Raw genomic sequence first — 46921 nt, 5'->3', positions numbered from 1 at the left:
TCTTGCCCTTGTAGCGGTTCATCACGGTGGTGATGTGGTTGTTCATCACGCCGCGCAGCGTGCTCGCATCCCTGATGGAGCTGACCCAGCCGGGCAGCTGGGAGTGCCAGACCAGGGTGTGGCCGCGCATCTTCTGGCCGTGCGCGGAGGCGTGGTTGACGATCCTGTCGGCGGGGGCGAAGTTGAACGACCCGCGGGAGGGTTCGGTGGCGTCCCACTTCATCTCGTTCTCCGGGGTGATCATCTTGAATTCCCGGTCGAGAATGGTGGAGTACGTGGAGTCGCCGAGCCTGCCCGCGGCCACTGCCGTGCCGAAATAGCGGCCACCGGCGGCCGCCGCATCAGCGGCCACGGTCGGCGTGCCGGCGTCCGGTGTGAGGGCGGCCTTGGCGACCAGCGGTACGGCGGCACCCGCGGCGGCGAGAACCACGGCGGCGGCGAGCAGGCGGCGGGTCGCCGGGCGGCGGCGATGAGAGAGGTTCTGATCTGGCAACGGCTTGTCCTTACGGGGGCAGCGGGGCTTGGTTTTCGGTCCCGGTTGTCTGCCAGTTGCCACCACGCACACAAAGGTTGCCGTGATGGAAAAGCCGCCCCCCTGCGTGAGGTGTACGTACGTCTGTGGGGCAACGGCGACGACAAGTGCGGCACGCCGGGCAAGCCGCCCCCGGTCAAGGTGTCCAAGGTGCGCGGTGACACCGCGGGCCGCCTCACCGTGAACTGCCCTCAAGGTCCCCGCAACCGGCCGCACCCCGGTAAGCCCGGGCGCACGGTCACGCACAGCGTCGCGCACCGGGCGCGGGATTTCGCGTGGGCAGCGGGTCCGTTCCGCACGACGACGGCAGACCTCGCCCGGTGGTGTGCGCGTGAAGTCGTACTGGGCGCCGAACATGCCCGCGGAGGGTGTACGCCTCACCCGCAAGGACGCTCCTGCGCCCTGGCCCGCCTGGAGCGCCGTCGGAGCCGACACGATGGCCTTCCGTATCTGCACTGGGACCCGCGCGCGGCCCTTGGCCCGCTCCAGGCCGACGACATCGCCCTTGGCGTTGACGAGGACACGGTCACCGGTGACGAGGGTGAGGCGGTGGATGCCGGCGGGTTCCCTGGCCTTGGCGGCCGTCGCCACGGGAGCGGCCGGAGCGGGTGTGGCCTGTGCCGTGCCGTTCAGCCCGGTGGCGAGGACCCCCCGCCACCGTCGCCGCGGCCGTGGCCACGTGCACTATGTTCACTTTTCTGAGCAAATTTCCCCCAGGGCTGGAGTGCCGACTGGCAGTAACCCGAGGGGCGGTAGGAACGTGGATGCACAGTTGTTCGTCGGCTGTGCGGCGACGACGTATCGATCTCGATGAAGCATCGATGGGCAGTTGTTACAGGCGCAGGTCAGACTGCACGTCGTGCGACGGTCGCGCCACAACGGGACGGCCCCGCCGGACGGACGGCGAGAGCGGTCAGGGCACCAGGTGGAAGGAGCAGGGGATGCGGCTTCGCCGACTCGTGCCCTGCGCCGTGCTGGCCGCCTGTCTGACCGGGTGCGGCGGCGTGGACGGCGGCGTCCACGTCGAGGGTCCGGCGGCGACGACGATCCCCTGGACGGGGCCGGTGTACATGACGAACTATTACGGTCGGCCCTGGCAGCGCCCCAAGGAGATCGAGGTGGCGTACGGGCGCGTCCGCCTGCACAAACTGACGTGGCGGGACTGGGGCTCGCCCCGCGCGCGGGCCACCGGCGTCGCCACGGACTCGAGCTGCATGTCCGGCTGCCCCGACGGCACCGACAACCTTCCGACCTACCGGGCCGACGTCGTCCTGAGCGGTCTGGTCAGGCGCGGGGACGTGGCGTTCTACAGCCACATGACCCTTGCCCCCGTACAGCCCCCGGCGCCGTCCTGGGCGAAATACACCGCCAATACGGACCTGGAAGTACCGGATGCCTGAGTACGGCACGGGAGAGGAGCGTCGGAGAGGGAGCGCGATCCACGCTGCTCAGGAGGTGCTGCTGAGCTCGGCCCGCAACGACCCCGTGGACGTGGTGATGGGCCTGGAGGCGGGCGCCGACGACCACGTCACCAAGACCTTCGACGGCCCGGACCTCGTGGCCCGCGTCCGCTCCCTGCTGCGCCGGGCGGCACCCGCCGAGCAGCCGGACCACAGCCCGCGCCTGCCCTTCGGGGACCTGGAGTTCTGCCCGGCGTCCCTGACCGCGAGCCGGGCCGGAAAGCCGCTCGCGCTGACCACGACCGAGCTGAAGCTGCTGAGTGAGCTCGCCGCCGCACCGGGGACCGTGCTCTCCCGGGACCTGTTCCTGGAGCGGGTCCGGGACTACGTCTGGTCCGGTGACACCCGGGTGGTGGACGTCCATGTGCAGCGTCTGCGCGCCAGGATCGGCCGGGAGCGGATCGAGACGGTACGCGGCTTCGGCTACAGGCTGCGCCCATGAGACGGCCCGCTGTGAAGAACGTGCGGCCGCCCGCCTTGAACGTGGGAGCGAAGGTCGCCCTGGCCGTCGCCACCGCGGCCCTGTGCGTGGCGGGGGCGATCGGGGTGCTGGTGCACCGGACCATCGCCGCCGACCAGCTGGCCACGGCCCGCTCCGGCCTGGACCGGGAGTTGCTGAGCGTCCTCGACGACCACGCGCACGGACGCAGGTCGCAGGCCAGGCTCGACCCCCCTGATCTGCCCGGCCCGGTGGCACGGGCCGTGCGCGACGACGTCCGGGTGACCTACCTGCAGGAGACCGGTAAGGAGCCGGTGCTGTGGGCGGCTACCCGGATCTCGGGCCGGAAGGTGCTCGCGATCAGCCGTTCGTACGCCCGCGAGGAGCAGGCCCTGGCCACGCTCGACCGGACGCTGTTCGCCACGGGCGCGGCCGTCACCGTCCTGGTGTCCCTGGCCGGACTGCTGCTGGGGGTGCGGATGGGGCGGCGGGCCACGGCCGCCGCGCGTACGGCGGAACGCATCGCCGACGGTGACCTCGACGCCCGGGTCCGCCCTCACGGCGGCGACGAGATCGCCCGGCTCGCCGCCTCCGTCGACACGATGGCGGACGCGCTCGGTGCCCGTCTGGAGGCCGAGCGCCGGGTGACCGCCGACATCGCGCACGAACTGCGCACGCCGGTCGCGGGCATGTCGGCAGCGGTCGGCGTGCTGCCGCCCGGCCGGGCGTCGGAACTGGTGACGGGCAGCGTGCAGAAGTTGCGCGGGCTGGTGGAGGACGTGCTGGAAGTGGCCCGGCTCGACTCCCAGGCGGCGGCGGTGGAGACCGAGGAGCGTGAGGTGAGCGCGATGACCCGGCGTGCGGTCGCCGGGCTCGACGGCGTGGAGGTGACGGTCGTGGCGGACGCGGTCGTGGCCACCGACCCGCGCCGGGTCGAGAGGATCCTGGCCAACCTGGCCGCCAACGCCCTGCGGCACGGCGCCCCGCCGGTGGAGGTGGAGGTCGACGGCCCCCTGGTCCGGGTCCGCGACCACGGCCCCGGTTTCCCGGCCGATCTGCTCGCCGTGCTGCACACCTCCGGCCCCCAGCGCTTCCGCACGGGCTCCCGCACCGGCGGCACCGGCCTCGGCCTGACCATCGCGACCGGCCAGGCCCGCCTGCTCGGCGCCCGCCTGACCTTCCGCAACCGACCGGAGGGGGGCGCGGAGACGGCGCTGCGGCTGCCGACGGACTGATCCGCCGGAGCCGGGTCGAGCGGCCGGCGCACGCGATCGTCCCGGATCGTGCGGCACGCGGGGTGTCGAAGAACCGGGGCCGAAGTCCGCCCGGGGGTTCAGGTCCAGGGGGTGTTGTGAAAGTCCCGTGCGGTGCCCGCGCCCGCCGCGGCAGCGGCTGGTGTCACAGCCGGTGCGTGCCCTCGGCGTGCCGGACGAAGGCCCTCGTAGCGGAGCTACTTGGACCTTTGGCCTGTGCGGCGAGTGGGGGCACCTCCCACGCCCTTAAGGCAGTGGGGGAGCGTGCCGGGCCCCGTGGGTGCTGTGCGGGACTTTCACAACACCCCCTAAAGGCTGTTGCAGAACGACGATCACAGTAGGATCCGGCCACCCGCGGCAAGATCAACTGCCCGATTGTGCGCCGATTTCCACCGTCCTGACGGGCCTTCGAAGCAGCTTTCTGGAGATCGGTCCGAGTTCTGCAACACGCTTTAGGCAGAGGTAACGGGTGACGGACACCGTGGCGTGGGCGACGAGGAGGACGGCCGCGAGGAGCCAGCGGTCGCGTCGTCCGGACAGAGGGGGCTGCGGGCCCGGGAAGAACGACCGCCCATCCGGGTCGAGGTCCGGTCTCAGCCGTACGGCGGGGGCGTCCGCCGCGTACGCCCACCGCGCAGGTGGCATCGGCCAGGATCCGGCGCCGACGGCACGGCGCGGGCCGCGCGGCTGCCGCTCGGAGGTGGCGCCGACCGAACGACCGCTTCAACGGCCGGCAGAGGGGGCCGGGACCGTCCCGGTGGATACGGGGTGCGCCTTTCGGATGGTCCGAGTCCGGCCGGTCGGCGGGGGTGGCCCCGCTGGTCGGCGGAGTGGATGTCTGCGGGGCGCGAGATGGGATGGCTGCGCGGGAGGGGCCCTGTCCGACCGCGCCTGGTGGAACTCCCCCCAAGCAGGACCGTACACAGGAGACCAGACGAGTGAGATACCGGAAGACACTGCCCTGGCTTGCTGCCGTGGCCTGCCTCGCGACTGCCTGCAGCAGCACGTCCGGCACCGAGCCGGCCGCCCCGTCGACGACGTCCGCCGCGGCCCGCTCGTCGTCGGCCTCCGAGGAGCGGAACAAGGAGCTCGTTCTGCGCCTGTATTCGGAGGCGTTCAACAAGGACAAGGCCGACGTGGTGAAGGAACTCGTCGCGACCGACTACGTGCAGCACGACAAGTCGGTCCCCGGCGGAGCCGACGGGCAGGTCAAGCAGTTCAAGGACGTCAAGGCGAAGATTCCCGGCGCGGTGGCGACCGTCAAGCACGTGGCCGCCGACGGTGACCTGGTGGCCGTGCACTGGCAGGCGTCGGCCACCCCGAAGAACGAGGCGACGGGCGAGGCCAAGGCCGACCTGTTCCGGGTCGACAACGGCAAGCTGGTCGAGCACTGGGGCATCACGCAGACCGTGCCGGCGAAGACAGCCAGCGGGAACTCGCTGTTCAGCGACGTGTACCGGTACCCGAAGGGGGCGCCGGCCCTGTCCGAGGAACAGGAGGAGAAGAACCGGAAGTTCGCGGTCGACGCGTACCGCAAGCTCTCCGACGGTGACGCGACCGTGATCGACAAGAGCTGGGATCCTCGGTACTACCAGCACAACCCGGCGGCCGCGAGCGGAACGGCTCCGCTGAAGCGGTTCTTCGAGCAGAACACGCAGGGCGCCCCCTCGCCCAGCAGTACCGCAGGCGGCGGGACCCGGTTCGGCAACACCCTCGCCGACGGGGACCTGGTGTGGGTCTTCAGCTCCGACTACGTCGTCGCGGACCTCTTCCGCGTGGTCGACGGAAAGATCATCGAGCACTGGGACGTCGCCGCCGACGGGCAGTAGCCCGGCCCGAAGAGCTGGACTGGACGGCAAGCGTCGACGGAACCCCAGCCGGCGTCCGGCTGGGGTTCCTGTCGGGCGGGTCAGCGCTGCAGGGTGAGCAGGCCCGGCCGGTACGGCAGCTTCAGGTAGTCGGGGCTGGTCGCGTTGGGGTCCCTGCCCTGGTAGAGGAACTGCAGGTTGCAGGGGTCGATGGTCATGGTCTGGTCGGGGTTGTTGCGGACCAGGTCACCGTGGCTGATGTCGTTGGTCCAGGTGGCACCACTGTTGGCCTTGCCCGCGAAGGGGGCGCTCTCGCTGCCGGCCTGGACGGTCCACGGACCGTCCAGGCTGGAGGCGGTGAAGGACCGGAAGTAGCGCCCGTTCGCGCCCTTCGCCTCGACGATCATGAGGTACTGGTTCTGGCCCTGGACCTTGTAGACCTGCGGCGCCTCGAACAGCTTGTCCTCCGTGTCGCTCATGACCACCGTGGAGGCCGTGCCGAAACTGCTCGGGAAGTTCCCGAGCGGCATGGTCGACTTGAAGATGGTGCCCGCGTCATTGGCGAAGAACAGGTGCATGTTCTGGCCGTCGGCGATCAGGGTCGGGTCGATCGGGCCGCCGGGGGAGACGCTGCCGGTGAACAGCGGCTGCGGCGCGGACCAGCCGTTGGGGTTGGTGGGGTCGCTGGACGTGCGGTAGACGAAGGGCCCCCATTGGGTACCCCATCCCAGCGAGGACAGCACCCAGATGTTCTTGGGCGCGAAGTAGAACAGCTGGGGCGCCACCGCGTCCGAGGGCATGCGGATCTGGGAGGCCGTCGCCATGTCCGACCAGTTCGTGAAGGGGCTGAAGCCCATCGAGTGCCAGGCTGTGTCGGCGTACGTCGCGTAGACCATGTGCTTGCCGTTGACCATCGTGGTGGTGAAGTCCTTCAGCGAGGCCCACCCGTTGGCCGGCTGCGCCAGCGGACCGGTCGAGCTCCACCGGTACGTCGGCGGAAGAGCACACGAGGTGGACGTCCCGGACATGCCGGTCCACTTCTGGTTGCTGCCGCCGGTGCAGTTCCAGAGCTGCACCGCCGTGCCGTTGGCCGTCCCGGCGCCCGAGACGTCAAGGCACAGCCCGGACTCCACGGCGACGACGGTGCCGTCGGAGTTCACCCGCCACTGCTGGTTCGTGCCGCCGTTACAGGACCAGAGCACCGGCCGGGTACCGGCCGTGGTGGCGTGGCCCGGGACATCGAGGCACTTGTTGCCGTACACGGTCAGCTGGTTGTTGTCCGTCAGCGTCCACTGCTGGTTGGTCCCGCCGTGGCAGTCCCATATCTGCACGTTCGCACCGTCGGCCTGGCTGGCGCCCGACACATCGAGACACCGGCCGGAAGCGACACCGCGCAAGGCGCCGGTGGTGGCCGCCTGAGCCGGGTTGGCGACGAGCATCGTCCCCAACGAGGCCAGGACCGCAACCGGGACTGCAAACACCGCAGACATCCGTCTGCGGCTGAAACTACGTCTGCGCATGGGACCTCGTCATCCTTCAGTAAGTGGTTCTGGTGGGCCCCGTCGGAGGCTGTGCGACTACCGGTGCGGTGCGGCCCTAGCATTTGTTCGATATGTCGAATGTGGATCGGAATATCGAGCAAGCTGGATGATGAGAGAACCGGCGAGCGGCGTCAATACTTCTCACAGGATTCGCGACCCGGAACATTCGCAGAGCTTGCGCTGCCGCCCGCCGCGAGACAGAGAGTGTCGGCGCCGTCGGTCTCGTACCGGCCAGAACAGGACATGCGGCAAGCTGACGTCGAGCTACCTGCACGGGTGATCCGAACAGCCCGGCTGCTGAACCGCCCGCAGCGGTTCGGTGGCCCGCCTACGGCGGGCATCAGATCCATCGTCACGGTGAAGAACATCCAGGGCTGAGGAACCTCAGGGGCAGATGGCGCATCTGTACACGCGAAGTGCCTGTCATCTCCGATGAGCGACAGAGCACACGTCAGTCGACCTGTTCTCCTCGTGCCTCCTCCGACGGCTCGCGCAGCCGAGCACCTGTCTTCTCCCCCGGCCCTGTCCGGCTAGGGGGTGAGTGCGGCCAGGATCGCACCGGGAAGCACGGACTCGGTCGCCTCGTAGTGAACACAGTGACGCTGACCAGCCGCATCACAGGGACCAAGGGACGCCGCACATGCGCATCGCCTTCCTGCTGCACAACGCCTACGCGATGGGCGGCACCGTACGGACGACCATGACACTCGCCGACACGCTCGCCGGGCGACACCAGGTGGAACTCGTGTCGGTCTTCCGGCACCGCGAGAAACCACAACTGGGGCGGTCGCCCAAGATGCCGCTGCGGGCCCTGGTGGACCGGCGCGAGGGATCCGCGGACGCGGCGGACCCTCTCGCCCGGCGGGCCGGAGAGGTCTTCCCGAAGGGGGACAGCCGCTCGCACCAGTACCACCGGCTCGCCGAGCAGCGGGTCATCGACTGGCTGCGGGACACGGACGCCGACATCGTCGTGGGCACCAGGGCCGGACTCAACGCGCTGGTGGCCCGGTTCGGGCCACGACATGCCGTACGCGTCGGCCAGGAGCACCTCACCCACGACAACCACCCGCACCGACTGCGGACGGAACTCCAGCGCTGGTGCGGCGCTCTCGACGCGCTGGTCACCATGACCGCGGCTGACGCGCGCGACCACCGGCGCGGCATGCGGTTGCCGCGCACCCGGGTGCTGGCCATCCCCAACAGCGTCCCCGAACCCGCGGTGCCGCCGGCCGACGCGGCGGCCAAGGTGGTCGTCGCGGCGGGTCGGTTGGCCCGCGTCAAGCGGTACGAGATGCTGGTCGACGCGTTCGCCCTGGCCGGTGCGGCCTGCCCCGACTGGTCCCTGCGCATCTACGGGGACGGCCCGGAACGCGCCCGGACAGCCGACCGGATAGCCCACCACGGCCTGAGAGACCGGGTCTTCCTGATGGGTTCGGTCACGCCCATCGAGGCCGAGTGGGTCAAGGGCTCCATCGCCGCGGTGACCTCCGCGCACGAGTCGTTCGGAATGACGATCGTGGAGGCCATGCGCTGCGGCCTGCCTGTGGTGAGCACCGACTGCCCCCACGGGCCCGGCGAGATCATCCGCCACGGTGTGGACGGCTTTCTCGTCCCGCGCGACAGCACCCGGGCCGTGGCCGACGCGCTGCTGGCACTGATGCGGGACGACGGACGGCGTGCGGAGATGGGCAGGGCCGCCCGGGTCAGCGCGGAGAAACGATTCACCCCGGACGGCGTCGCCGACCGCTACGAACGCCTGTTCAGCGCACTGGTGGAGGAGCGGGCCGGGCGGTCCGCTCCTCCACCGCCCGGCCCGGCCGACTGGCGCGACCGTGCCACCGTGCTCGCCGCCACGGCAGGCATCCTCGCCCGCGCAGCGGTGCGCCGCGGGCGGCGCAAGCTGGGGTGGGTCGGATGAACGCGGATCGCACAGCGGCCTCGGCACAGCGGATGCTGTGGATCGTGGCCGCCGGGTTCTGTCTGCTGTCGGCCGTCCTCGTACCGCTCACACTGCCGCTCGGCTGGGACGAGCTCGTGTACGCCAGTCGCTTCGGACCGTACGGTCCCGCGACCCCGTTCAGCGCCCCGCGTACCCGCGGGGTCCCCCTGCTGCTCGCTCCGATCGCCTCCTGGAGCGACTCGACGGTGCTGCTCAGGGTGTGGCTGCTCCTGCTGGCCGGCGGTGCGCTCTGGCTGGGATTCAGACCCTGGCTGCGGATCCTGCACCGCCCGGCGGCGGTGTGGGTGGCGGCCGGGCTGTACGGCAGTCTGTGGATCACTCTGTTCTACGCCGGTTCCGCGATGCCGAACCACTACACCGCGATGGGTGCCACCGCCGCGGTGGGCTGCTTCCTCGCGCCGCGTCCCCGGTACGCCGGTGTCGCGGCAGGCCTGGCGGTGGTGACACTGATGCGGCCCAACGACGGTGTGGCCGTCGCCGTGCCGCTGCTCCTGGCCGCCGTGCTGATGCCCACACTGCGCGACCACGGCCGCCTGAGGGGGCGTCTGTCGGCCCTGGCGGCCGGACTCGTGGCGGGTGCGCTGCCCTGGGTCGTCGAGGCCGAGGTGCGGTTCGGCGGGGTGCGGAACCGGCTCGCGGAGGCAGACGAGGTCCAGGGCGGCCTGCGGCCCGTCTTCTCCCTGGGCGCCCATCTCACCTCGCTGGACGGCCCGCTGCTGTGCCGTCCCTGTACGGGCGACAGCGTACAGCTGCCCGTGACGGAGTGGTGGGTGCTGCTGCCGCTGCTGGTCGGCCTGGGACTGTGGGCCGAGCGCCGGGCGCGCCGGTCCGCCGCACCGCTGTGGCTGGCGGTGGCGGTGGCGGTGGCCGCGGCGGCGCCGTATCTCTTCCTCGTCCCCTACGCCGCGCCGCGGTTCCTGCTGCCGGCCTACGCCCTGCTGGGGCTCCCCGCCGCTGTCGGGCTCCTCGCCGTCGTCCACCGGGCCCGCGCCCGCCGTTCGCTGCCGACAGCCGCGGCGCTCGCCCTGGCACTCCTCGGGCACTGGGGCATCCAGGCCGTGCTCGTCCACCATCATGCGGGCAACCATCAGCAGGCCCGCGGAGACTGGGTCCGGATCGCCTCCGTGCTGCGCGAGCACGGGGTGCACCCGCCGTGTGTCCTCGCGGGGAACACTTCGACGATTCCCATCGCCCACACCGCGGGCTGCACTGTCTCGGAGACGGATCCCCCGGCGCACCCCAGTGCGCTGGTCCTTCGCGGGGGAAAGCCACCGCACTGGGCGCGTGACTGGCAACGATTCCCGGTGCCGGACACCTACCACCCCGGATGGACCGTCGTCGTGCGTCCATGACGGCCGGCCGTGCGCCTCAGGGCGGTAGAGCGATGCGGCCCCCGAGGTCCACCGCGGCGCCGTGGCGGGCAGACGGTCGGCGACGGTGTCCGCACGGACGGCAGTGCGGCCAGGACCAGAACGAGAACCAGAACCAGGACCAGGTGTTCAGAGTCTGGTTTCGCGATCTTGCGTCGGGCCTGGCCGGGAATGGGTATGGCCACCGCGTGATCATCGGGGGTTGTGTGGACTCCATCTTCGGATAACTCCGGAAGAGAGCCAGGAGGTGGCGGAGGAGGTCAACAAGCGCATCCTGGCCCAGGCATACCTCATGGCCTTCGCGCACCCGGAAGACCGCCACCTCCTCGCAGACCCTCTTCCCGATGTCGGCCCGCTGTACCGCCTCGGCGGTGTCCACCCCGAGCAGGCCCGCATTCCAGGGGCCGCTCCGAGCCACCTCCGTCCCGAATTGTTCGGCCGCCACTGAGACCCGCTCCGCGTGCTCCCGCAACCGCGCCCTTCCGACCAGCGCTCCGTTCCCAGAGCCCGGTGGCTCGTCAGCCGCCAGGAGGAGCCCTCCACGCCTCCGAGCCGACTCCGTGCCCATCGCAACGTCACCGCACCTACGGGCCACATGGCCCCTGCACGGCGCCCGTCACCGGGGCCCGCCCCCGGAACCAGCCGCCGACGGACGCTCTTGGCGTCCTCGACCTGGCCACCGGCGCTGGGCACCAGGCCCCTCGGACGGCGCACCGCCGCCGAGTTCACCGCCTTCCTCCAGGCGCCGCCGGACGCCTGCCCCACCGTCCCGGCGGTCGCGGCGATCTGCGAGGACGACAGCGTCCACAACGCCAAGGCCGTGACCGGTGGGCCGACCGGTCACGACCACATCCGTTCCGCCATGGAGACGTACACGGTCGGCACCGTCGCCGACCGGCCCAGCCACCCACACCAGGTCCACGCCTTCTTCCGGCACCGCTCACCCGCCCGGATGCCGACCACTGCCGCACCCTGGACTCGCCCCGGTCACCGAAGAATTGCGCGCACAACCTCAGCGAGCAGCCCAGCATCCCAGCAGCTCCGCTACGAGTGGCGCCGCCCATCGGCACGGACGCCTTCGGCCCCGTACCGCGGTCCTGAGAGCCGTAGCCGCTGGGCGCATCACCGTCCCCGGCCTGGACGCGGAGGGACACCTTGCCGCCGAGCCGGTGCGGTCGCCGTGCGACCGCCGGCAGAACAACTCCGTTGTCGGCAAAAGGGACTTGGCATCGCCGCCATTGCATGCGATCGATGTCGTCACCAGCAGTGAGCGGCACGAGCATGCACCGCGCATCACGCCTCGTGTCACCGACCGACCGTTCCGTGGGAGTCCGTCTCGCCTGTGATCACGCCCCTCGTCCAACCGCTCCACAGGCACTGATCAAACGGCGACTCGATCCGGAAATGGAAGAGATTTTCCGTTGACGAGTCTGCTACGCGCCCGACATGCCGGTGCAACATCCGGGCCGTTAGCTGCCGCTTCAACCGTCCGGCGCGACGCCGGTAGGGGATGGGGCACAGCAAGAAGGAGCAGGACATGACGGCCACGGACAGCGCGGACACGGACAGAACCGCCACCCCGCCCGGGTACTCCCCCCGTCTCTACAACGCGGACCTCGCCCCCGCCACCGAACGCAAGTGGGGCGCCTTCAGCATCTTCAACGTCTGGACCTCGGACGTGCACAGTCTGTACGGCTACTTCCTGGCCGCCAGCCTGTTCCTCGTCGCGGGCAACACCTTCAAGTTCCTCATCGGCATCGGTGTGGGCTCGCTGATCATCTACTGGCTGATGACCCTCATCGGCAAGGCGGGCGTCAAGACCGGTGTCCCCTACCCGGTCCTCGCCCGCGCCTCGTTCGGCACCTTCGGAGCCAACGTCCCGGCTCTCGTACGGGCCGTGGTCGCCACCTTCTGGTACGGCGCCCAGACCAGCGCCGCCGCCGGCGCCATCGTGGCCTTCCTCGTCCGCTACGACGGACCCAAGCATCTGCACGAGACCAGCCGGCTCTTCGACCACAGCGGCCTTGAAGTGCTGTGCTACCTCGGTGTGTGGGCCGCCCAACTGCTCATCATCAGCAAGGGGATGGAAACGGTCCGCCGTTTCCAGGACTTCGCCGGCCCGGCGGTGTGGCTGATGATGCTGATCCTCGCGATCGCGCTGTCCGTGAAGGCCGGGACGCTGTCCTTCTCCGTCGACATGCCGAGCGGCGACCTTGCCGCACTCGCCAAGAGCGCCACCGGGCTCGACGTCAGCCCGGGCTCACTCGCCGCGATCGCGGCGATAGCGGCCACCTGGGTGACCTACTTCGCCGCCCTGTTCCTCAACTTCGGTGACTTCGCACGCTTCACCCCGGACGAGAAGGCCCTGAAGAAGGGCAACATCTGGGGCCTGCCCGTCAACCTGATCCTCTTCTCCCTCGTCGCGGCCATCACCACGGCCGCCGCCAGCAAGGTGTACGGGGAAGTCATCCTGGAACCGGCTGAGATCTCCGCCAAGTTCGACAGCGCGTTCCTCGTCCTGCTCGCCGCCCTGACCTTCGCCGTGGCGACCCTCGGCATCAACGTCGTCGCCAACTTCGTCAGTCCCGCCTTCGACTTCGCCAACGTGGCCCCGAAGTACGTGACCTTCCGCAGGGGCGGCCTCATCGCCGCTGTCATCGCGCTCCTGCTCTACCCGCTCCACCCCTGGGACAACGCCCCCAGCTTCGTCAACGCCATCGGCTCGACGATGGGCCCCATCTTCGGTGTGATCGTCGTCGACTACTACCTCATCCGGAAGACACAGCTGAACGTGCCCGCTCTGTACGACGAAGGCGGGGAGTTCCGTTTCCAGGGCGGCTGGAACGTACGGGCGTTCGCCGCCGGGGTGGTGGGCGCCGTCTTCTCCAGCATCCTCCCCGTCTACGGACCGTCCGGATACGGGGCGACGCTGGGTCCGTACTCCTGGTTCATCGGAGTCGTCGTGGCCGGGGTGCTCTACTTCGCGTTCAGCGGGGGCAAGAGCCCCCTCACAGCGAGGACGGCGGCAACGGCAGCGCCGGAGGCGACCGAGGCATAGCAGTCAGCTTCTTCCAGCAACCCTAGTAGGGCGCCCGACCTGGGCTGATGCCGGTCAGGCGCCCTTTTCGTCGTGCAGCGGGCGGTGCTGCAGGCATCCCAACACCCCTGGTGCCGGCTCCCCGATCTCTCACCAGCGCGCAGCACGAACAGCCCCACGACGGCCCCGTCCCGGCAACAGGGTCGGTCTCACTTCGCCAGAGAGGCTGTGCGCTCGCGAAGGCTGCCCGTCACCCGCTCCATGAAACCCCAGGTCAGTTGCCTGGGGTTTGTTCGTTGTCCAGGCCAATTCGGGGTGGCGTACCCTCTGCATGCCCCCAAGCACTTGAGCGTACGAGCCGATGCGGCCGCTCCAAGCTCTGCCGGTACGCGGGGTGGCGGCCCAGGCCGAGTTCAGATGGTCCGGGATGGCGGTGGGGACGCCCATGCCATGTGGCTCGCACAAGGATGCCCGGGGCGAGAGTGCCGGGGCTGCCGGCAGCCCACTTGTTGACCGTGGTGAAGGTGGCCGGGGTCACCGCAACGGCGTCGGCGGGCTGCAGCGGACGGCGATCGCCGGGTGAGCGCCGGGCCGAGCGGATCGGGTAGCCGGTCGTCACCCGCTCAGTGGTTCAGGTTGCAGTTCCGGTTGCCGCGTTGGCGTGACCGTCGGTTCCCGTAGTTTGGCGGTCCGTGCGTATCCATAGACCACTGAAGTCATTGCCAGGATGAGAAGTGGCCCGAATATCCCCGGATTTCTTGCCATCTCCATCGGCAGACAGCGATACGACACCAAAAGCGCGGCAAAGACCGTGGCGCCGTAGATGACCAGCTGGATTCCTGGCCGGTCCCAGCCACGGTCGAGCGAGCGCAGCGCAGCCTCGATGGTGAGCGCGAACACCACGCCTGCGACGAGATCCACGCCGTAGTGGTAGCCGAATCCCAGCGTCGCAGCGAGCGTGGCAATCAGCCAGAACGTGCCCGCGAACCGCAGAACCCAGGGGGCCCTGCGGGAATGAACGAAGATCGCGACAGCCCACGCCGTGTGCAGGCTGGGCATGCAGTTGCGAGGGGTGATCTCGTCGTAAGGCATCTGGTGCGGGGTGTTGATCGGCGGCGGCGCGTCCGGCCACAGGTTGGCCATCGCCCAGTGCACTCCACCGGTGCCGGAGGCGCCCGGGCCATAGGCGAAGACCGGTCCGACCACCGGGAAGATCATGTAGATGCTTGGCCCGAGCAGGCCGATCACCAGGAAGGTGCGCACCAGATGATGGCTCGGGAAGCGGCGCTCGACCGCCACGTTACGCAGCTGGTAGAGCGCGACGACAACCGCAGCCACCGCAAGCTGACCGTAGACCAAGTGAAGAAGGTTGGCGCTGATCGGGCTGGTGGCCTTGACCATCCGGCCTACCAGCCATGACGGGTTGCCCAGCGCATGATCGGCGGTTGCCACGTACTGGTCGAGCACCGCCGGGCGGGTCTTCGACGTGATGAGCAGCCAGGTATCGCCGACCTTGCGGCCGGCCACCAGCAACAGGCCCAGCCCGACGCCCTTCAGTAGCAAAACGCGCTCCCGGCCGGTGCGGCGCGTGACAGCGATGACCGCACAGCCCAACATCACCCACAACGCCCCGGTGCCGAAGGAATGGCCGTCGGTCATCTCGGCGTCCATCTTGGCGTCGACTGCCCACCGCACCAGCAGGAAGACGAGGTCGATACCGATCGCGGCACCAACCGCGATGAACCGTTGCCGCCAAGGGAGCACCATCGTCATCAACGCCATACCGCAGTACAGCGGTCCCGGTTTCGGGGCGAGGATCAAGGCCTTCACCTGGTTGGCAATCGGCCCCGGTTGACCGTAGCGGCGTGCGGTGATCTCCAGCGCGATGAGGAATCCAAGTGCCACCACACCCGCCGCGACCCACAGCATCGCGCGCCAAGGACGCCGCGCGAACAGCGAAGTTATGCAGCTTATCCGCGAAAACACCTGCGATGCTCTAGATATCAATCTTTGGCCGTCTTATTCGAATGGCTGGGTGGATGAAATGCGATTGAGGTAACCATCGCGAGTTCGAACATGCTATCGGAGGGGTGTGGAGTTGCGGCTTCGGCGGCGGTTGGTCATGACGACTCCGTCGTACCGGCTCGCGGCCTCCACGATGCGAGTGGGCCGCACTTCAACGCCGCTCCGCCGAGCGAGCCGACGGCCCACAGCGCGGCAGCCACCCTCGACGACGCCCACAGGGCCGACCATGACCCGGCCGCCCTGCTGTCCGTCCTGGTCGAACCCACCGCCGCCAGCCAGACCTTGCGCCAACAGGTCGAAGACCTCTGGGCCGGCATCGAGAGCTACGTCGCCGGCGGCCTCACTGAAAACGCGGCGAAACCCTCGCCGTACTCGAACGCCTCGAAACCATGGCGGCCTGCCCATTGATGCCGAACAGGCGTGCCTGCTCGGGAAAGTCGAGCCACGGCTGCGTGGCCCTGTAGCTGTAGGAGCAACTCGTAGCTCGCCCGCTGGGCTTCACGGATGGGACGGTCTTCTTGCTCCGAATCGGAACGGCCTTGTTGTTCCGGGGTTGATCTTCTGCTCGATCTTGCCCTCCGCTTCAGCGGGTGCCGTATTGCCGTTCGACGTCTTGACGAGCTGGTCGGAGGTGCCGTCGACGAGTGGATCCTCTTCCAGGCCAGGCCCTTGCCGTATCCATGTGTGCAGCCGTGACCACCACGCTCTGCTGCCCTACCGGTCGGAGCCGCTCTCGGTCGCCGGGGACCAAACGGCCGCCCTGATCTCCCTCCTCGGGGCGCCGTGCCCATGGCATGTCCATAAGACCGGACAACCACGGTAAACAGCGGTGCGATGCGCCTCCTACGATGAGCCAGCGGTAAGGCAACTGCGCAGGTCAGAGGTGTGGAGCCCGCGCAGGCGCCGTCGCTTCCCAAGCTGAGAGCGCGAGTTCGATTCTCGTCACCCGCTCCATGAAGAAGGCCCAGGTCATCGACCTGGGCCTTTGTGTCTTCGCGGACCCCCCATCGAGCGTGGTCCACGAACGGGTCGGCGGGAGGGGCGAGGAGGCCGCCGTTGAGGGTCTGGCGGCACTCGGTTACGAGGTCACCGCTGCCCGGGCCCGACCCAGTTCGTGGCCGGCTGGCCCCGGCCAGGACGTTGGCGCGATGATGGCCGGCATGCGCATCCGCATAGACGCCGTCGATTTGCCCGGCCTCACCTGTCCGGCTCCCGTCGACGGCAGAGTTCCTGAGTACCGCAACGTCCATGTCGCCGTGCAACGCCGCGACCGTCCGGCCGAACTCCTCGCACCGCAGCCCGGTGACGCGCGGTCCGCGACCTGGACCCTGGAGTGCACCACGAGCGACTCGCCGTCCGGCATCGAGGTCAAAGGCCCCTACGTGCAGGACCGTCTGGGCCATCGGTTCATATACCTGTCGTGGGGCACGGTCGACGGTTCGGGCACCTTCACGATGTTCCGCCGCGCCAAGCTCATGCTCGACGCCATCCCCGCTGATGTACTCACCGCCGCACGCGACGGACTGCTGGTCGGACGCCTCGGCCTGACCGACGCACAGGGCGGGCCTCTTTGCGCACGAGTCCGGCCCCCGCACATCACCTGGACCGCCGAACGCGCCGACTAGGAGAGGTCGCACGCCGTCCCGGCCGACATCAGCGCCGACAGGACGCTCAACGGCGGCCACTGACCAGCATCCTCCAGCATCCTTATGACTACCCAGCCGCCTCGACCGACGGCCGCGCTTGCGGGTCCAGGAGATCCGTACCAAGTGAGGACAGCACCGCAGCATAGCGTGCCCGTAAGAGCGGACAACCACGGTCAACAACGGTGTGATCAGGCCGTACGCAATGGTGCCGGCACGGCGAATCAGCGCAGGCCCGCGCTGACCACTGGTGAGGAGATCGCGACGATCGCGGTCGGCGCGGGTGTCGCCGAGGACGTACTCGCCGCGATGACGCGACGGCGCTTCGACGGACGCGCAGTGGTGGTCGAGAGCTCATCCACCTTCCCGATATCCGCGTACGGCACGAGCGCCTGGTCACAATCCAGTAGCCGACTCCGGATGCCGAGATGCGGCGGCACGGGCTCAGGGGGCCATCCCGCCGCCGCGTCCCACCCCCTTCCCCGCATTTCTGTGCCGCCGCACCGGCGCACCTCGCCGACAGCAACATTCCTGCGGTGAGTCGGGAACCTCCGGGTGCCCGACGGCGTTCGTGTCACTGACGGTCGGACGAGCCGAGCGTCGGCTCGCAGTGCCCAACTGCTGATTGCGTACGACGACTTGACCGGGGGGCGAGAGGCGTGCAGCAGCACCGCGCACACCCCACGCGTCCGGCCGCCGTCGTGCTCTCCGCGCTGCTCGCGGTCCTGACCTTCCTCCTGCCGGTGTCGGCCAAGTCGGCGTCCCGCCTGTCCTCGACGGGCACGGCCGCGACGGCGACCGCGCAGGCGTCCGCGACCGCCGACGCGCAGCGCCCCGTCACCGTGGCGCACCCCGCGCTCCCCCACGCCCACGCCCACGCCGTGCCGTACCCGAGCCACGGCTTCCTGGGCCCTGGCGCCGGGGAGGCAGCCCCGCACCGCGCTGTCGGCGGCCCCGCCGTGGCCGTGGCGGCAGCGGCCGCAGGAGCCGGCCGGGGCGCCCACACGTATCGCCCGCGCGGCCCGCCGTCCCGATGGAGCACCGAAGTCCGTATCGACGCCTGACCGTTCGCCTCCGCGCCCGGCGCAGACGTCGACTCCGTCTGCCTGCCCATCGTGGAGAACTCATGTCTCGCGCGCCCATGTGGCGGGCGATCGTCGCCCTAGGTGTGATCGCCGCCTCGCTCTTCTTCGCTCTCACCCAGTCCGCCCGCCTCGGCCTCGACCTGCGCGGCGGCACCCAGATCGTCCTGGAGACCAAGGACTCACCCGTCGTCAAGGCCGATGCCGAATCGACCCAGCGGGCCCTGGAGGTGCTCCGCCAGCGGGTCGACGCGCTCGGCGTCTCCGAACCGAGCCTGTACCGGTCCGGAGAGCGGCGGATCTTCGTCGAGCTGCCCGGCGTACAGGACCCACGCGAGGCCGCCGAAGTCATCGGCCGCACCGCGCAGTTGACCGTCCACCCGGTGCAGGGCCTGACGGACAAGCAAGACGAGGACAAGGGGGCCAAGGGGAAACCGGCCGAGGACGGCTCGCGCACCCTGGCCGACCCCGACCAGAAGGGGGCGTTCCTCAAGCTCGGGCCCACCGCCCTCACCGGCGAGGGCGTCAAGGACGCCGAGGCGGTGCTCGACCAGCAGAAGATGTCGGGCTGGACGGTCAACCTCACCTTCCGTGGGGAGGCGGGCAAGGACTGGGCGCGGGTCACCGGGGCGGCGGCCTGTGCCCCGCAGGGCGCGCCCGAGCGGCGCGTCGCCATCGTCCTGGACGGCAAGGTCCTCTCGGCGCCCGGCGTCAACGCGGACGTGGCGTGCAAGGTCGGCATCTCCGGCGGCTCCACGCAGATCACCGGCGGCTTCGGCCGGGAAGAGGCCCGCGATCTGGCCGCGCTCGTCAAGGGCGGTGCGCTTCCGGTGCCCGTGGACGTCGTGGAGCAGCGCACCGTCGGCCCCACGCTCGGTGCCGACGCCATCGCCGCCAGCACCCAGGCCGCCATCATCGGGCTCGCCCTGACGGCGGTGTTCATCCTCGTCGTCTACCGGCTGCTCGGCGCCCTGGCCACCATCGCCCTCGCGCTGTACGGGCTGATCTCCTACGCCGCACTGGTCGCCCTGGGCGCGACTCTGACACTGCCCGGACTCGCCGGTTTCGTCCTGGCGATCGGCATGGCGGTTGACGCGAACGTGCTGGTCTTCGAGCGTGCCCGCGAGGAGTATCTGGGAGCCCGCGCCCTGAAGTCGGCACCGGCCGCCTCTGCGCACCTGGACAAGCCGCTGCGCACCGGCTTCAGCAAGACCTGGGGCGCGGTCGTCGACTCGAATGTGACCACGCTGCTCGCGTCCGGGCTGCTCTTCTTCTTCGCCACCGGACCCGTCAAGGGCTTCGGCGTCACGCTCTCCATCGGTGTCCTCGTCTCGATGATCTCGGCCCTGGTGATCACCCGGGTCCTCGCCGACTTCGCGATCCGGCGCCGCTTCGTGCGCAACCGGCCCGGCCTGACCGGGATCACCTCCACCGGCCGCGTGCGTTCGTGGCTCGCGCGCCGCAAACCCCGCCTGGTGCATCACCGGCGCCGCTGGCTCGGCATCAGCGCGCTGCTGATCGTGGTCGCCGTCACCGGAATCGGCCTGCGCGGCCTGGACTTCGGGGTGGAGTTCACCGGCGGGCGCCTGGTGGAGTACAGCACCAGCAGGCCCGTGGACGTGGACGCGGCGCGCACGGCGGTCACGGACGCCGGGTTCCCGCAGGCGGTGGTGCAGGAGTCGGGGGACGGGGACGTCTCGGTACGCACCGGTGAGCTGAGCAACGACCAGCAGCACACGATCCAAACGGCGCTGGCGAAGGAGGGCGGCGAGGTCACCGTCGAGCGGGACGAGCTGATCGGCCCGAGCCTCGGCGACGAACTGCGCCGGCACGCGCTCATCGCGCTCGGCATCGCCGTCGCGGCCCAGCTGATCTACCTCAGCGTACGGTTCCGGTGGACGTTCGCCGCCGCGGCGGTGACGGCCATGGTGCACGACGTGCTGCTCGTGGTGGGCCTGTTCGCCTGGCTCGGCAAGCCCGTCGACAGCGTCTTCCTGGCGGCCCTGCTCACGGTCATCGGGTACTCCGTCAACGACACCGTCGTCGTCTTCGACCGGGTGCGCGAGGCGCGCCGCCGCGATCCGGCGGCGGAGCTGGAAACCACCGCGAACAAGGCCGTCATCCAGACGCTGCCGCGCACGGTGAACACCGGTATGGGCGCGCTGTTCATCCTGGCGGCCCTGGCCGTGCTCGGCGGTGACTCGCTCGCGGACTTCTCGGTGGCGCTGATCGCCGGCGTGGTGATCGGTATGGCGTCGACGGTGTTCACTGCCGTGCCGATCGCCGTGCAGCTCGAAGGCAGCCACCCGGCGCCGCCAGTGCGCCCCGGGCGCAGCGAGGGCAGCGGGGCGCGCAGTCCGTTGGAGCGACGTGGGCGGGCGCGGGATTCAGGCGCTGTGGTGTGAGGACGCGCGGAGACTCGCGGGGATGACGCGGATGGCCGAGCGCATCCCCGGAAGAGCCGCACCTGCGGGGTGGCTGGGAGACGCACGGCCGCGTGGGCACCGGGCAGATACCCTGCTGCGCTTCTGACCCCCGCAGGTCGGCCATGGCCCGCGTCGGACCAAACCCCCGCGGTCTTCGCAGAGAGGAACCCCAGCCGACGCGCGGCTGAGGTTCCTCGAAGGCGGTAAGTGCGGTAAGTATCGGTCAGCAGGGGCGGTTGCGGGTCAGCGCCGCAGGGTGAGGACGCCCGGCCGGTACGGCAGTTTCTCGTACGGGGTGGTGTCCCCGGGTGCGCCGGGGGTCCTGCCCTGGTAGAGGAACTGCAGGTTGCAGGGGTCGATGGTCATGGTCTGGTCGGGGTTGTCGCGGACCAGGTCACCGTGGCTGACGTCATTGGTCCACGTCGCGTTGGCGTTGGCCTTGCCCGCGAAGGGGCTGGACTCGCTGCCGGCCTGCGGGGTCCACGAACCGTTCAGGCTGGAGGCCGTGAACGAGCGGAAGTAGCGCCCGTTCGCCCCCATCGCTTCGACGATCATGACGTACTGGTTCTACCCCGAGCACGCGGCGGGTTACCGGACGGCGGCGATGAGAGCGGTTCTGATCTGGCAATGGCTTGTCTTTCTGGCGTAGCGGCACCGCCGACCACCAGCCGACACGCTCTTCGCGGGGGATGTGACCTTCATCGCCGTAGGGGAGTTTCGGGGTGGCCGCCGCTGCGACGCCCACTGACGACGGTGGTAGCGGCACATCTCCCGTCGACGGAGGTCACAGGGCTGTGGATGGAAGCCCACAACAGGGAAGGTCACGCTCACAGAGAGCAATATCTGTTCCCGTGGAATGAGAAATAGACGCGGGGCGCGGCGAGTATTCCTCGACCGTCGGCCGGATCGGAATTTTCGACCGTTCAGAGCCCATCGGACCGTGCTACTGTCGATCTCAGTTGCAGGTGTGGTTGCCAGAAGGTTCATTTCCGACGGGTTAATCAGCACGGCGACACGGAATTCACGCAGGGTGAATTCCTGAAACCGCCCCCGAAGGAGAAAAGATATGACTACTGGCACCGTGAAGTGGTTCAACGCGGAAAAGGGCTTCGGCTTCATCGAGCAGGACGGCGGCGGCCCCGACGTCTTCGCCCACTACTCGAACATCGCAGCCCAGGGCTTCCGCGAGCTGCTGGAAGGCCAGAAGGTGTCGTTCGACATCGCGCAGGGCCAGAAGGGCCCGACGGCCGAGAACATCGTTCCCGCCTGACACCGGCACCAACGCGCATACTTCGCAGCTGGGGCCCGCACCTTGGGGTGCGGGCCCCAGCTCGCTGCATTTCAGGGCGCATCCCACATCGTATTGGCTCGTTCTCGCAATTCTCTGCGCCGCTCACCTGCTGCGGGAATTCCTTGATACGCGCCGCATCAAGGAAGGTTCTGCATGAATCGCACGCGCACAACCCGCACCCGTGGCCGCTCCGGCGGAGGTGCTGCCGCCAACCGCTCCGGCGTTCCGCACCGATCCAAAACCTACGGAAATCGACAGGCCGAACAGGGCGAGTTCGCGCCGCCGAAGACGATCACGCCCGCGCTCCCCGCCGTCGAGGCGTTCGCCGATCTCGCCATGCCTGCGCGGCTGTTGGCCACGCTCGGCCGCGAAGGCGTGACCGTACCGTTCCCGATCCAGGCGGCGACCCTGCCGAACTCCCTGGCCGGTCGTGACGTACTCGGCCGTGGCCGCACCGGCTCGGGCAAGACCCTCGCTTTCGGCCTCGCCGCACTGGCCCGTACGGCGGGGCGGCGTGCCGAGCCACGGCAGCCGCTCGTCCTCGTCCTCGTCCCCACCCGCGAGCTCGCCCAGCAGGTCACCGAAGCGCTCACTCCGTACGCCCGGTCCGTGAGCCTGCGGCTGGCCACCGTCGTGGGCGGAATGTCCATCGGCAGGCAGGCCGGTGCGCTGCGCGCAGGGGCCGAGGTGGTCGTCGCGACGCCCGGACGGCTCAAGGACCTCATCGACCGGGGCGACTGCCGACTGGACGATGTCGGCATCACGGTCCTCGACGAAGCCGACCAGATGGCCGACATGGGCTTCATGCCCCAGGTCACCGCCCTGCTCGACCAAGTGCGTCCCGGCGGGCAGCGGATGCTCTTCTCGGCCACCCTGGACCGCAACGTCGACCTCCTGGTCCGCCGCTACCTGACGGACCCCGTAGTCCACTCCGTCGACCCGTCGGCGGGCGCGGTCACCACGATGGAGCACCACGTACTCCATGTGCACGACGCCGACAAGCACCGGACGACCACCGAGATCGCGGCACGAGACGGCCGAGTGATCATGTTCCTCGACACCAAGCACGCAGTGGACCGGCTGACCAAGCACCTGCTGAGCAATGGTGTCCGCGCCGCGGCACTGCACGGTGGCAAGTCCCAGCCGCAGCGCACGCGGACGCTGGCCCAGTTCAAGAGCGGGCATGTGACGGTGCTGGTGGCGACCAACGTCGCGGCGCGCGGGATCCACGTCGACAATCTCGACCTGGTCGTCAATGTGGATCCGCCCACCGACCACAAGGACTACCTGCACCGCGGCGGCCGTACGGCCCGTGCCGGCGAGTCCGGCAGCGTCGTCACCCTGGTGACCCGTGACCAGCGTCGCGGGGTGAGCCGGCTGATGGCTTCGGCGGGCATCACCCCCCGGATCGCCCAGGTGCGGTCGGGCGAGGCGGAGTTGAGCCGCATCACAGGTGCCCAGGCCCCTTCCGGTGTCCCGGTCGTCATCACCGCGCCGGACGTGGATCGACCGCGCGGCGCGTCTTCTTCGTCCCCGTCCCGGGGCCGTCGGGGGCGCCGGGGCCAGGGCCAGCCCGGCGGCGAAGCGGCGCCCCGCAGGGCACAGCGGCGGACCGGCTTCGGCTCGGCTGCCTAGAGCCGCTCTGTTCACCAGCCCACCCTGCACATCACAGGCCCACCCCTTTCCAGTAGGAGGCACTTATGGCGCCGGCTCAGACGCAGCACGATGGAGTGGGTCCCTCCCTCAAGGCGGTGGTCGACGGCAGGGCCGCGTCCGGCCCTCGCGTCTGTGACGACATGACCGTCGAGGTGGCTCTGTCCCTCATGGCCGGTGCCCGTGTCGATCACCTTGTCCTCTGCGACGGGGACGATCAGAGCATGGGCCTGATCACCCGGGCCCGGCTCGCCGTTCTCCGCGACAGCCCCACCTACACGGACCGGCTCCGTCTACGGGACGTCCTGCCCGGACCGTTCAGCTCGCCCGGCGCTCTGCCCGGCGCCCTCGGTGAGCATGGCCGGACCCCGGGCGTCCTCACCCTCGCCCGCTGATCCACCTCGTCCGATCGGCCCGTCCTCCCTACTTCCCTGTGAGGCATCATGCGCTGTGTCATCGCCCGGTACCCGTTCGAGCTGACCAAGAGCGGGGTGCTGGCCTCGATGAAGGGCGTCAAGCCCGAGATCGTCACCGGTGATTCCGTGACCATCGGCCGCCGCCGCTACCCGGTCAAGCAAGTAGGCCAAGTCATCACCCGACAGGACCGCCGCGACTTCAGCAGCGGCGAGGTCGTCCGGGCCATGACCCGCCTCGGCTTCACCTGCCACGAGCAGCCCGAGACCGCGCCGGTGGGCATCCCCACTCCGCTACGGACCGCGTCGGCGCTGCTCGGAGGCACCGCCTGGTGAGGTGAAGGCCCGGCGGAAAACCGCCACCAGAGGCCCGATGAGGGCCCTGCCGACGCGCGTCGGCAGGGCCCTCATCGTCGTATCGCCACCTCGCCACCTCGCCGCGTCGCCACCTCGCCGCGTCGCCACCTCGCCGCGTCGCCACCTCGCCGCGTCGCCGCCTCGCCACCTTGCCGGCCGTGCGGAGTCTCCTGGCCAAGCAGGGCGAAGCAAGGCCAAGCAGCGTGCCACCGCCCTCGGTGGCCCAGTGGGGCGACTGCCCGACCAAGCTTGTCTGCGACCTCCGGGCGCCAAAATCTACTCTTGTCAGAGTAGACATTGACCCCTTGCCCAGTTACTCTTTTTCTCGTTGACACGGTCAAGCGAGACCCGGCAGACACGAACTGGCGGGTAGCAGTACTTGAAGTTCGCAGGTCAGTGCGGATCTGGAGTTCCGAAGCCAAGGTGTTCGCAGAACGGTGACGGGACTGAGGTCCGCACTGGGCGGCCCGCAGGTCGAGGGGCTGCCGACAGCATCACCGAGCAGTACCGCAGTACCTGTTCACCAAGTGGTTGGTTCAGAGGAAGAACGGAGGAGCAGACGCCATCAGGATCGCCCGGCCGACAAGCTCTCGGTCCGGGTGCCGCAAGACCCCGGATTGGATGGTGGTCCCCGGTCACGCAGATGCGATCCCCGCACCCCTCCCCTCGCCGGGCCGGGAAGCGGAAACAGAAGGTCGGCGCAGCATGAGGGCCGACAGATGGTGTTGAATTCCCTTCGGGGCCCTGGTGCCGTACGGCATCGGGGCCCCTCGACGCGTTGCACAACGAGGTGACATGGCAGCAGATAATTCACTCGGCGGTCGTCTGGACGACGACGACTACCCCGCGTACACCATGGGCCGGGCCGCCGAAATGCTCGGCACCACCCCTGCCTTCCTCCGAGCCATCGGTGAGGCTCGTCTGATCACTCCGCTGCGCTCGGAGGGCGGACATCGCCGGTACTCCCGCTACCAACTACGGATCGCCGCTCGCGCCCGCGAGCTTGTCGACAGGGGAACCCCGATCGACGCTGCTTGCCGCATCGTCATCCTCGAAGACCAGCTTGAGGAAGCTCAGCGCATCAACGCCGAGTACCGCCGTGCCGCGAAGGCAGCGTCCGACAGCTCCGATCCCGGTCCGAGCTGACCACGCGAGCGGGTCGGCTCGTCGAGCATGCACGGCTCCGGGATGCACCCACTCACGACGGAAGAACGGCTTCATCCACAGCAGTACGCCCCCGCCGCACCATCGCTCATCGGGACGGTATCCGCACAGGTAAGAGCCGTGCACCCGCCCAAGCGCCGTCGCTTCTCAAGCTGAGAGCGCGAGTTCGATTCTCGCCACCCGCCTGCCGGAGGCCCTCGGCGTCGGGGGCCCCTCTCACCCGCCGGGGCGTCCCGCCGAGGTCAGCAGCTGCATCGCCGCGAGCTGCGCGTACAGCTCGTCCTCGGCCACCAGCTCCTCATGGGTGCCGACCGCGCGGACCTTGCCCGCGTCCATGACGACGATGCGGTCGGCGTCCGTCACGGTCGACAGGCGATGGGCCACCACCAGCACGGTGGTCTCGCGTGCGGTCTCGGCGATGACGTCCCGCAGTGCCAGCCCGTTGACGGCGTCGAGCTGCGAGGTCGCCTCGTCCAGGAGCAGCAGCCGGGGCCCGCGCAGCAGCGCGCGGGCGGTCGCGATGCTCCCCCACCTTCGGCGGGGGGGACCCCCAGGCGCTCGCCGCCGGACAGTTTCGTGCCGCGGTGCCCGACCGGGGTGTCCAGCGAGGAACGCCAGCTCGACGGCGGAACCAGTCGCCCACGCCGCCCCCGGGCGTGGGGAAGGGACCGACGTGCACGGCGAACATTCCGAACACGGCCAGTGCGCGGGCGAGGTCCACGCCGATCAACCGCGCCATCGGCACGGGGCGTTCCGTCGCCGTGGTGGACCCGGGTGAGGGTGAGGGCCGACGAGGCGTCTTCTTGGCGCTTTCGATCTCGGTCACCGGGACAACCCTGCCGAGGCGGTGGGCGGTCGACCATCCGCCGGGCTTCGGGAGGTGCCCCGCCGGTCGGCCGACCGGCCCCCTCCGATTGGCGGGGGGCCGGTCTCGGCCGTACACGAACGACTGTGGTCGCGAGCCCGATCCGCGCAGGGACCGTCCTGCTGTTCTTCACCACCGGCGCCGTCGCCCCTTGGCACAGCGGTCCGCTGTACCCGGCCGACTCACCGGCAGGACGCGACCGCGCTGGACACCGCCCTCGGCATGGCCGCGTTCCTCGTGCTCACCGCCGACGGAGCGGCCGCCGTCGACACGTCACCACCGGCATCCCTCAGGGCGCCGTGCTCCCGGTCCCGGTGTCGATGAGGATCTGTTCCGCCCTGGTGACGTTGTCGGGCCGGACAGCCTGGGCCATGGCGGCGTGCGCGGCCTCGGTTGTCGCGTTCGGCGGAATCACCAGCAACGAGAAGATGTCCTCCTCCCCCCGAGTGATCAGGACAGTGTCGTCAGCGACGGCGAAGGAGTCGATGTGCACCACACGGTCGTCGACGACGATCCGCGTCGGGAGCCCTTCCCAGCCCCCGGCATCCAGCCCTACTCGGGTGACGGGACCGAGGTATTCGGTGAGGGCCGTCACGAGGGCGGGCAGCTCGGCGCCGATGTCCCGGGACCGCGGCCACCACGCCCCGTCGAGGATGCCCTCGCGCGACTGCGTCGTCTTCAGCCGGAGCAGTGCGCTCCCCGGCCGCAGATCGGAAAGATCAGCATTGGGCAGATGCCGTGAACCAGGGGGTGTGTCGGAGTCGACCATGAGGAACCTGCCCGTCTTCGAGGTTCGGCGTGTCCGGCGAGCACGGGATCGGAAGGGTGCCTTCACCACGTTACTCCGCGTGGTGAGGTGAAACCGGGACGACTCAGGCCCCTGACCACCTCAGCGGCGGTGGCGTCACGGCGGTCCTGGCCCGGGCATCGCGCCGAGCGCGGCCTCGTGGACCATGAGCAGCCGCTTCTCCGGCCGAGGGCTCACCGAGAACGGCAGAGGCCCGGGAGCCGATGAGCGGTGGCCCTCGGCACGTCCACCGGCTCCCGTACCGGCAGTCGGAGACCCACCCGTGGGTGGGCTCCCCGACTTCGGCACCGTCGCGACGGACCCCGACAGCGCCCCACGGGGTTGGCCCGGTTCCTCATCGAGAGTGATCGCAGCGACGCGCCGCGCAGTCGTCCCGCCGGGGTGGAGGGGCGCGCCACCCTGCTCCGCCTCGCGGTCGACACCGGACTGCCGCCAGGGTTCCGCCTGCCCACCCGTCCGACGACGAACAACTGCCCGACGAGATCCGCAATGCTCTGGACAGGGCACTCGCCGTCGCGCAGCCCGAGTGAAGGCACAGCTCTGCCGTCCGCTGTCTCAGCCGGACGGCAGAGCGGGCGGACGAATTGAACGCTGGCTCACTGCCGAACCGGCACGCGACGCGACCTCCGCTCACCGGGTCCCCGAGCGCCTCCAGCCGAAACGCCAACGCCCGTGGTCCGACGCTCCGGGCCGGATGCTCGTCTGCAACCAGGCCGTACGACTGCGCAGGACCACCGCGGAGGGGGCGGAGCGGTCGCCCGGCGCGTCGCGTCGCGTAGGTGCTCCGTCGTTGCTTCGCGGCCACCGAGCAGCGCAGCTGTCCCGCGGGCGCGGAGGGAGGAACGCGCCTCGGGCGCGGAGGGGAGGAACGCGTCTCGGGCGGGGAGGGGAGGAACGCGTCTCGGGCGCGGAGGGGAGGAACGCGTCTCGGGCGGGGAGGGGAGGAACGCGTCTCGGGCGGGGAGGGGAGGAACGCGTCTCGGGCGGGTAGGGAGGAACGCGTCTCGGACTCGTCGTGGACACGACGCGGGCGGCGGAACCGGCGCGGTCCTCGCTGGAGACCAGCCGCTCCCCGGAAGGGGATCGCAGGAGCGAGTGAGGCGACGGCCGGGAGCGGTCCGTTCGGCCTGTTCGGGGAGTAGCGTGAGGTCATCGGGAGTATTTCGCACACCGGCCCCGATACCGGTGTCGTTCCTGGTGAGCAACGACGCCGGACAACTGCCCACACGCAGGGGGTCCGGAGACGGGTCCGCACGATGTCCGCGACCAACGACCATCCGCCGCTGAGCGCCATGCCCTTCAGGGCCCCGACCGCACGACTCGCCCTCACACCTGTGAGCTGCCCTTCTCCGGGACACGTCGAACTGGACGGCGCCTGGTGGCCCCGCTCACGCGACCTGACACAGGAACTCCCCCCGCTGGCCGATGTACTGGACCCGATGTGGGGCCGGATCACCCGGATCGCCGTCAATCCCCGCTACTGGCCGATCATTCCGCGAAGGATCTTCGTCAACGGCCACGTGGTGAAGGTCGGTTGGTTCACCTCTGAGCTGGATCCGCACAAGATCCTGCTGCTGTCCGGAACGGCGGGCCCCTGGGACCTCCTGGTGATTCCCCCGGAGACCGCCGATCCCTCGGCCGCCCGGCTGATGGCCGCCGCGAGCGCAGGCACCGGCCCGCGTTCGACCGCGTCCGCCCTCATGGCGGCGGAACAGCCCGACGCCACCCCCTCGTCGTACGAGGCCGGGGCCGCTCCGGCGGGCCGACTGGCGGCGGGCATCGACCTCCCCGAGAACTGCGTCGGCATGAGCCTCGCCGACCTCGGGGTCAACGCCGTCGGCCGGGTGACCCCGCGCTGACCGCCCGCGGCGGCCGACATGAGCGGTTCCTCGGCCTCCTCGGTCGTGTCCGGCGGCACGACCGGCAGGTTCCGGGGCCCCATGCCCTCCCGTGATCGTGTGGCGAACCGGAACGAGCAGGAGATCGACAGGGTGGATGAGCCGGCCTCACAGCAGCCGGCAGACCAGGCCGAGAGCCATGAACGGCCACGCCTCCGTCGGCGCAAGCGCCTTCCGACGGCCGCCGCCGGTCGTCCGATCCTCGGCGACGGCCGTCCGAGACTCCCCGCGCGGCCGATTCCCCCTTCTCGGATGCGCGTTCAGGAGCCGCGTGCCCCACGTCGGACCGTGCGACGGCATGCGGGAGGCCACCGGCGCCGGTCTCGTGACGAGAGGAAGCAGAACGAGGCAAGCACAGAAGCCGACCGCAACGGGCAACGAAAGCCGACTGCTCTGCAGAGGTTGCGAATCGGTCCTTGCCCGGGGGCACGGGGCACAGGCAGCCCACGGGCTGCCGAACGGCGTGCGTTCCGACGGAAACCTGCACACGACGGACTGTGTGGCACAGCCTAGGGGGACTCACCCCGGGTGAGAACCCTTCAGGGCCATGGACGAACCGGGAGTTGCCCGTACGCCGGCTCCCTGCCGGCGTCGTTCTCGGCGCACCACGACACCGGTCCTTCGCACGGCGGCCCGGGGACAGGGACCGCGACAGCCGATCCCGCGCTCCACCTCACCGCGAGCGCGCTCCTTCAGGACGCGGGAGGCAGCCGCCGGGCAGGGGACACCTGATCTCCCCGATGCGGCCGTATACCGCGCCTACGATGCCCCGGCTCACCCGTCTCCGGTTGGCGATCACGGGCGCGGGGCATCAGGAGGAGGCAGGCCAGGCCGGGCAGGACATGCCGCGGCCCGGCGAGCGGCCACGGCCATGGTGGTCGGATGGCCCAGGAGGGGAAGTGATCCGCCATGCGTACGCGTCGGCGTACCCATCGGCGTTCCGCACGAGTCGAGTACCTACTGCCCGACGAGGCCGAATCGGCGGGCACAGCAAGGATGTTGACCTCGCAGTTCCTCGCCCGGCCCGCCTTCCGGGCGGTGGGGCTCGACGCCGAGCGCATCGGCGACGCTGCGCTCATCGTCTCCGAGCTGGTCACCAACGCCACGCGGCACGGCGGCAGTTGCCGCCTGTGCCTGCACGTGTCCGACGCCCAGGTGACCGTCGAGGTCTACGACGGCAGCTCCGGCCGACCCGGCGTGCGGCCGCTGACGACCTGGGGTGAGAGCGGGCGGGGCCTCTCCATGGTGCGGTACCTGGCACAGCGCCTCGACATCGATCCGGTCGACGGGGGCGGCAACAGAGTGCGCGCGGTGCTGGCCCTGTGACCGGGCCGGGTGTCACTCCTCGGCCTTCGCGGACGGAAGCATCCTGCGACCGCTGTGCGAGGCGTGGGACGACCGCAGGGCCCGGCGGGGCTGGGTCCGTGTCGTCCGCAGCGGCCGGGGCATAGACCTCGTCCTGCCCGGCGGCGGCGTACTCGGCCGCTTCCCGGCCTGTACCGGCGCCCAGGACGCCTGGCGGGGAACGCCTACGGCAGCGCGTGGCGCAGGACGCGCCCCCACATCGACGCGTACTGCCGACGGAGAGGCCCGGTGACGTACGGCAGCCCGTACCGGGCGCAGATCTCCCGCACCCGGGGCGCGACCTCGGCGTAGCGGTTGCTGGGCAGGTCGGGGAAGACGTGGTGCTCGATCTGGTGGCTGAGGTTGCCGGTCAGCACGTGGAAGAGGAAGCCGCCGTCGATGTTCGCCGAGCCCTGGATCTGGCGCAGGTACCACTGGCCGCGTGTCTCGCCCTCGATCTGGTCCTCGGTGAAGGTCCGTACGTCTCCCGGGAAGTGGCCGCAGAAGATGACGGTGTGGGCCCAGACGTTGCGCAGGGCGTTCGCCGTGAGGTTGCCGAGGAGGCAGGGCACGGCGGAGGGGCCGGCGAGCAGCGGGAAGAGGACGTAGTCCTTGGCGAACTGGGCGACCGCCTTGCGGGCCAGGCCGGTGAGGTCGCCGAGGAAGGCCCGCACGCTCTTGCGGCCGGCCGGCACGGCCTCCGCCTCAAGGTCGTACAGGGCGATGCCCCACTCGAAGACGGGCGCGAGCAGGGCGGCGTACAGCGGCTGGAGCAGGTACACCGGGTGCCAGGGCTGCTCGGGGCTCATCCGCAGGATGGTGTAGCCGAGGTCGCGGTCGCGTCCGACGACGTTGGTGTACGTGTGGTGCAGGTGGTTGTGGGTCCGCTTCCAGGCGTCGGCGGGCGTCGCGAAGTCCCACTCCCAGGTGGTCGAGTGGACCGCCGGGTCGCCCATCCAGTCCCACTGGCCGTGCAGGATGTTGTGGCCCAGCTCCATGTTCTCCAAAACCTTGGCCGTGGTGAGCATGGCGGTGCCGGCCAGCCAGGCGGGCGGGAGGATCGAGACGGCGAGCGCGAGGCGGCCGCTGGTCTCCAGCGCCCGCTGTGCGGCGAGCACCGTGTGGATGTAGTGGGCGTCGGTCGTACCTCGTGCCGCGATGATCTCGGACCGGATGAGGTCGAGTTCACGGCCCAGATCGTCGCTCAGATCAACATGCTCGCCGGTCAAGACAGTTGCTGCGGTCATGGGGGCCTCCTCGGGAGGTCCTAGGCGTCGAGGACGAGCGGACCCGCGGCTCCGTTGACGCAGGTCTGGATCAACTCGCCCGGTTCTCCGTGCAGTTCACCGGTCCGCAGATCGCGGATCCGGCCGTCGACGAGAGGTACGAGGCAGCTGTGGCAGACGCCGATGCGGCAGCCGTACGGCATCGCCACGCCCGCCTTCTCGCCGGTCACCAGCAGCGGACCGGAGGCGGGGGCGTCGGTCTCCACGCCGCTGCGGTCGAACCGCACCCGGCCGCCGGTGGCGTCGGCGGCCTGCGGCAGCACGGGCGCCGGCCGGAAGCGTTCCATGCGCAGCCGCCCGCGCAGGCCCCCGGCGCCCCAGTGCCGCTCGGCCGCGTCGAGCAGTCCGGCCGGGCCGCACACCCAGGCGTCCCGGCGCCGCCAGTCGGGGCAGAGCGCGGCGACGCGCTCCGGGGTCAGCCGACCGTGCGCGCGCGTATACGTCAGCCCGAGCCGCAGCCAGGGTGACCTGGCCGCCAGATCGGTCAACTCCGCTCGGAACAGGCACTGTTCGGGATCGGGTGCGCTGTGCAGGAGTACGACGGCGTCCTGGCCGCCCGGTGGTCGGCGGCGGCCGGCGAGGGTGCGCAGGATGCCCATCACCGGGGTGATACCACTGCCCGCCGTCACGAACAGCATCCGTTCCGGCGGCGGATCGGGCAGTACGAACTCCCCCTGGGCGGGGCCGAGTCGCAGCACCGTGCCGGGCGGTGTGCGGTGCACTAGGTGCGGGGAGACACGGCCGCGGGGGTCCGCCTTCACGGTGATGGTGAGCGCCTGGTCGTCGGGTCGTGCGGTGAGGGAGTACGTCCGCCAGTGCCGTACGCCGTCGATCTCCACCCCGACCGGCAGATACTGCCCGGCACGGTGCCCGGCCCAGCCGCGCCCCGGCCGGATGGTCAGGGTGGCCGCGGCGGGGCCCTCGGCGTGCACGGCGACGATCCGGCCCGTGGGGTGCCGGGCGGACAGCAGCGGGTCCAGCAGGGCGAGGTAGTCGTCGGGGGTGGCGGGGCTGGTGAGCGGGCCGGCCAGCCAGGACGCGGTCGTCAGGATCCGTCCTCCGGTACGTCCGGACCACCACCCGGTGAGCCGGTCCGCGACGGGCGACGGCAGCGCGGGCCTCGGCACGGGCATGGGTGTGCCTCTTCTCCTGGGCGTGTGCCTCTTCTCCTGGGCGTGTTCCTGGATCTGCTTCCCGGCGCGGGACCGGGCTTCGCGTCCCGGTGGATTTTCCGGGGTCCGCTGTCGCTTCGCGTGTGTGGCGCGTGATGCGTGTTCCTGGATCCGCGTGCGGCTGCCATGGGACCCGTCGGTCGCGTATGTCCCGGCGTGCCGGTGCTTCGGGCCGGTTACCCCGCAGCGATCGAAGCACACCGGACGGCCGGTGGCCGGGCGGCCGCAGGTTTTGCGCCACCGGTCGCGCCGCCCCCGTCGGCGGGGACTCGGCGTCGGCCCGGCGCGGGTGCGGTGACCTGCGCGGGCGGGCGGCGCGGAGGCGGGTTGCCGCGTCCCGGATCGGCCGGATCGCGGCGGACGTACGGGAGGGTCAGCCGAGCGAACGGTCGACGGAACCGTACGACAGGCCGGGCGCGGGCGAGGGCTGTTGAGGTGCGGTCCGGCAGGTGAAGCCGAGACGGACCAGTGCCCGGACCATCTCCGCGGCGGTGAAGTCGCGCGGGTCCTGACGGGTGATCACCACCCCCACCTGCTTGACGGGGTACACCCGGTCCCCGATGACGACACACTCCCTCGTCACGGGCTCGGGCCGGACGTTCTCCATCGACATCTCCACCTCGGCCTTGGACAGGTCGAAGGGGTAACGGGCGATCACACAGCGCATGATTCCTCACCAGGGTCGGGACGGATCGGAGCGGGGTGGAAGGCGAACGGGCGTGCACAGCGGTCGACTCGGGTGCCGATCGAACGAGAACGGACAGGAGCCCGCGCCCGCCGGACAGCGGTCATCGGTCAGCGGTCATCGGTCATCGGTCATCGGAGCACCAGAAGTCGGCTGGGAGCGAGATACGACGCCCCGCGGGCCTCGGCCGACAGGCAGCGCCAGCCCCAGGACAGCAGTGCTTCGAGTGTGTCCGCGTTGTCACGGTCGACCAGCGTGACACCGAGCGCGGCCGGGTGATCGCTCAGCAGCCGCTTCTGCAGGCGCCGGGCGAGGTTCCACTCGCGGCTCTGGTCCTGGGTGCGTACCTGTCGCTCGACGAGAATGTCGGCGATCGCGAAGAGCCTGCCGAAGGCGGCGACGCGCATCAGGCTCTCCGGGAGGTACCCGTCGAGACCGTCCCACCGGAGCACGTCGCCGCGCACGGGGAAGCCATAGGCACATGCCGTGAGGACGACGGCGCCCGAGGGGCCGGCGGTCTCCGCCACGAGCAGCTCGAACCCCGGCCGCCGCATGTGGCCCGCGAGCCGTCGCCGGAATGCGGCGGACCGGTCCTGGTTGGACGCGTCCGAGGCCCGCACCTGGCTGGACGAGGTGTACGTGTACAGCTCGCCGAGCTCTCGCATGCGGTCGTCGATCTGACGCCGGGTCAGTGGACGGACGAACTCGCCCTCCTCGGGCGAGGGCCCCGGCCGGCGCCGCTGCGGCGGTGCCCCGGGAAGCGTTGGTTGCCGACCCGGCGTCCCGGGGTGGGCGGTCTTCGGGCGGTCCGGCGTGTTCACGGTCATGGGCGAACCCTGCCCCGGGTCCGGACGGGTCCGGCCCGGCGTCGTCGTTCGCCGAGAACGGCACCGGCGCGTGAGCCGGCACACGAGGCGCCCTCGGTGCCTTTGAGCCTACGCCCGACGACGTGGCAGGCGAGAGTGCAATCCACCCGGTGGAACCCGGAAGCCGGCGAGGGAGCGGCTCCGGCGAAGGCACTCCGACCGTCGTTCCCCGGTCCTGCGCCCGTAGCGGGCCCGTAAGGCGGGTCAACCATGGTCAACAGCGGTGCGACCGTGCGCTCCCGCGCTCCACACCAGAGCACGTATGCCCAGGTCAGAAGGTATCCAGCGCTGCAAGCGCCATCGCTTCCCAAGCTGAGAGCGCGAGTTCGGTTCTCGTCACCCGCTCCGCCACTTCACGTCGGCGACGTGCACGCCCCTTGGCTGCGGGTCATCCCCGGGCAGGGTGTAACGGCGGTCGCACTCGCGAGGGGCGAGCGCGAAGGCGAGAGTGATCGGGCCTAGGCGGCCGGTGAACATCAGGACGATGACCGCGAGTTGACCCACTGCGGTCGGCGGCGGCAGCGCGGCAGGGATCGCCGCGCGTCGAGAAAGCGTCGGAGATCGCGACAAGCCCCGGCCAAGGGTGGCCGTTCGACCGTCATGCTCAGCGCCGCACCACCACGCATGAAGCCAATGGTGCTAACGTCAGTAGCATCATGCTGCTGAGACTGGATGTCGCAGACAATCGCCCCCTGCACGAGCAGGTGGCGGGCGCGATCCGGCGCGCCATCGCCGAGGGAGAGTGCGGTCCGGGGGACCGGCTGCCCCCGGCGCGTGACCTTTCGCAGGCATTGGGCGTCAACGCCAACACCGTCCTGCGCGGCCTCAGGACGCTGCGCGACGAGGGCGTGCTGGAGTTCCGGCGCGGCCGGGGTGTGACGGTGGCCGACGGGGCGGACCAGCGCTCCGTACTGCTGGATCGCGTGGCCGATCTGGTGGCCGATGCGGCACGCCTCGGTTACGGCAGGACCGACCTCATAGAGATGATCAGGGGGATTCCGTGAACAAGGACTCCGGCCGTGGCGGCGGGACCACGTGGGGACTTGTCGGGTGGTGCGCCGGGATCCTGCTGTTGCTGGTCGGCATGCCTGTGGCCGCCGGCGGACGGTTGCCGGAGAGGCTGGCCACGCACTGGAGCGGGGCGGGGGAACCCGACAGTTCCATGCCCCTGTGGGGGGCAGCGGTCTTCCCGGCTCTGATCTGGTCCGTGCTGGCTGCGGGGGCGGCGTTCGGATTGCGGCGCACAGGCCCGCAGTCCGCAGGAGCGATACGTGGCTGGGCGGGCGTCACTCTGGCGGCAGGGGGCGTCTTCCTGGTCGGCGGGCAGGCGTCGGTCGTACGGGCGAACCTCGACCGGTCCGACTGGCGCGAGGCCGGTTCGGTGACGGGCTGGGTCGTGGCGACCGTCGTGGTGGCGGCCACGGCAGGTGCGGTCGCCTGGCTCGCGACCCGTCACGGGCCCAAGACGCCGGGCCAGGCGGCGGACGGCCCTCGTATGGAAATCCCTGGCGGCCAGCGACTGGTGTGGCTCTCCCGCACATCCAACCCGTGGCTTCGGATGACCTCCGCCGTCACGGGGCTTGTGGCCCTGGCCGCTGTCGTCGTCGCCGTAGGAGGGCTGGCGGATCCGCTTCCGGCTCTGATCCTCATGGCGCCGTTCGCGCTCGCCTCGGTTCTGGTTCTCGGCTGCGCCTCGGTGCAGGCGCGGGTCAGCGAGGAGGGTGTGAAGGTGTCCTTCGGCCCGCTGGGCTGGCCGGCGCGACAGTGGGCCGTCCAGGACATCGAATCGGCCCGCGTCGAGGAACGAACACCGGCGCAGGTGGGCGGATGGGGGTACCGGCTGAGCGGGCTGGGGACCACCGTAATGCTGCGGCGCGGCGAGTGCCTCGTCATCCGCGCCAGGGGCAAGGAATTCGCCGTGAGCGTCGACGACACCGAACGGGGCGCCGCACTTCTGAACTCCTTGGGGGCAAAGTCCCCGAGGTGAGAAGCGGTCCTGGCCCGCGTCTCCCCCGGCGCGGGCCAGGACAGCCGCTGATCGACGAACCGGTCCGCCGGATCATCGTCGAGCGCTCCCACGGGCTGCCTCTGTACCTGGACCTGTCGGTCATGCGCCACCTGGAGCTTCGACGCAATGGCGGGCAGTCGGGGGTCGGCTCCAGGGCCGCCAACCAGGTCTCGAAGCTGCGCTCGATGACCGCGGCGATCAGGTCGTCCTTGCCCCTGAAGCGGGGCGTCGCCTGACCCGGGACGAGCTCGACGGGCGCCGTGCTCTGGGTGAGCAGGCCGCGGAGGAGGGGCGCGGTCTGCGCAGCCTCGTACGCGACCACCTCACCGCCACCCGCGTCTCCTGGCCGCGCACCCCGGATGCGGCCGACAGCGTGCTGGCCGCCGTGGAGCAGGCCGTCGACGCCTTCGCCGAGGGATACGAGCGGGCCCAGCGCCTGGCCGTACGCGAAGAGGAGGCCGCGCGACGGGAGTTCATCGACGACCTGCTCTACGGCCGCAGCGACCTGGGACGCCTCGCCGAACGCGCCGAACGCTTCGGCCTCGTACTGTCCCGCGCGCACGCCGTCGCCGTGGCCGAGGGCGCGGAGGCGTACGACGACACCGCACCGGTGACCCGCCAGGTGGAGGCCGCGCTGAGGCACCGTCTACACGCTCTCGAACGTGTCCGCGGGACGCGTTCTCGACGAGCCCGCGGGACGCAACGGCAACGGCACCCCGCTCCAGGTGTGGGACGCCGGCGGTGCCTCCAACCAGCAGTGGCCGGCCGGCCGGAACAACGACGGCTCCTACACGCTGACCAACGTCGCCAGCGGCCGGGCGCTGGAGGTCCCCTCGCGTGTCAGACGCCGGCCCGGTCCAGGGCGCTCTGCAAGGACTGCCGGTAGCCCGCGCTGGTGTACGTGGCGCCCGACACCGTGTCGATGTCCGCGCTCTGTGCCTGCAGAGTCTCCTGGTTGAGCTGGGGGACGGCCGTGGAGTTGATGTCCCTGCTGCGCGCCGTCTCGTCGGGCGACTGGACGGCGGTCGCCTCGGTGATCCTGCTGCCGGTGACGGTGATCCGTACCTGGACCGGGCCGTACTTCGTCTCGGCCGTGGACCCGGTGACGGTGCGGGTGGTGGGGGCGGCCGAGGTGGTCTTCGGTGCGGAGGGGGCGCTGCCGGTTCTCGTGGGGGCGGCCGACGCCGTGTGCGACGGCTGCTTGCTCGACGGGGGCGGGGACGGGGTGCGCTTCTTCTCGGGCGTCTTCGACGGCGAGGGCGAGGGCGACGCGGACGGGGTGTGCGCGGACGCCGACGGGGACGCGGACGCGGTGGTACGCGTCGTGATCGCCGGCTTCGCCTGCGCCGCCGACGGGTCCGTGGTCGGTTTGAGCGTGAGCAGCAGCACGATGCCGGAGACGGTGCCGACCGTGGCCAGCAGCGCGTGGCGGAACGGATGCTTCTTCCTCACGGGAGCACCAGCGCATCAGCGGTACGAAGTGTCACGGCTCGCCCGCCTCAGAACTCGAAGGACTCGTGGTGGATACGGCGGTGCGGCACCCCTGCCTCGCGGAGTGCGGCGTACGACTCCTCGGCCAGTCCCGGCGGACCGCACAGGTACACGTCGTGGCGCGCGATGTCCGGCAGGATCCGGCGCAGCATCTTCGCGGTGATCGCGGGCCGTCGCCCGTCCGTACTGTTGACCGCGTACAGCAGCTGGGCCCCGCGCTCGTCCGCGATCGCCTCCAGTTCGTCGCGCAGCGCCAGTTCCTCCGCCGTGCGGGCGCGGTAGAGCAGCGTCAGGTCTCCGGGTGCGCCGGGCAGCGTCTCGAACAGCGCCCGAAGCGGAGTGATGCCGGCCCCTCCCGCGAGCAGCAGTACCTTGCCGCGGCTGCGGCGGGCCGCGGTCATCGCGCCGTACGGCCCTTCCGCCCACACGCGCGTGCCCGGCCGCAGCTCGGCCAGCGCCGCGCTGTGCCCGCCGACGGCCTTGACGGTGATCCGCAGCAGGTCGGGGCGGGGCGGGGCCGAGAGTGAGTAGGGGTTGGCGCTCCAGCGCAGGCCCTTGGTGAGGAATCGCCAGCGGAAGAACTGCCCCGCCTCGGCGCCCAGACGGTGCAGCCGCCGGCCGCGGATCAGTACGGAGACCACACCCGGCGCCTCCTGCACCACCGACTCGACCCGCATGCGGTGCCGGAGATTCAGCCGCACCGGGGTGAGCACGCGGTACCACAACAGCAGGGCGCCGACCGTGACGTACAGGGCGTACCAGGCCGCGCGGGCGGTGGCGTCGCCGACGAACTCGCTGCCCGTGGCGATCTGGTGCCAGAAGGCGAGGTAGACCGCGGCGTAGGTGAGCAGGTGCAGGTAGTACCAGAGCTCGTAGCGCATACGGCGCCGTACGGCACCGGCGGACACCAGGCCGACCAGGAGCAGCAGGAGCGTGCCGACGGCCGCCTCGGTCATCCTCGGGTAGTCGGTGACGACGGTGACCGTCTGGGCCACGATGTCGGTGTCCGCCTGCAGCGCGTATCCGTACAGGATCAGCGCGACGTGGGCGAGGGTCAGGGTCAGCGCGTAGCGGCCGCTTCTCGCGTGCCAGCGCACCACGCGGTCGGACCCGACCCGGCGTTCGAGGGCCGGGACGCGCGCCATCTGGGCGATCACCAGGGCGATCGCATAGCCGGCGAGCAGTCCGGTGATCCGGCCGGCGTTCACCAGCCGGTCCGCGGTGGTCCCGGCGACGGCGGGGGTGTTCCGCCACCACAGCCACAGCACGGCGGCGGCACCCGTCCAGGCGAGCACCAGCAGGGGTGCCGTGGGGGAACGCCGCGGCCGGATCCGACGCATGGCCTGCCGTCTTCCCGCCCGGCTGTGCTGGATCGTCGTCACAAGGCCGTTCTTCCCTTTGCCGACTTCGGTGCCCCGGCACCGTACATCGGCCGGGTGGCTGAAAACAGCCGGTGAAGACGGGGCGCGGCCCACCGGAGAGCCGCTTCCTCGGGAGGGGCGCAAGGGCCCACTTCCCCGTACCCACCTAGTCCAGCGCACGGGCAGGGCCGAGCGTCACACCCTGCGCGGCACGGCGCCCGACCGTCTGTTTCGGACACACCCACCGCATCACCCATGACTACACTCGCCGCCCATGCAACAGCTCGGCCGGAAGACAAATCAGCAGATACCGCACGCGCCTTCATCGGGTGCAGACATCCTCGACACCCCTGTGAAGAGCACGTGGAGTGCCCCCGCACTCGCCGCTGTCCGTGCAGTCAGATCGACACCTTCCGCCGGTTCACGCATCCTCGGGCACGAGCTCGGACGCCCCGTCCGCACCGCTCTCGGAGCACTCACGGCCACCCCCGGCTCCCGCCGGACAGCCCCCGCATCGGCTGTGATTAACGTCACTCCAGGGAGCGTGGTGTGAGCCGCTCGGTACGACGCCGGCACGCCCGTTCCCGCGAGCCCCGCCGGCACTGGCGACTGCTGGCGCTCAGCCTGACCGTCGTCTTCGCCGCCCTGCTCTTCGAGGGCTGGACCATCCATGAGGTCGACGCCGCCAAGTCACGGATCCCCTGCACCAGGCCCGCGCCCGAGGCCGTGGACAAGAGCGGTCCGGTCCTGCGCAGCATCGGCGGAGACGACGACATCAGGTCCTCGGCCATGCCCGCACGTACCGTCGCCCTCACCTACGACGGCGGCCCCGACCCCTACTGGACCCCGCGCCTGCTCGACCTGCTGCGCAGGCATCACGCACACGCGACCTTCTTCCTGTACGGCGCGCAGGCGGCCCGCCATCCCGAGCTGGTGCGGCGGATCCTCGACGAGGGCCACGAGATCGGCTCGAACACGTACACCGGCGCCGACCTCGGTTCCTCGTCGCGGGTGCGCACCGCGATGGAGCTGACGCTCACCCAGCAGACCCTCGCCGGTACGGCGGGCATCCGCACCGACCTGCTGCGGATGCCGCTGACCACCCAGGTGGACACGCTGTGCGGCGCCGAGTGGGCCGCGGCCCGCCGCGCCGCCGCGGACGGCTATGTGCTGGTCGCCGCGGACCGGCCCGACCGCGATCCGAAGTACGGCATGGTCCGCCAGCTCAGCCAGACGGACCTGGCGTACGAGGAGACGAAGGACCTCCTCGGCAACCCGCACGCCGACCGGTTCACCACCGTCACGGAGGCGCTCGGCACGCCCTCGGCCCACACCCGGGTGTCCACCGCCGAACGATGGCAGGGCAGGGCGCTGATCTGGACCACGACCGCCGGTCACGCCTTCACGAACGCCATGACCTGGGTACTGCTCGCCCTCGGCCTGCTGGGCGTGCTGCGGCTGGTGATGCTGACCGTGTTCGCCCGCGCCCACGTCCGGCGCCTGACCCGGTTCCGCCCCGGCTCGCCCTGGCTGCGGGAGGTCAACGCCCCGGTGACGGTGCTCGTACCGGCGTACAACGAAGAGGCCGGCATCGAGTCCACCGTCCGCTCGCTGCTCGCGTCCACGCATGCGTACATCGAAGTCATCGTGATCGACGACGGGTCGACGGATCAGACGGCGGACCTCGCGACCTGGATCGACGACCACCGGGTGCGGGTGATCCGGCAGCCCAACTCGGGCAAGGCGGCCGCGCTCAACACCGGCCTGGCGCACGCCTCGTACGACATCGTCGTGATGGTCGACGCCGACACAGTCTTCGAGCCCGACGCCCTCTACCGGCTCATCCAGCCGCTCGCGCACCCGGCCGTCGGCGCCGTCAGCGGCAACACCAAGGTCGGCAACCGGCGCGGGCTGCTGGGCAGATGGCAGCACCTGGAGTACGTCTTCGGCTTCAACCTCGACCGGCGGATGTTCGAGGTGCTGGAGTGCATGCCGACGGTTCCGGGAGCCATCGGCGCCTTCCGGCGGGACGCGCTGATGGGCGTCGGCGGGGTCAGCGAGGACACCCTCGCCGAGGACACCGACCTCACGATGGCCCTGTGGCGGGCCGGCTGGCGAGTGGTCTACGAGGAGTCGGCCATCGCCTGGACCGAAGTGCCCACCTCGCTGCGGCAGTTGTGGCGGCAGCGCTACCGCTGGTGCTACGGCACGCTCCAGGCGATGTGGAAGCACCGCGGGGCCACCCTCGAAGTGGGCACCGCCGGACGCTTCGCGCGCCGCGGACTGACGTATCTGATGCTCTTCCAGGTGGTCCTGCCGCTGATGGCCCCGGTCGTCGACCTGTTCGCGCTGTACGGGCTGCTCTTCACCGATCCCGTGCAGGCGCTCGGAGTGTGGCTCGTCTTCCTCGTCGTTCAACTGCTGTGCGCCGGTTACGCGTTGCGGCTCGACAAGGAGAAGCTGCGCGCCCTGTGGTCGATGCCGTTCCAGCTCTTCGTCTACCGGCAGCTGATGTATCTGGTCGTGATCCAGTCCGTGTTCGCCCTCCTGGGCGGCACCCGGCTGAAGTGGCACCGCATGCAGCGTGCGGGTACGGCCGCCGCGGAGCAGCTGAGGCAGCCGGTCGCCGCAGGGGAGCTGTCGTCGAGGTGAGTGACTGGAACGAGGAAACACGGACGTCCCGGGTGATCACGGGTCAGGTCGTCGCGCACACGGAACAGATCCGGACCCGGCCGGACGAGACGCAGCCCGGCGGTGGACACACCCGCAGCACGCGGCCCCCGTGGACACGCCCCAGTCGGCGCCGACGTACCGCCCGCCTGCTGGCGCTGCTGCTCGTGGCGCTGCTCCTCGCCGGCGGCGGCACGTACGCCTGGGCCGACGTCGAGCTCGACCGGGCGGTCGACCTCGGCGAGGCCGGTGGCCGTCCGCCGCAGGGGAAGGGGACCACGTACCTCATCGTGGGCTCCGACAACCGTGACGGCCTGTCCGAGCAGGACAGGAAGGATCTGCACGCCGGCGGAGGTGGCGGCGGCCGTACCGACTCGATGATGCTGCTGCACACCGGCGCCCACGGCACCACGCTGGTGAGCCTGCCCCGCGACTCGTGGGTGACCCTGCCGTCGTACCTCGACCCCGACACCGGAAAGCGGTACCGCCCGGCGAAGAACAAGCTGAACGCGGCCTACTCCCTGGGCGGCGCGCGGCTGCTCGTGCGGACCGTCGAACTCAACACGGGCCTGCGCGTCGACCACTACGCGGAGATCGGCTTCGGCGGCTTCGTCGGGGTCGTGAACGCCGTCGGCGGCGTCGACATGTGCGTGGACCGGAACATCAGGGACGAGAAGTCGGGTCTCGACCTGACCAAGGGCTGCCACACCCTGGACGGCGCCCAGGCCCTCGCGTTCGTCCGCCAGCGGCACCAGGAGGCCCAGGGCGACCTGGGGCGCAGCAGGAACCAGCAGAAGTTCCTCGCCGCGCTCGCCCACAAGGCGGCGACACCGGGCACCGCGCTCAATCCGTTCCGGGCGTATCCCCTGCTGGGCGCGGCGCTCGACACCCTCGTGGTGGACAAGGACATGGAACTGCGCACCCTCGTGTCGCTGTTCCAGGCGATGCGGAGCGTCTCGTCCGGGGACGGCAGGCAGCTCAACGTCCCCGTGGCCGGCGCCGGCATCAGCACGTCGAAGGGCAGCGCCGTGGAGTGGGACGCGGCGAAGGCGAAGCGGCTCTTCACCGCATTGCGCAACGACCGGCCGGTGAACACGGAGGAGAGGGGCTGACCGGCCGCCGACGGTGCGAAGGATGCGGGGGCGGCCGGGTCCCCGTGCGTGGCGGTTCCCCGGCCGCCCCAGGCCCTCTCCGTGCCGCTCCTGGGGGGAGTCAACGGCGGCGCGGAGAGAGAGTCGGGGACTGGACTCGGTACTCACACAGCGCACGGCCACCACGAAACGTCACCGGGGCCGGTGCCCGGGTGCGGCGCCATGGACCAGGGCGCCGCACCTCGCCGGTGAACTTCTCGACGGCCGGGTTTCCCCGGCGAGGACGTGAGGTGCAAGCTGGAATGGAGGCCGCCTCGCGATCCTGGAGCGGGCTCGGGACACGCGGTCTCGCCACTCCGAGAGAGCTCTTCCGGGCTCGGCAGGAGGGAAGCGAGATGACAGAGCAGGTCACCACCGGCGGGACCGGAACGCGCTGGCACCTGGCCGGTGACTGGTTCGACGTGTGCAAGTGCGCCATACCGTGCCCCTGCACGTTCGCGCAGGAACCGACCTACGGGGACTGCGAAGGCGTACTGGTCTGGCACATCCGGGAGGGCAGTTTCGGCGACGTACGGCTCGACGATCTCAACGTCCTGATGCTCGGCTCCTTCGTCGGCAACCCCTGGGCCGGGACACACACCGAACCGTTCGCCGCGATCTTCCTCGACGAGCGCGCCGACGAGCAGCAGCGCGGTGCACTCGGAGCCATCTTCGGCGGTGAGGCGGGCGGCTGGCCGGCGGAGTTCGGGGCGATGTTCCACCCCGAGATGCGCGGCATGGACATCGCCCCCATCCACGTCGAGATCGACGAGGACCTCGCCACCTGGCGGGCCGAGATCCCCGGCCGGGTCACGGCCACCGCCGAGGCGCTCACCGGCCCGACGACGCCGGACGGCGCACGCGTCCAGGTCCACAACGCCCCGGGCGCCGAGGTCGGCCCCGGCCAGGTCGCCACCTGGGGACGGGCCACAGCCGACCGTGCCGACGCATTCGGCTTCTCCTGGGAACGCTCGGGGAAGTCGAGCAAGTACTTCCCGTTCGACTGGAGCAGCCCCGACTAGAGACCCCATCACGCAGGCAGAAGGGAGACGGCCTTCGGGGGCGGGCCGGGTGAGTCACATGCCGTCCATCGTCGGCATCGAACCCTGCAGGCCCGGCAGCAGCCAGTCCTGGAACGGCGCGAGCACGGCGAGCACGAGAAACGCGACGCCCACGACCCGGCCCAGCGCCGGGCCCCGGGACCAGAGCTTCTCCACGAGGATCACCACGGCCAGTGCGGCCATCGCCGCCACGTTCATCACGCCGAGCGGGATCAGGACGACCATCAGTCCCGCACAGCAGCCGACGCAGTAGGCGCCGTGGTGAACGCCCACCCGAAGGTCGCGGGCCGGCTGCCGGAACCCGGCGTAGCGCACCAGGTGGCTCATGGGGTCGCGGCAGTGCCGCAGACAGACGTACTTGAGGGGGCTGAGCTGATACAGGCCCGCGAGCAGGAACGCCACCGCGCCGATCCACCGTCCGGCGGTCGGATGATCGTCCAGCAGGCCGTCGGTGAGGGTCAGGGCCGCGTAGACGAGCAGGCCGAAGGCCGTCCACACCAACAGATACCCGCCCACGAACTCCACGGTGCGCACGGTCCGCGTCCAGCCGGAGGACTGCCGGCCGATCCCCCGCACCCAGGTGATGGCCACCGGCGCCATCGACGGCAGCATCATGGCCGCCATCATCGTCACCCACAGCAGCAGGAACAGTGGCAGCGCCAGCCCCATCGTGCCGGGCTCGACTCCCATGTCCCGGGCCTGCCCTATCGTCAGCGCCCAGGCGGGCACCGCGATCAGAACGACCAGGAACCAGGCCGCCGCGAGATCCCGGGCAGGCAGCAAGCCGCCGCCCGCTCCGGTCGGCGGGGCGGACCGGGCGGACACGACGGCGGAAATCCGGCTTTGACGCATCGGCGTGTGCTCCTGCGGAGGCTTCCAGGACACCACGCATCCCTGGGCGGCGCGACCTCGCCCGCCCGGCGCCACACCACCGCACATGACCCCAGGTCGCCCTGGGAACGGCCCTGACCTGCGACATCGCCCAGGCCGAAGCCCCGGGCACCCGCCGTCGCCGGGGTCGCGTCAGTGCCCTCCGTCCTCAGGCCACGCCTAGAAAGCGCAGCACGGCGAGTACGCGGCGGTGGTCCGCATCGGCCTTCGGCAGGTCCAGTTTGGCCAGGATGCTGTTGATGTGCTTGGCCACCGCGCTCTCGCTGATCACGAGCTGCCCGGCGATCCCGGCGTTGGACCGGCCGCCCGCCATCAGCTCCAGGACCTCGCGCTCTCGCGGGGTGAGCCGGTCCAGCGGGTCGCTGTGGCGGCGTACCAGCAGTTGGGAGACGACCTGCGGGTCCAGTGCGGTGCCGCCCGTGGCCACCCGCCGCAGTGTGTCGGCGAACTCCTCGACGTCCGCGACCCGTTGCTTGAGCAGGTAGCCGATCCCGGACGTGTGGGCGGACAGCAGATCGGCCGCGTACCGCTCCTCCACGTACTGCGAGAGCAGCAGTACGGACGTCCCGGGCCACTGCTGCCTGATCACCAGCGCGGCACGCACCCCCTCGTCCGTGAAGCCGGGAGGCATCCGGACGTCCACCACCGCGATGTCCGGCCGGTGCTCCTCCACCGCCGCCAACAACGCCTCGGCATCGCCGACTTCGGCGGCCACCTCGAACCCGGCCATCTCCAGGACCTTGACCACGCCGATCCGGAGCAGGACGGAATCCTCGGCGATCACGGCACGCACGGCAGCTCCACGGTCATGACGGTCGGCCCCCCGACGGGACTGTCGACCGACAGCCTGCCATCGACCGACGCGACCCGCTTGGCCAGCCCGGCCAGCCCGGTACCGCCGGCGGGTTCGGCGCCGCCCACGCCGTCGTCGCTGACGACGAGAACCAGGGTCGCACCGGGGCACTCCACCGTGACCTCGGCCCGGGACGCCTCCGCGTGCTTCACCACGTTCGCCAGCGCTTCGGAGACGACGAAGTACGCGACGGCCTCGACCGCGGGCGACGGCCTCGACGTCAGGTTCACCGTCACCCCCACCGGAAGGGGCGCCCGGGCCGCGATACCCGAGATCGCGGCGTCGAGGCCGCGATCCTCCAGAACGGCCGGGTGCAGCCCGCGCACCAGGCCGTTCAGCTCCTCTATCGCCTCCTTCGCCTCCCGGTGCGCCTCGTCGATCACCCGGCGGGCGTCCTCGGTGAGGTCACCGAGCGTCGCCTTGGCCAGCCCGAGGTTGACCGCCAAGGAGACCAGCCGCTGCTGGGCACCGTCGTGCAGATCGCGTTCGATACGCCGCCGCTCGGCGTCGACCGCGTCCACCAGGCCCGCCCGGCTCTCGGCCAGGTCCTCCACCCGGCGCGCCAACTGCTCCTCACGGCTGGGCCCGAGCCGGACCGTGGCGGTGCGGGTGTCGAGCCGGGCGAGGGCACCGGTCAGCCAGGACGCCGCGCAGAGCAGGGCGACTCCGGCGGCGGTGACGTATGCCCCCTCGGGGGTGTAGCCGGCCTGGCCGAGGCGCCACTCCGGCGGAACGAGCCAGATCCATACGTAGATCGAGACGGCCACGGCGGACGTGGCCCACATCAGAAGAACGAAGACCGCTGCGAGGGCCAGCAGCGGCCCGAACAGCAGGTGGTAAGCGAGCTGCCGTCGGCCCGCCGGGGAACGCAGCCACCCGGGCAGCGGGGGACGCGGTCCCGCGTAGGGCGAGGGGACGTCCACACCGAGACGGGTGCGGAAGCGGCCGCGCTGCGCCTCGGTCAGCAACGGCCCGGCCGACACGACGGCGGCGAGCGGGACGAGAACCGCGAGGAGGACCGCCGCCAACGCCTCCGGGACGAAGAGGATCCATGGCAGGGCCATCACGACCAGGACGG

Annotated in this window: 40 protein-coding genes and 5 pseudogenes (1 of these 45 cut by a window edge); 27 read left to right on the top strand and 18 right to left on the bottom strand. The window is 70.6% G+C overall.

All coding sequences use genetic code 11. From position 1 onward, the window contains the following. Positions 1-445, bottom strand: a 445-nt coding sequence (locus POF73_RS22520) for an endo-1,4-beta-xylanase (RefSeq protein WP_272118239.1), incomplete at its 3' end; no start/stop codon positions are given. Between the two features lie 1028 nt (positions 446-1473). Here POF73_RS22520 and POF73_RS22510 point away from each other — a divergent pair. The 4 genes and pseudogenes from POF73_RS22510 (at position 1474) to POF73_RS22495 (ending at position 5513) form a co-directional block, all read left to right on the top strand. Next, a complete protein-coding gene (locus POF73_RS22510) occupies positions 1474-1932 on the top strand; it encodes a hypothetical protein (RefSeq protein ID WP_272118214.1) in 459 nt (152 codons plus the stop codon). A 55-nt stretch (positions 1933-1987) separates the two neighbouring features. Beyond that, positions 1988-2434 (top strand): annotated as a pseudogene (locus POF73_RS22505) (response regulator transcription factor); the annotation flags it as partial. Beyond that, the gene (locus POF73_RS22500; RefSeq protein WP_272118210.1) at positions 2431-3666 is read left to right on the top strand and encodes a sensor histidine kinase; all 1236 of its coding nucleotides are present in this window, start codon (positions 2431-2433) and stop codon (positions 3664-3666) included. The pseudogene POF73_RS22505 and the gene POF73_RS22500, both read left to right, overlap by 4 nt. 956 nt (positions 3667-4622) lie before the next feature. After that, positions 4623-5513: a nuclear transport factor 2 family protein gene (locus POF73_RS22495; RefSeq protein ID WP_272118208.1), complete on the top strand. Its 891-nt coding sequence runs from the start codon at positions 4623-4625 to the stop codon at positions 5511-5513. An 80-nt stretch (positions 5514-5593) separates the two neighbouring features. On the opposite strand, the gene POF73_RS22490 is transcribed toward POF73_RS22495, so the two are convergent. Continuing rightward, complete coding sequence (locus tag POF73_RS22490) at positions 5594-7012, bottom strand: non-reducing end alpha-L-arabinofuranosidase family hydrolase (protein WP_272118206.1); 1419 nt, start codon at positions 7010-7012, stop codon at positions 5594-5596. Positions 7013-7673: 661 nt separating this feature from the next. Between POF73_RS22490 and POF73_RS22485 the strand changes: the two genes are divergently transcribed. The 4 genes from POF73_RS22485 (at position 7674) to POF73_RS22470 (ending at position 13421) form a co-directional block, all read left to right on the top strand. After that, positions 7674-8951: a glycosyltransferase gene (locus POF73_RS22485; protein WP_272118204.1), complete on the top strand. Its 1278-nt coding sequence runs from the start codon at positions 7674-7676 to the stop codon at positions 8949-8951. Further along, entirely contained in the window at positions 8948-10345 is a 1398-nt protein-coding gene (locus POF73_RS22480) for a hypothetical protein (protein WP_272118203.1), read from the top strand. The genes POF73_RS22485 and POF73_RS22480 overlap by 4 nt, the downstream gene beginning before the upstream one ends. Before the next feature lie 265 nt (positions 10346-10610). After that, positions 10611-10811 carry a hypothetical protein gene (locus POF73_RS22475; protein ID WP_272118201.1) on the top strand — a complete coding sequence of 67 codons (201 nt, stop codon included), beginning with the start codon at positions 10611-10613 and terminating at the stop codon, positions 10809-10811. A 1089-nt stretch (positions 10812-11900) separates the two neighbouring features. Beyond that, complete coding sequence (locus tag POF73_RS22470) at positions 11901-13421, top strand: NCS1 family nucleobase:cation symporter-1 (RefSeq protein WP_272118199.1); 1521 nt, start codon at positions 11901-11903, stop codon at positions 13419-13421. 346 nt (positions 13422-13767) lie between these two features. Here POF73_RS22470 and POF73_RS46280 read toward each other — a convergent pair. Both POF73_RS46280 and POF73_RS22460 read right to left on the bottom strand, forming a co-directional pair. After that, positions 13768-14013, bottom strand: a pseudogene (locus POF73_RS46280) (flavoprotein); the annotation flags it as partial. 2 nt (positions 14014-14015) lie between these two features. After that, the gene (locus tag POF73_RS22460; protein WP_272118197.1) at positions 14016-15329 is read right to left on the bottom strand and encodes a phosphatase PAP2 family protein; all 1314 of its coding nucleotides are present in this window, start codon (positions 15327-15329) and stop codon (positions 14016-14018) included. Between the two features lie 147 nt (positions 15330-15476). On the opposite strand from POF73_RS22460, the gene POF73_RS22455 reads away from it, so the two are divergent. Then, a complete protein-coding gene (locus POF73_RS22455) occupies positions 15477-15833 on the top strand; it encodes a hypothetical protein (RefSeq protein ID WP_272118195.1) in 357 nt (118 codons plus the stop codon). Between the two features lie 752 nt (positions 15834-16585). Further along, positions 16586-17050, top strand: coding sequence for a DUF5990 family protein (locus tag POF73_RS22450; RefSeq protein WP_272118194.1), 465 nt, complete (start codon positions 16586-16588; stop codon positions 17048-17050). 242 nt (positions 17051-17292) lie between these two features. Here POF73_RS22450 and POF73_RS22445 read toward each other — a convergent pair whose 3' ends face one another. Next, positions 17293-17430, bottom strand: a complete 138-nt coding sequence (locus tag POF73_RS22445) for a hypothetical protein (protein ID WP_272118191.1) — start codon at positions 17428-17430, stop codon at positions 17293-17295. 297 nt (positions 17431-17727) lie between these two features. On the opposite strand from POF73_RS22445, the gene POF73_RS22440 reads away from it, so the two are divergent. Together POF73_RS22440 and secD are read left to right on the top strand one after the other, a co-directional pair. Continuing rightward, complete coding sequence (locus POF73_RS22440) at positions 17728-18132, top strand: hypothetical protein (protein WP_272118188.1); 405 nt, start codon at positions 17728-17730, stop codon at positions 18130-18132. Between the two features lie 62 nt (positions 18133-18194). Next, a complete protein-coding gene (gene secD / locus POF73_RS22435) occupies positions 18195-20555 on the top strand; it encodes a protein translocase subunit SecD (RefSeq protein ID WP_272118186.1) in 2361 nt (786 codons plus the stop codon). A 264-nt stretch (positions 20556-20819) separates the two neighbouring features. Here secD and POF73_RS22430 read toward each other — a convergent pair. Further along, a pseudogene (locus POF73_RS22430) lies at positions 20820-21143 on the bottom strand (non-reducing end alpha-L-arabinofuranosidase family hydrolase); the annotation flags it as partial. Positions 21144-21642: 499 nt separating this feature from the next. Here POF73_RS22430 and POF73_RS22425 point away from each other — a divergent pair. The 5 genes from POF73_RS22425 (at position 21643) to POF73_RS22405 (ending at position 25436) form a co-directional block, all read left to right on the top strand. Continuing rightward, positions 21643-21846: a cold-shock protein gene (locus POF73_RS22425; protein ID WP_272118185.1), complete on the top strand. Its 204-nt coding sequence runs from the start codon at positions 21643-21645 to the stop codon at positions 21844-21846. Positions 21847-22020: 174 nt separating this feature from the next. Further along, complete coding sequence (locus tag POF73_RS22420; RefSeq protein ID WP_272118183.1) at positions 22021-23502, top strand: DEAD/DEAH box helicase; 1482 nt, start codon at positions 22021-22023, stop codon at positions 23500-23502. Between the two features lie 65 nt (positions 23503-23567). Next, entirely contained in the window at positions 23568-23915 is a 348-nt protein-coding gene (locus tag POF73_RS22415) for a CBS domain-containing protein (RefSeq protein ID WP_272118182.1), read from the top strand. A 48-nt stretch (positions 23916-23963) separates the two neighbouring features. Next, positions 23964-24269: an SCO5918 family protein gene (locus POF73_RS22410; RefSeq protein WP_272118181.1), complete on the top strand. Its 306-nt coding sequence runs from the start codon at positions 23964-23966 to the stop codon at positions 24267-24269. 816 nt (positions 24270-25085) lie between these two features. Further along, positions 25086-25436 (top strand): helix-turn-helix domain-containing protein, encoded by a 351-nt coding sequence (locus POF73_RS22405; protein WP_272118179.1) that lies wholly within the window; start codon positions 25086-25088, stop codon positions 25434-25436. 234 nt (positions 25437-25670) lie between these two features. On the opposite strand, the pseudogene POF73_RS22400 reads toward POF73_RS22405, so the two are convergent. Further along, a pseudogene (locus POF73_RS22400) lies at positions 25671-26059 on the bottom strand (ABC transporter ATP-binding protein); the annotation flags it as partial. Between the two features lie 549 nt (positions 26060-26608). Continuing rightward, entirely contained in the window at positions 26609-27088 is a 480-nt protein-coding gene (locus tag POF73_RS22390) for a DUF5994 family protein (RefSeq protein WP_272118178.1), read from the bottom strand. Positions 27089-28383: 1295 nt separating this feature from the next. Between POF73_RS22390 and POF73_RS22385 the strand changes: the two genes are divergently transcribed. Then, complete coding sequence (locus tag POF73_RS22385; RefSeq protein ID WP_272118176.1) at positions 28384-28986, top strand: DUF5994 family protein; 603 nt, start codon at positions 28384-28386, stop codon at positions 28984-28986. A 948-nt stretch (positions 28987-29934) separates the two neighbouring features. Continuing rightward, positions 29935-30351: an ATP-binding protein gene (locus POF73_RS22380; protein ID WP_272118174.1), complete on the top strand. Its 417-nt coding sequence runs from the start codon at positions 29935-29937 to the stop codon at positions 30349-30351. A 203-nt stretch (positions 30352-30554) separates the two neighbouring features. Here POF73_RS22380 and POF73_RS22375 read toward each other — a convergent pair whose 3' ends face one another. The 5 genes from POF73_RS22375 to POF73_RS22355 form a co-directional block, all read right to left on the bottom strand. Continuing rightward, complete coding sequence (locus POF73_RS22375) at positions 30555-31616, bottom strand: fatty acid desaturase family protein (protein ID WP_272118173.1); 1062 nt, start codon at positions 31614-31616, stop codon at positions 30555-30557. A 20-nt stretch (positions 31617-31636) separates the two neighbouring features. Continuing rightward, entirely contained in the window at positions 31637-32788 is a 1152-nt protein-coding gene (locus POF73_RS22370) for a ferredoxin reductase (RefSeq protein WP_272118172.1), read from the bottom strand. 412 nt (positions 32789-33200) lie between these two features. Then, on the bottom strand, positions 33201-33494 hold the full coding sequence (locus POF73_RS22365) for an SCO5918 family protein (protein ID WP_272118170.1): 294 nt from the start codon (positions 33492-33494) through the stop codon (positions 33201-33203). 149 nt (positions 33495-33643) lie between these two features. Then, positions 33644-34339 (bottom strand): hypothetical protein, encoded by a 696-nt coding sequence (locus tag POF73_RS22360; protein WP_272118167.1) that lies wholly within the window; start codon positions 34337-34339, stop codon positions 33644-33646. A 375-nt stretch (positions 34340-34714) separates the two neighbouring features. Further along, entirely contained in the window at positions 34715-34948 is a 234-nt protein-coding gene (locus POF73_RS22355) for a hypothetical protein (protein ID WP_272118165.1), read from the bottom strand. A gap of 86 nt (positions 34949-35034) precedes the next feature. Between POF73_RS22355 and POF73_RS22350 the strand changes: the two genes are divergently transcribed. The 5 genes and pseudogenes from POF73_RS22350 (at position 35035) to POF73_RS22330 (ending at position 37345) form a co-directional block, all read left to right on the top strand. Then, on the top strand, positions 35035-35382 hold the full coding sequence (locus POF73_RS22350) for a GntR family transcriptional regulator (RefSeq protein ID WP_272118163.1): 348 nt from the start codon (positions 35035-35037) through the stop codon (positions 35380-35382). Then, positions 35379-36365: a DUF1648 domain-containing protein gene (locus tag POF73_RS22345; protein ID WP_272118161.1), complete on the top strand. Its 987-nt coding sequence runs from the start codon at positions 35379-35381 to the stop codon at positions 36363-36365. The genes POF73_RS22350 and POF73_RS22345 overlap by 4 nt, the downstream gene beginning before the upstream one ends. Continuing rightward, positions 36362-36622: a hypothetical protein gene (locus POF73_RS22340; protein WP_272118160.1), complete on the top strand. Its 261-nt coding sequence runs from the start codon at positions 36362-36364 to the stop codon at positions 36620-36622. The genes POF73_RS22345 and POF73_RS22340 overlap by 4 nt, the downstream gene beginning before the upstream one ends. Further along, positions 36619-37032 (top strand): annotated as a pseudogene (locus POF73_RS22335) (PucR family transcriptional regulator); the annotation flags it as partial. The gene POF73_RS22340 and the pseudogene POF73_RS22335, both read left to right, overlap by 4 nt. Before the next feature lie 16 nt (positions 37033-37048). Beyond that, positions 37049-37345 (top strand): RICIN domain-containing protein, encoded by a 297-nt coding sequence (locus POF73_RS22330; RefSeq protein WP_272118158.1) that lies wholly within the window; start codon positions 37049-37051, stop codon positions 37343-37345. Here the strand turns inward: POF73_RS22330 and POF73_RS22325 are convergent. Together POF73_RS22325 and POF73_RS22320 are read right to left on the bottom strand one after the other, a co-directional pair. Further along, positions 37227-37838, bottom strand: a complete 612-nt coding sequence (locus POF73_RS22325; protein WP_272118156.1) for an FMN-binding protein — start codon at positions 37836-37838, stop codon at positions 37227-37229. The genes POF73_RS22330 and POF73_RS22325 overlap by 119 nt on opposite strands. A 47-nt stretch (positions 37839-37885) precedes the next feature. Continuing rightward, positions 37886-39217, bottom strand: coding sequence for a ferredoxin reductase family protein (locus POF73_RS22320; RefSeq protein WP_272118155.1), 1332 nt, complete (start codon positions 39215-39217; stop codon positions 37886-37888). A 570-nt stretch (positions 39218-39787) separates the two neighbouring features. On the opposite strand from POF73_RS22320, the gene POF73_RS22315 reads away from it, so the two are divergent. The 3 genes from POF73_RS22315 to POF73_RS22305 all read left to right on the top strand — a co-directional run bounded on the left by POF73_RS22315 (position 39788) and on the right by POF73_RS22305 (position 44060). Further along, positions 39788-41890 (top strand): bifunctional polysaccharide deacetylase/glycosyltransferase family 2 protein, encoded by a 2103-nt coding sequence (locus POF73_RS22315; RefSeq protein WP_272118153.1) that lies wholly within the window; start codon positions 39788-39790, stop codon positions 41888-41890. After that, a complete protein-coding gene (locus tag POF73_RS22310; RefSeq protein ID WP_272118151.1) occupies positions 41887-43020 on the top strand; it encodes an LCP family protein in 1134 nt (377 codons plus the stop codon). Before POF73_RS22315 ends, POF73_RS22310 begins: the two co-directional genes overlap by 4 nt. A gap of 374 nt (positions 43021-43394) precedes the next feature. Next, positions 43395-44060: a DUF1326 domain-containing protein gene (locus POF73_RS22305; RefSeq protein WP_272118150.1), complete on the top strand. Its 666-nt coding sequence runs from the start codon at positions 43395-43397 to the stop codon at positions 44058-44060. A gap of 54 nt (positions 44061-44114) precedes the next feature. Here POF73_RS22305 and POF73_RS22300 read toward each other — a convergent pair whose 3' ends face one another. The 3 genes from POF73_RS22300 to POF73_RS22290 all read right to left on the bottom strand — a co-directional run. Beyond that, positions 44115-44951, bottom strand: a complete 837-nt coding sequence (locus POF73_RS22300) for a DUF2182 domain-containing protein (RefSeq protein ID WP_272118149.1) — start codon at positions 44949-44951, stop codon at positions 44115-44117. 187 nt (positions 44952-45138) lie between these two features. Continuing rightward, a complete protein-coding gene (locus POF73_RS22295) occupies positions 45139-45783 on the bottom strand; it encodes a response regulator transcription factor (protein ID WP_272118147.1) in 645 nt (214 codons plus the stop codon). Next, a protein-coding gene (locus tag POF73_RS22290) for a sensor histidine kinase (RefSeq protein ID WP_272118146.1) crosses the window boundary here: on the bottom strand, positions 45771-46921 show its 3' portion. It continues 100 nt past the right edge of the window; the window shows 1151 of its 1251 coding nt (coding positions 101-1251); the start codon falls outside the window, past its right edge; it ends in the stop codon at positions 45771-45773. The genes POF73_RS22295 and POF73_RS22290 overlap by 13 nt, the downstream gene beginning before the upstream one ends.

Source organism: Streptomyces sp. HD (assembly GCF_028369295.1).
Classification (GTDB): Bacteria; Actinomycetota; Actinomycetes; order Streptomycetales; family Streptomycetaceae; genus Streptomyces.
The sequence above is the reverse complement of the archived record's forward strand: the minus strand, read 5'-3'. Positions and strand labels throughout refer to the sequence as shown.

Coding starts and splice junctions, on each gene's coding strand:
- POF73_RS22510 (WP_272118214.1), top strand. CDS start 1,474: ATGCGGCTTCGCCGACTCGTGCCCTGCGCCGTGCTGGCCGCCTGTCTG.
- POF73_RS22500 (WP_272118210.1), top strand. CDS start 2,431: ATGAGACGGCCCGCTGTGAAGAACGTGCGGCCGCCCGCCTTGAACGTG.
- POF73_RS22490 (WP_272118206.1), bottom strand. CDS start 7,012: ATGCGCAGACGTAGTTTCAGCCGCAGACGGATGTCTGCGGTGTTTGCA.
- POF73_RS22485 (WP_272118204.1), top strand. CDS start 7,674: ATGCGCATCGCCTTCCTGCTGCACAACGCCTACGCGATGGGCGGCACC.
- POF73_RS22480 (WP_272118203.1), top strand. CDS start 8,948: ATGAACGCGGATCGCACAGCGGCCTCGGCACAGCGGATGCTGTGGATC.
- POF73_RS22470 (WP_272118199.1), top strand. CDS start 11,901: ATGACGGCCACGGACAGCGCGGACACGGACAGAACCGCCACCCCGCCC.
- POF73_RS22460 (WP_272118197.1), bottom strand. CDS start 15,329: ATGCTGTGGGTCGCGGCGGGTGTGGTGGCACTTGGATTCCTCATCGCG.
- POF73_RS22455 (WP_272118195.1), top strand. CDS start 15,477: ATGCTATCGGAGGGGTGTGGAGTTGCGGCTTCGGCGGCGGTTGGTCAT.
- POF73_RS22450 (WP_272118194.1), top strand. CDS start 16,586: ATGCGCATCCGCATAGACGCCGTCGATTTGCCCGGCCTCACCTGTCCG.
- secD (WP_272118186.1), top strand. CDS start 18,195: ATGTCTCGCGCGCCCATGTGGCGGGCGATCGTCGCCCTAGGTGTGATC.
- POF73_RS22425 (WP_272118185.1), top strand. CDS start 21,643: ATGACTACTGGCACCGTGAAGTGGTTCAACGCGGAAAAGGGCTTCGGC.
- POF73_RS22420 (WP_272118183.1), top strand. CDS start 22,021: ATGAATCGCACGCGCACAACCCGCACCCGTGGCCGCTCCGGCGGAGGT.
- POF73_RS22415 (WP_272118182.1), top strand. CDS start 23,568: ATGGCGCCGGCTCAGACGCAGCACGATGGAGTGGGTCCCTCCCTCAAG.
- POF73_RS22410 (WP_272118181.1), top strand. CDS start 23,964: ATGCGCTGTGTCATCGCCCGGTACCCGTTCGAGCTGACCAAGAGCGGG.
- POF73_RS22405 (WP_272118179.1), top strand. CDS start 25,086: ATGGCAGCAGATAATTCACTCGGCGGTCGTCTGGACGACGACGACTAC.
- POF73_RS22390 (WP_272118178.1), bottom strand. CDS start 27,088: ATGGTCGACTCCGACACACCCCCTGGTTCACGGCATCTGCCCAATGCT.
- POF73_RS22385 (WP_272118176.1), top strand. CDS start 28,384: ATGTCCGCGACCAACGACCATCCGCCGCTGAGCGCCATGCCCTTCAGG.
- POF73_RS22380 (WP_272118174.1), top strand. CDS start 29,935: ATGCGTACGCGTCGGCGTACCCATCGGCGTTCCGCACGAGTCGAGTAC.
- POF73_RS22375 (WP_272118173.1), bottom strand. CDS start 31,616: ATGACCGCAGCAACTGTCTTGACCGGCGAGCATGTTGATCTGAGCGAC.
- POF73_RS22370 (WP_272118172.1), bottom strand. CDS start 32,788: ATGCCCGTGCCGAGGCCCGCGCTGCCGTCGCCCGTCGCGGACCGGCTC.
- POF73_RS22365 (WP_272118170.1), bottom strand. CDS start 33,494: ATGCGCTGTGTGATCGCCCGTTACCCCTTCGACCTGTCCAAGGCCGAG.
- POF73_RS22360 (WP_272118167.1), bottom strand. CDS start 34,339: ATGACCGTGAACACGCCGGACCGCCCGAAGACCGCCCACCCCGGGACG.
- POF73_RS22350 (WP_272118163.1), top strand. CDS start 35,035: ATGCTGCTGAGACTGGATGTCGCAGACAATCGCCCCCTGCACGAGCAG.
- POF73_RS22320 (WP_272118155.1), bottom strand. CDS start 39,217: ATGCGTCGGATCCGGCCGCGGCGTTCCCCCACGGCACCCCTGCTGGTG.
- POF73_RS22305 (WP_272118150.1), top strand. CDS start 43,395: ATGACAGAGCAGGTCACCACCGGCGGGACCGGAACGCGCTGGCACCTG.
- POF73_RS22300 (WP_272118149.1), bottom strand. CDS start 44,951: ATGCGTCAAAGCCGGATTTCCGCCGTCGTGTCCGCCCGGTCCGCCCCG.